The organism is Bacillus cereus group sp. BfR-BA-01360 (assembly GCF_022663595.1).
GTDB classification, from domain to species: domain Bacteria; phylum Bacillota; class Bacilli; order Bacillales; family Bacillaceae_G; genus Bacillus_A; species Bacillus_A cytotoxicus.
On sequence record NZ_JAKUFV010000014.1, the window covers coordinates 1 to 57,671 of the forward strand.

Below are 57,671 nucleotides of genomic sequence, written 5' to 3' on the forward strand. Positions count from 1 at the left end.
CAAAACTTGATAAAGTGGACCAAGCTACTCTCACTAAAAGAAGTTGGCCTATATTTAACTTATCAAATTTCAGATGAAATAGAAAGTGAAAATGTCACATTTTAGGTGACATTTTCATTGACAAGATCTTTTTTCAACAACGTGAAAAAGAACGTGATAATTATCACGTTCTTTTTACATCATCATTCATTCAATTTCCATCTTTTCTTTCAATTGCAGACCTGTAACAGACTCTAATACATCCATCGCTTCTCCAATGGTCATATCAAAAATAGCCTTGTCTTCCATGTACGGAAATTCTTTAAAACGCTTTTCCAACATCTTTACAATATCTGATGTAAATAACGAACTATCAATGCCAAACTCCGTTTCCAGAAGAACAATCCAATCTAAAACATGAAATCCTAGTCCGTTTATAAATGTAATCAGTTTCTCTTTAGGCTGTGAAGTTAAAAATACATAACGCTCCATTTCTCCAAATAGCTGTTCACCTAAAACGTCTGCGATTTCCTCATCGTGTTCATGACTCACAATTTCATCATACCCATAGTCATCAACAAGCTCTTCTATTTCCTCTCCATCTACACAAAGTAATTGACTGCGACTTGCGTCCTTTTTAAATGCACTTTTTTGTACAACTTCTAAAAAACTTGTGTTCCATCCCTCTTGTAGTTTCATCTTGGTAACTCCTTTATTTTTAAATATATATTTTGCTGAAACTTCTCTTTCGCTCTTTCGTTACAAACTCTCACCTGATCAGACAAAACAGAAGCATTACATATAGACTGATTCACATACACAGGTGGATCGATCAGACGAGCCTTTCCGCTCTTGTAACAAATATCATAGTCTTGTCTATTCTCTTCTAATAATATCCCTGGATGCAATTTATGTAACAAATTTATTATCTCATCATCTTGGCATCGTTTTAATTTTTCAAGTAACTGCTCATCCTCCAATAAAAAATCTTCTATATCAATTCGCTTTCTTTTTAATGCAATCTGTAATGCTTCCGTTAATAAATGGTAACTATACGAACCTAATGGATGTAAAAAGAAATCAATTGTTTCTTTATAATATGTTTCTGTAAACCACTCAGCAGCTTCTATAGACCGTAAACAAATTTGTTGGTCTCGAACAGTTAACTCCTTTAAAAAAGTAGAAACTTCCTGTTTTGAAATCATTCCATATGTATATAAATCGCGAAGCGTATAATCTATTCGATCTGCACATAAGGCCGGTAATGGCTGTTCTAATAGCTTCCATTGTTCCCAATTTTGCAGTACTTTAGAATCATATCCATACTTTTGTAAAATACGAGGTATCTCTGAATTTTCGATAACTGTTTCAAAAATAAGTTCATGATAGTCCTCATCTTTTTTATGTAACACTCGATCAACAACATGTGAAAAAGCCGTATGAGATACATCATGTAACAAAGCGGCAACCTGTTCAGCTTCACTTCCACCTAACATTTTCACAAGAAGCATAACACCGACAGAATGTTCAAAGCGGGTAACATTCCAATTTGGATTTACTAAAAAACTAGCCCCAGCTTGATGAACTTTTTTTAACCTTTGCATCGCTTTCGTTTCGATAAGTTCTTCTAATATACCCCCTATTTCAAAAGTGCCGTATACCGTATCATGAACTTGCATTATACCACATCCTTGCTTATATAAGAGACAAACGCCTCATTTCGCCTTGAAAAATATGAATCTCTGGTAGGTGATAAAAGGTAGCTTGAAGAGAATTATGTTTATGATACAGATAAATTTTTTCTCTAAGGCAATCGCCATCCCAATCTCAATATGACTCCCATATCCTCCATCTAACAAAAGTAGAAAAACATCAGCTTCTTGTATCGCTTGTTTTTCTGCTTGACCAATCTGTTGTAATTGTTCTTTATCCCGCTATGTTAGGGCAGTAAGACTCCCACCTCAAGATTCAGAAAGAAGCAAGAAAGATAGGTGAGAGTAGGGCTGCCCGTAACAGCCCGATTGGTGAGGGCTCATAATCAGTGGGGGATGAAGAACCCCCCACTGATTAAAGTTTTACTTTATGTACAACTCTTTCATATTGTGTCCAATCATATGTCTGTTTCCAATCTATTTCTTTTAACTTATTCGCTACAAGCCGAACGAGGTCTTTATTTTGAAAACTGGAAGCGATGTAAAACTTCATCCTAATCTCACTCCTTATTTACAAAAGATAAAAGGAAATTCTTTTTATCACCAAAGACTTCAATAAATTGAGCCTGATAAAAAAATCCCCATCTTTATAACTTATTTTACGTTTAAATGATGGGGCCTTTCATGGTCTTCTTTTATTTTCTGTTTTTTATGATTTTCATGCACTAACATATCTAGCTCAGCTGTTATTTCTGATTTCTCTAAATTTCTTTCTTGTGAAAATTTCCTCGAAATATACATAATAACGCTACCAACGTAAAGGACAAAACATATAATAAGAGCAGTATTTTCATAGAGACTCAGCTCCATCATAGTCACTCCTTATCCATTCTTATTTTCACGCTTAAAGAACTGGAATTTCCTTATTAAATATCTGTTATTGTAACATAAATACAGCAATTCTTCGAACCTTTCATTCTACTGAAAAAGACATGATTTTTTTAGAAATCATGCCCCTGTAATACAGTTTATAATGGTCTGTATTGCATCTTTTCACACTATAGTACACTAAAATATCTTGCTTCAGGATGAGAAAATACCATAGCTGTTACAGATGCCTCCGGCTCCATCATAAATCCTTCTGTTAATGAAATACCTATTTCCTCAGGATGAATGAGGCGAAATAACTTTTCCTGGTCAGCAAGTTCAGGACATGCAGGGTAACCAAAGGAAACTCGAATTCCTCTATATTTTGTACGGAACCGCTCTTCCATCGTCATCTCAGGAGCGTCGGGAATCCCCCAGCGATCTCGAATTAACATATGTGTTTTTTCAGCGAGCCCTTCGGCTAGTTCTAATGCTAACGATTGAATGGCATGACTGCGTAAATAATCTCCCTTTCTCTTCCATTCCTCCGCAACGTTGCGAACTCCTTCCCCGACTGTAACAGACAAGAAGGCAACATAATCCATCTCCTCACCAACAGGACGTAAATAATCTCCTAACGTACGGTACGGCGCTTTCATTTGCCGTGGGAATGAGAAACGCTCTAATACGCGTGTATGATCTTCTGGGTCATAGATGATAATCGTCTGTCCATCACTTTGAGCAGGGAAAAACTGATATATAGCTTTTGGACGTAACCAAGATTGTTCTTCCTGCAATAACTCATCAATTAAATCATTTAACTCATGTGCTCGTTTATCACCTTCTCTGAGCAGTTTTTTTACATTTCCTCTTAAGCCAAGGTGATGCCCAATTAACATTTGCCTATTTAAAAATGGAGAAAGATGTGAAACAGGAATATCACGAAGTACGACCCGTTTTGTTGAGTCTGGCACCATGACTTTTGCTTTCGACAACGGCTCAATCACTGCTGGGATTTCTACTTTCTTCTCTTCCTGTTTCACAACATGAAGATGACGTTCCTTTTTATTCTGCTTCATTTTTTCTCGCTCTTCTTCTTTTTGTAATCGATTCATAATATCAAGACCTGTCATTGCATCACTTGCATATAATACAAGACCATCATAAGAAGGAGAAATACGATTATCTGTAAATTTTCTTGTTAATGCCGCCCCCCCTACAACAATCGGAATATTAATATTTGCTGCTTTTAAATCTTCTGCAGTTTTAACCATTTGTTGCGCTGATTTTACTAACAGACCAGAAAGCCCAATGATGTCGGGTTTCTTTTCCTTTACTTCTTGAACGATACGATCAGAACGAACATTGATTCCTAAATTAATAATTTCATACCCATTATTTGATAAAATAATGTCAACAAGGTTTTTCCCAATGTCATGTACATCTCCTTTTACAGTCGCTAATAACACTTTCCCTTTTTTAGCGCTATCACTAGATTCCATATGTGGTTCTAAATAGGCAACTGCCGCTTTCATACTTTCAGCGCTTTGCAATACTTCAGCAACGATTAGCTCATTATTATTAAACAATCGACCTACTTCATCCATACCTGCCATAAGCGGACCATTAATAATATCAAGAGGTTTTCTTCCTTCTTTAAGTGCGCAGCTTATATCATCTTGTAACCCTTGCTTCGTCCCTTCTACAATGTAGTTTGCTAGTCGTTCATCGAGCGTTAATGTTTCTTGAACAAGCACATCTTTCTTCTTTGCACTTCTATAAAAGTTCGTAAATTCTTCTAATGTTTCTTTCGATGTTTCAAATAATAATGCATCCGCGAGCTTTTTCTCTTCCTCTGGAATCGAAGCATAGCGCTCTAATTTTTCTGTATTTACAATCGCATAATCTAATCCAGCTTTTGTCGCATGATACAAAAATACAGAGTTTAATACTTCACGCCCAGCTGGCGGTAATCCAAATGATATATTACTGACTCCTAAAATCGTTAAGCATTCTGGTAATGCTTCCTTAATAAGACGAATTCCTTCAATCGTTGCGGCTGCCGAGCCAATATATTCTTCATCACCAGTTCCAACTGGAAAAACAAGCGCATCGAAAATAATATCGGAAGGACGTATCCCATATTTCTTTGTTAATAATTCATAACTCCTTTTTGCAATTTCCAACTTTCTTTCTGCACGAACTGCCATTCCTTCTTCATCGATTGTTCCGACTACAATAGCTGCACCGTATTTTCGAATAAGCGGCGTAACCTGCTCAAATCGTTCTTCTCCATTTTCTAAGTTAATTGAATTAATAACACCTTTTCCTTGTATATATGTCAGAGCCTTCGCCATCACCTTTTCATCTGTAGAGTCAATCATAATGGGTACTTTTAAGACTTTCGTAACTTCCGCTAAGAAGTTTTCCATATCTTCGACTTCATCACGATCCGGATCTGCCATACAAATATCAATAATATGTGCATTTTTCTTCACTTGCGCTCGTGCGATTTCTGCTGCCTCTTCAAAATTCCCTTCCGCTACTAATCGTTTAAACTTTCTGGAGCCAATTACATTCGTTCTTTCCCCAACAAATAATGGTCTCATCGAATCATCATATTGCAATGCCTCTAATCCACTAATTCCATGTCCTGCTCGCTCATCGTACTGACGAGGCTTACAAGATGCTAGCGTCTCCTTTATTGCTCTTATATGTTCTGGTGTTGTGCCACAACAGCCTCCAATAATATTAATCCATCCTTCTTCAGCAAAACTTTTCACCTTCTCAGCAAGTGAAGAGGGCGACTCATGATAATGGCCATCTTCATCAGGAAGACCTGCATTGGGGTAACAAGAAATATAGCATTCTGACAACTCAGAAAGAGACCGAATATGTTCGCGCATAAATTCTGGTCCAGTTGCACAATTTAGGCCAACTGATAATGGATTCATATGTTCCACTGATAAATAAAACGCCTCAATTGTTTGTCCTGCTAAAGTTGTTCCCATCGGCTCAATGGTCCCAGAAATCATAAGAGGCACTGTTTGATGTAACTGTTCAAATGCGTTTTGAATTCCTAAATAGGCTGCTTTTACATTGCGCATATCTTGACTTGTCTCAATAAGCAATAGATCGACACCACCGCGTAGCAATCCCCTTGCTTGCCTTGTATAAGCTTCCATTAGCTCGTCAAACGTTACACCACCAGTGACACTAATCGCCTTTGTTGTTGGTCCCATTGCACCAGCTATATATACTTCTTTCTGACTTTCTTTCACAGCTTGCCTTGCTAAAAGTGCCGCTCTTTCGTTTAACTCTTCATCTAAATGAGACAATTTATAATCACTTAATACAATATTCGTCGCACCGAATGTATTGGTCTCAATGATATCCGCACCCGCATCAATATAAGCCTTATGGATATTCAAAATAAGATCTGGTCTTGTTTTTACTAAATATTCATTGCATCCTTCGTATTCTTCCCCACCGAAATCATCAGCTGTTAAATCGGCTTGTTGAATCATCGTTCCCATTGCACCATCTAATATTAAGATTTCTTGCTGCAATCTTTCTTCAATTCGTCTCATTTGTTACTTCCTCTCTCACTTCTTGTTTTTCCTTTATATATTTCACAAGATGTTCTGTAATCTCATATTTTAAAAATGGCGTAATAAGATAAATGCCATGAAAATATTTCAATGCTTCATCAATTAACTCCTGTGCAATACCGATCCCTTCTTCAATCGCATCCGCTTCTGTTTCATGTTCTCTCATTCTTTCTCGCACTTGATCTGGAAGCGTAATCCCCGGTACTTCAAAATGAAGAAAATCTGCATTCCGCTTGCTTACTAAAGGCATAATTCCAATAAAAATAGGTTGTTCTAAATGTTTCGTTTCTTTGTATACTTCATAAATCAACGCTTTATCATAAATAGGCTGCGTTAAGAAATATTCAGCACCCGCTGCAATTTTTCTTTCCATCCGCTTTACTGCGGCCTTTAAATGTCTTACATGCGGATTAAATGCCCCTCCGACAGAAAACCTTGTTGCCGGACCAATCGATTTCCCTAAAATAGATCGACCATTATTCATCTCCTGAATCATCTTAATAAGCTCAATAGACGATACATCATATACAGAAGTAGCCCCTGGAAAATCCCCAACCCGAGCTGGATCACCTGTTAAAGCGAGTACTTCTTCCATTCCTAGCACTGACAATCCAAGTAGATGCGATTGTAATCCAATTACATTGTGATCTCGGCACGTTAAATGAGTAAGTACTGGTATATCATGCTTCGTTAATAACGCTCCCATCGCCATATTTGAAATGCGCGGTGAAGCTAACGAATTATCAGCCAATGTAATCGCATCAGCACCTGCTCGCTTTAATGCTTTAGCTCCTTCAAAAAAACGCTGTGTATCCAATGTTTTTGGTGGATCTAGTTCAACGACAACTGTCGTTTGTTTTTTCGCTTTCTCTGCAAGAGTACTATGCGCTCTAAAGCGCTCCGAATGCGTATGAATGATTGGCGGCCTTGAAACAACCGTCTTTTCTATAACAGGTACTTGATTGGCAATTGCACGTTTCATTCTTTCAATATGTGCCGGTGTGGTACCACAACAACCTCCTAATAAACGAACCCCCTGTTCAATAAACTTCGGTGTCATCGTCTCGAAGTAAGCCGGACTTCCTTCGTATATATAGCGTCCTTCTATATAATTTGGAAGTCCAGCATTTGGATAAGCAGATAAATAACCGTCTTTCGGAATCGAAATCATTTTTAAAGCTTCCGTCATAGGAAGTGGGCCTAATTGACAATTTAAGCCGACCACATTTGCACCATTATGTATGAGTTGTGCTAATATCTCATTTACATCATTTCCATTTTGGGTCGTACCAGCCTCATGAAGTGCTAATTGTGCCACAATTGGAATATCTGTTTGTTTTCTTAGGACTTTGATAGCATGTATGAGCTCAAATTCATCATAAAATGTTTCAAGCAGTAGCCCATCTACCTCTTCTTCTATTAACGCTCCAGCCTGTTCAAGTAGCATAAATTCTCGCTCTATATTCGTTGTCGTAACGGCACCAATATGTTTCATTCCACCAATCGTTCCTAAAATCGCATTTTGCTCCTTCGCAGCTGCTTTCGCGAGTTTTACTGCTGCTCTATTAATTTGTACAACTTGATTTTCTAAGCCATATGTACGCAATTTCGCCTCATTTGCACCATATGTATTTGTTTGAATCACATCAGCTCCAGCAGCTACATATTGTTTATGAATCGATACAATTAAATCTGGATCTGATATATTTAACTCTTCAAAACTACTTTGTAGTCCATGTGAATGCAGTAATGTACCAATTGCTCCATCACCAATTACAATCCCTTTTGATAACAAATCTAGTAATTTCACTTATCTCCCTCTTTTCTATCAATATAAAAAGTCCCCCTCTTCACCTTAAAGAGGGGGACTTCATCGATCCACCTCTTATCACGCAAAACCAATTGTTTTGCAGGTATTAGCACCGTTTCAAACATATTGTTTGAAGGTTGCCGGGTTTCACAGGGCCTTTCCCTCCACCGCTCTTAATAAGAGTTTGTTCTTACTATTTATGTTATTAAAAGGAAATCTGTTCTCCTTTAACAAAATTTGCTGATTTTCTAATAAACTTAGCATGCAAAAAAAGGAAAGTCAACAAAAAATATAAAAAATAAAAAAATTTCAAAATAAAGTTGCAATTCTTTTATCTTTTGTTGTAAAGTTAAACACATAATAAAATTTCATACAAAGTATTCTTATCTAGAGAGGTAGAGGGACTGGCCCTATGACACCTCAGCAACCATTAACAAACTTGTTAATAAGGTGCTAATTCCAGCAAATTATCAAATAATTTGAGAGATAAGAAGAAGACTCTATTTGAATGAAAGCCTTCTTCTTTGAAGGCTTTTTTTATTTTTCTATTACCATATACTTAAATTTCCATCTCATAAAGGAGGAATGTTGCTATGTCAACAATCGAAACAACATTAGCTCAAATTGGAAACCGTAGTGAAACGGGTACAGGTACGGTAAATCCCCCTGTTTACTTTTCAACAGCCTATCGCCATGAAGGAATTGGAAAATCAACTGGATTTGATTATTCTCGAACTGGTAACCCTACACGCGGTCTTGTAGAACGCGCAATTGCTGATTTAGAAAAAGGTGATCAAGGCTATGCCTGTAGTTCTGGAATGGCGGCCGTTCTTCTTGTGCTTTCTCTATTTCGCTCCGATGATGAACTTATCGTATCTGAAGACTTATACGGAGGAACGTATCGTTTATTTTCTGAACATGAGAAAAAGTGGAATATTCGATGTAGATACATAGATACACAATCGATTGAGCAAATTGAACACGCAATTACTTCTAAGACAAAAGCAATTTTCATCGAAACACCTACCAATCCTTTAATGCAAGTAACTGATATTCAAGCTGTTGCAACCATTGCAAAGCGTCATGGTTTACTGCTTATTGTAGATAATACTTTCTATACACCGTATATACAGCAACCTTTAACTGATGGAGCTGATATCGTTCTACATAGCGCAACAAAATATTTAGGTGGACATAACGACGTATTAAGCGGGCTTGTTGTTGCAAAAGGAAGCGGGCTTTGTGCGGAGCTTGCCCATTACCATAACGCTTCTGGTGCTGTATTGAGTCCTTTCGATTCATGGTTATTAATACGAGGAATGAAAACTTTGGCACTTCGGATGAAGCAACATGAAGAAAATGCAAATAAAATTGTGACCTATTTAAAAGAAGAAGACGGTGTAACAGACGTATTTTATCCAGGTAGAGGGGGCATGATTTCCTTTCGTCTTCGCGATGAAAAATGGATAAATCCTTTCTTACAATCTTTATCTATTATTACATTTGCTGAAAGCTTAGGTGGCGTCGAAAGTCTAATGACATATCCAGCTACACAAACACATGCTGATATTCCAACAGATGTACGAATTGCACGAGGTGTATGCAATCGTCTACTTCGTTTTTCCGTTGGCATTGAACATAGCGATGACTTAATTCAGGACTTACAGCAAGCAATTCAATATGCAAAAGAAGGTGTAAAAATATGAATTACTCTTTAGACACACTGTTACTGCATAACAAGTATAAACATGATGCACAAACCGGTGCTGTTAACGTTCCAATTTACAATACATCAACTTTTCATCAGTTTGATGTAGATTCCTTTGGAAAATACGACTATAGTCGCTCAGGTAACCCTACACGTGAAGCGCTTGAAGATATAATTGCTCTTCTTGAAGGGGGAACAAAAGGATTTGCTTTTGCCTCTGGCATTGCAGCCATTTCTACTGCCTTTCTTCTTCTCTCACAAGGAGACCATGTTCTTATATCAGAAGACGTATACGGTGGCACTTACCGAATTGTAACAGACATTCTATCACGTTATGGGATATCCCATACATTTGTTGATATGACAAACATAGATGATGTAAAGCGAAATATAAAATCAAACACAAAAGTTTTTTATATTGAAACGCCATCTAATCCATTATTAAAAGTAACAGATATTCGCACTGTTTGTACATTAGCGAAATCTGTTGGAGCACTTACTTTCGTAGATAATACATTTTTAACACCATTATTTCAAAAACCGCTGGAGCTTGGAGCTGATGTTGTATTGCATAGCGCAACAAAATTTATCGCAGGGCATAGTGATGTAACAGCTGGATTAGCTATTGTAAAAAATAATAATCTCGCTCAAAAACTCAGCTTTTTACAAAATGCTTTTGGAGCTATATTAAGTCCTCAAGATTGCTCTCTTGTACTTCGTGGGCTGAAAACATTGCATGTACGTCTGGAACATTCAGCAATAAACGCAAGCAAAATCGCCCATTATTTCCAAAATCATAAAAAAATACAACATGTCTATTACCCAGGATTAGAATCTCACTCCGGTTATGAAATACAACGTTCACAAGCAAAATCTGGTGGAGCTGTTTTATCCTTTTCATTACAATCAGAAGATGCATTGCGCCAATTTTTATCTAACATAAAACTACCTGTACTTGCTGTAAGCTTAGGGGCTGTTGAATCCATCCTATCGTATCCTGCTAAAATGTCCCATGCAGCCTTATCGCAAGAAGCTCGCGATGAAAGAGGAATTTCTAATTCTTTACTTCGCTTATCGGTTGGACTAGAAAATGTAGACGATTTAATTACTGATTTTGAAAATGCCCTTTCCTATGTAGAAGAACCTGTAAATTTATAAAAGCTGTTTTTATCATCTTAACAAAAAACCCCACCTCAAACTCATGTAGAGATAGGTGGGGCTTTTAATATAATCCTTAAACTGGAATAAAACCATTCGATTGTCACTCTATTCAAGAAGCCTTATAAATGAGCTTTCTATATTCCACGCCTTCAAAATAATCTATTCAATCCAGCATTTAAATTTCGTTTTTTAAGACATATTTTCTGATTAACATAATAAACTTTCTATACAAAATTATAAAATCCTTTTTTCATATTATTTTAAAAATTCCGTATATCGATTTGAAAGAACAAAAAATTCATGATAAAATTATGTTATAAGTATATCTTTTCCAAATTTTAAAGAAAAAAACATCTGTTGGCAAAAACACACAAATTTATTTCATTTATTTACATCATAGTCTCGTTTCTTACAATTTCTTTACTTTAAAACATTTTTTCTGCAACAACTGTTTCCTTTTCTTTAGTTTTTTGGTATGAATATTATGATATAACAGCTTACACGGAGGTGGAAAAGAACATGTTAGAAACCTTTCAAAAAGAATTAGAACTTTATGAGAGTAATGCAGAATTATTGAAAGTGCTTGCTCATCCTGTTCGCTTATGTATTGTAAAGGGCTTAATTGAAAGAGGCCCAAGTAATGTTTCTACAATGTACACTGGCTTAAACATGCCACAATCCACAATTTCACAGCATTTAGCAAAGTTAAAAAGCGCTAAAATTGTCTCTAGTGAAAGAAAAGGATTGGAGATTTATTACAAAGTAGAGAATGAAGTCATCATTCAGCTCGTTCACGTATTATTAGGTTAGGGACTATTGGATCATTAAACAGAGAAAAAATGGCGTATTCTATATATTTTATCTCATATCTTTAATATAAATATATATCATGAGGGAAAATATATTAGGCTACATATGAAAAGTCGTATTAAAAAACAAGACGCAGAAAGTTTCTGCGTCTTGTTTTTTCTATACATATAAATAACGATTTACATCCAAAAACGGCAATCCTTTCTTCTGTATTAAAATATCAAAAGCATCGCCTATTCCTCCATCTAAAATCATGGAACGGATGGATCGATTTATTTTTTGATTTTCAGAAAAAGGGTTTCGATCTTGATGATTCATAAGCTGTTCAAGTATGCCTGCCGCTAATAAAAAGGTACTCTGTTTTGTATGCCATACTGTATACAGTCCTGTCGTTTCCCCAGCCTTCTTTATTTCATCCCAATGTACATGAGCTGTAATATCCATTTCACCAGGATAAGCAAGCGGGCTTCGAATCAATTGATGATGATAATACCCTCTTAAACTTCCTTCACGATGAGCTGGATGCATCCACTCTTCTTTTGTATAACCATAATCGACTGTAATCAGTAATCCTTCTTTTATCCATGCAGCAATCTCTTCTATATAGGATTCTGCTACAATTGGAACTTCAAATCGTTGTCCTTCTGAAAGTCTTATATGATGTCTTCTTAAATAATGAACTGTCTCATTTTCTATCGGCCTAAATACCTCTGTAAGTTTTCCTTCATTTGTATATGAAACTCGCACTTCATATAGCACTCCCTTGCGCTTCTCAATTACTTCAACAGGGAAAGCATCAAATAATTCATTCGAAAAAACAATTCCTGCAAAAGAGTCACCTAATTCTTGATAAGATTGGTGCTGAGAAATATTAGAAAATGAGTTCAGTTGCTGTTTTTGTAGCTTGCGATGAAAAGGGCTTAACTCAATAATAGAATAGTGTAAATCAGCGAAAGTTTCAGGAGATAGGCGCTGCCATTCTTGTAAAACATCATAAGCAAATCTCCCTGTTCCAGCCCCAATTTCACAAAGGTTAGGTTCGATTTCTCCCCCTTGAACAAGCCGGATAAAAAATCGAGCAAATGTCTTTGCAACTGCAGAAGAGACATTACTAGTCGTAAAGAAATCACCTTTTCTTCCGATTTTATTACGGCTGTTCATATAATATCCATGTTCTTGATTATATAATGCAACTTCCATATACGTGCGGTATGAAATCGAATAATCCTTTTCCTTTTCCATATATCCCCTTAAAATGAACTCTATCCCCATACTACACCTTATTGTAAAAATGGATTATTTTCTTTTTCAAACCCAATATTCGTTTCTGGACCATGCCCACACAATACAGTCGTATCATCTGGTAGCATAAATAATTTCTCTTCAATACTTCCCATTAACTCTGTAAGGCTTCCCCCTGGTAAATCTGTCCTACCGATGCTCATTTGGAATAATACATCTCCGGAAAATACAGCGTTCACTTCTTTACAATAGTAGGAAATACTACCCGGAGAATGCCCCGGTGTTTCAAACATTTCAAAGGTAAATGGACCAATTGTTAATGTTCCTTCTCCATCAATCCTATAATCCGCTGGTTTTGCTGTAATACTTCGATTCATCATAAAAATTTGTGAACCGTTAACAGCCGGATCACCAAGCCATTCTGCTTCTTCTTTATGTACATATACGGGAATACGAAAAGCCTCCCTTACCGCATCAACTGCACCGATATGATCAAAATGTGCATGTGTTAATAAAATCGCAAGGGGCTTTAACCCTTCTTGCTGTAAATATGTTACAAGCTTTTCCCCTTCGCTACCTGGATCAAAAATCACACATTCTTTTTGATCGTTACTTAAAATGTACGCATTTGTTTGTAAAGGCCCTAACGGCATTTGTATCCATTTCATCTTTTCCTCTCCTCCAGTTGTTGGACTTTCTTTTATGATACAACATTTCTTTCTCTGACGAAACGAAGCGCTACTATCTCGACAATCATTTCTAAAACATGTACAATAAAAAGAGTAAAAATTCTAAAAAATAAGAATGTGAGAGCAGAGGAGGATTATATATGGGTCTTGTTATCATTTTTGCACTAGTCACTCTGTTAGCTGTATTCGCCACCCTAAGAACATTACGTGAAAAAAACTTACTAGCAGGCGGCTTCTCCATTGCAACCGTACTCGTTTTTGGATGGTTTACAGTTATGACCGTTCTAAATAATGGGTATCCACCAGCATCATAATTCATTGTTATATTCTTATTCAACATGATTTTGCATATAAAAAACGAAAGGGGCAGCCCTTTCGTTTTTTATTCTTCACAAATTATATCATCTTCACTTCGTATTGCTGCTTTTTTACAAGCCAAGCTCCTCCAATTACACCCGCATCATTACCAAGCGTTGCAATTGCTAGCTTTGTGCTCTTTCTAGCACGTGAGAATGCGTATTGTTCAAAATAGCGTTGCGTTGGTTCTAATAGCGCATCACCTGCTTTAGAGACGCCGCCACCAATTACAATTTTTTCAGGGTTTAATGTACTTGCAAGGTTTGCTACAGCTAATCCTAAATAAGAAGCGATTTTTTCTACTACTTCAGCTGCTAATTCATCACCTTGTCCTAATGCTTCAAATACATCTTTTGATGTAATACGGCCTTCTTCAGCCAACATCGAACGCAGTATACTTTCCTTCTCTGTTTCTTGCATTTTTTGCATAGCAACACGAACAATCCCTGTTGCGGATGCCACTGTCTCTAAGCAACCAGATTTCCCGCAATTACAAGGAAATGCATTTTCTGTAACGACTGTAATATGGCCAATTTCACCAGCTGCACCGCTTGCACCATGAACGATTTCACCATTGGTAATAACACCGCCACCAACACCAGTTCCAAGCGTCATACAAACAAGATCTTTCGCACCTTCTCCAGCACCCTTCCACATTTCCCCAAATGCTGCTAAGTTGGCATCGTTATCAATAACAACAGGTAAACCTGTTTCAACTTCTAATAAATCTTTTAATGGATAGTTTTTCCACCCTAAGTTAACCGCTTCATAAATCATGCCTGTAGCTACATGGACAGGACCCGGAGCACCCATACCAATACCAATTAATTTACTCTTTAATTCGCCTAATTCTTCTAATTTTTTATCGATTGCTTTGGCTACATCTAGTGTAATATGTTTTCCTTGTTCACTAGTATCTGTTGGGATTTCCCACTTGTGTAAAATTTCACCGTACACATTAATAAATGCTAATTTAATTGTCGTCCCACCCAGGTCAACACCAACTAACCATTTCTCTTCCATTTTTGCTAACCTACCTTTTTCTATTTCTTGCTCATCTCTTTTTGAATTTCTTGCTTTATTAAAAATAAAGCTGTTTGATAATCGTTTCGTTCAATCAGCTGTGATTGATTCAATTCATGTAGCTCTTCCTGCATTAATTGTAAATCAGCCACCCGATCACCTGTATAAATAACCGTTCCAAATTTTTTTAGTAATTGCTGAATATCATAAATGGATCTCATGTTATCACCCTCTATGTCTACTTATTATACAAATATAATAAGAAAACGTTCACATATTTCATTATAATCAACGAGAAAAAGCCTCGTCAATTCTTATTCATCTCTATCAGAGTATTTTACACAATTGTTTCTTTTTCTGTAATAATTTTTTCGACATTCTGATCAAATGGTTCTATCGGAATATCATCTACAATTTGAAAGTCAAAAGCTAAAGACACTCTTGCCCCTTCATATGTAGCAAGGTAACGATCATAATAGCCGCCACCATATCCAATACGTTCTCCTCGTCTCGTATAAGCAATTCCAGGGACAAAGAGAAGATCTATCTCATTCACCTTTACTTCTTTCGTTACAGTAGGAATAGGCTCTCGCAAATTCATATATACCGTTTCTAATTGATCCCAGTTCATGATTTCACGAAAAGTCATTGTTCTTGTCTTTCGATTACATTTTGGTACAACTACTTTTTTTCCTTCTTGCCATGCTTTTTCTATAATAACATATGTATTCACTTCATGGTCCATAGAAAGAGTAATACCAATTGTTTCTGCCTCTTTCCACTCTCTTTGTTCATATAAAGAATCTGCAATTTGTTCTGATAAAGCCTTACGCTGCTCTTGTGTCATCGAATACATGTGTTTTAACATTCGTTTACGTAGCTGTATCTTCTCCTCATTCATGACTATTTCCCCCTTGCAGTAGCATCTAATCTTAAACCATGCATTACATCCCTATGGGATAGTTTATCATTTTAAATACACACTGCACAGCGAAATAGTGGCACAAAATAAAAAGAAACAGTAGGAAATATTCCTACTGCTTACTTTGTTTCACGGTGTAACGTAGACTTCTTGTCACGCTTGCAATACTTTTTAAGCTCAAGGCGCTCCGCGTTGTTACGTTTATTTTTCTTTGAGATATAGTTACGATCTCCGCATTCTGTACATGCTAGAGTAATATTCACACGCATTCTTATTTCCCTCCAGTCACTAATAACTTAAATCAGACTATACCATAATACCACTTTTAAAACAAAAATTCTACACCTTTTGATATTGTCTAATCTTTTCTATAAGATTTTTCATATTTTCTCTTGCTACTAGTGGGTTTTTCGCATGTGAGTATACAAGAAATTTCGGTTGTTTCACATCAGAAACAATGTACGACCATTCTTTCTCTGCATATTTAAACTGAACTCCTTCTAATATTTCTATTTCCCTTTCTCCCATATCTTGCAGTAACATCCCCATTATTTTCCCTTTTTCATTCCACGAACAAACAACCTCATCACATAACAAATAAAGCGGTGCTGTCTGTTCTACCATCATGGATAATGTACTCCCTTGTTTTGCAATTAACTCGAGTAACTTCCCAATCCGATATAACATATCCCTTTGCCACACTTGTCGCAATTCTTTTTCCATGTGCATATAAAAGAGAAGATAACAATTTCCTAGCTTTAACGATATTGGATACATATCCTCGACTGTTTTCAATAATAAGTCTGACACATCGATTTCGCTAACATTCTCACTCTGATACACCCTACCATGCCCATCATATAATTCGAATACATTTCCTTCTTCACCGCATATAAAGGCCATATTAGAATGACTGGATTTCATTAAAGATTTCACATGTTCTTTCCGCTCCTGCGCATACACCCATGTAATAGAACAACCAAGCCTTTGAAAAAAAGAAAGAAGTAACGGTTGTAACAAACAATCCATTTTATTAATAAGAAGGTGGAACTGTTGCGCCTGTATGTTCTCAACATCTATATATTCTAAAACAGCCGTTACATAATCCTCTAAACAAATTTGTATTATTTGATTTTCTCCTATCTCTTTTTCAGATACATAGCGAAAGTTTTCAGCCATATATAAATTTTCTATTTCCTTCTGCTGCTTATAAGTTAACTGCCTTCCTTCTTTCCCATAGAAACGTATCCTTATATCTTGATCTTTCGTAAAACAAATGAACGCACCACCTATGCATTCTAATTTCCGAATCGTATATTGAAATGGGGATTCATTCATTTCTTGACATTCCACCGTATTCATTCCTACACTGTGAAGCGCATGCAGAAATAAATTTTTAAAAACTTGTACTTCTGCATTCTTATAGCTTCCTATTAATATAGTCTCACCCTTCCGAAACAACGAACCGTAAGCCATTGCTATTTTCACAATGATTTGCGGTGTTATTTCGATATTTCCTCTACCTACAATTTGACTTCTTTGCAACCACCTTGATGCATGTTCTTCTTTTGTAACACCACCAGATGCAATAATAGAATGATGATCAATTATTTTATGAGGCCATAACTTCCCACCTTGCTTAATTACAGTGCTTTTCCCGATTTGACAACAATCCGCTACAACACTTTTCTGATATAGCGTGACATCGTCTTCGAGTCTCGTTTTTTCACCAACTGTCGTCTCTAATAATTCACAATGTTTCCCAATATACGTATTGGCGAAAATAATACTTTTTTGAAGACGTGTGTAGCTTGATACAGTACTATGTTTCCCAATAATAGAATACGGTTCAACGATCGCTCCCGCTCCGATTGTTACTCCGTCACCGATGAAAGATGGCCCGTGAATCTTTGTACCTTTTTCAATCGTTACTGCTTCTCCCATCCAAACCATCGGTAATACTTCTGTATAAGGAATCGTTACATTCACTTTTTTCGTCAATAAATCAAATTGAGCTTGCCGATACTGCTCAAATGTTCCAATATCCATCCAGTATCCTTCTGCTTTGTATCCAAATAACGCATTTGTATTCTCCAATAACGGAAAGATATGGCGACTAAAATCAGCATATGTTTTGGGAGGTATATAAGAAAAAATACTAGGATCCATAATATAAATCCCTGTGTTTACAACGTTTGAAATGACTTCATTCCAACTCGGTTTCTCCATATAACGTATAATTTCTTGTTCTTTATTCATCACCACTAACCCAAAAGACAGTGGATTTTCTACTTCTTTTACAAACATCGTTAGCATTCTCTTCTTCTGTTGGTGAAATACAATCCCTTCTGTTAATGGAAAATCTGTTAATGCATCACCGCTAATTACTACAAACGGTTCATCTAAAAATGCTTCAGCCTGTTTAATACTTCCTGCTGTACCAAGGGGGGGTGAATCCTCAAAGTAATGTAATTTGACGCCCCATTTACTCCCATCCCCAAAGTACTCTCTAATCGTATTGCTCAAATATTGAACAGTAATTGCGATTTCCCGAATACCATGTCGCCGTAACAATTCAATGTTATATTCTAAAACCGGTTTCTCTAGTAATGGTAACATCGGTTTTGGAACATTACATGTTAACGGTCTTAGGCGCCTTCCTTTTCCACCAGCTAAAATAACCCCCTTCATGCACATTCATCCTCCACTTTTGTAATATGAAATCATCTTTATTTACCATATGTATGTGACTTCTATGTCCGTTAATCTTTCCAATGTCTAAACCACCTTAGAAAGCGCTTACTTTTGTTATACAATCGCTATTTTCTTTATTTTTCCATATTTATTACGATACATCTTATCATCATAATTTGAACGAGGCAACGAGCTTTTTTTGTCATGTTTTGACTAAAAAAGCAGATGATTCTTATCATCTGCCCTCATTGATTTCTAGTCATTTAATAAATAATGTTTGCCTTTCACCAAATAGAAAACATTTTCTGCGATATTTGTAATATGATCTGCTATACGCTCAATATATCTAGCAATAAAAGATAATTGTGTAATTTGTGTGATAGCTTCTGGTTGCTCTGGAATTGTAGATATAAATTCACGAATTGCTTTTCCGTATATTTCATCAACGGAATCGTCCATTTCAGCAATTTGTTTCGCGTACGTTAAATTTTCCTTTTGGTAGGCCTCCAAAGAAAGACGTAACATCTCATGAGCAATTGAAAACATTTCTTCTATATGATGTAACTGAACAGATACCTCTTTTTCCCCCAGACGAATTGTTGCTTTCGCAATATTTACCGCATGATCTGCTATACGCTCTAAGTCTGTTGCCGTTTTAATTGAAATAAAAACTTTTCGCAAATCACTTGCTACAGGCTGTTGCTTTGTAATTAACATAAGCGCAAAATCGTTAATTTCCTCTTCTAAATAATCCATTCGGTAATCACTATCAATCACTTCTAACGCCTTTTCTACGTCTCTCTTTTGAAGACTTTCCATAGAAAGTAAAAGGGCACCTCCTGCTAGTTCTCCTAATTTCATTACTTTTTGCTGCAATGTTTTTAAATCATAATGAAATTGCTCGCGTACCATCATTCTTCCCCCTCTATTTATTTCACTATTTGCAAATAGTAAGACTCTCCCCTCAAAATTTGATGAAAGCAAAAAATTAGGCAAGAGGGGAGCTGTCTACGAAAGCTCTCTACTTACTAACATTTCACTTTACATAAGCCAAATCTTTCCTCTTACAGATTAACTTGACACAACAAATGCCCCAACGTAAGAGGGGCATTTTACTCTTATTATCCAAAGCGTCCTGTAATATAGTCTTCTGTTCGTTTATCTGAAGGTGTTGTAAATAATTGATTCGTATCCGTATACTCTACGACTTCTCCACTTAAGAAAAATGCCGTTTTATCCGAGATACGTGCTGCTTGTTGCATATTATGTGTCACAATTACAATACTAAAATTTTTCTTTAACTCTTGTATTAACTCTTCTACTTTCAATGTAGAAATTGGATCTAGAGCAGATGTTGGTTCATCCATTAAAATAACATCCGGCTCAATCGCTAAACAGCGGGCAATACATAAACGCTGTTGTTGGCCGCCAGATAAGCCATATGCATTGTCATGTAATCGATCTTTTAATTCATCCCAAATTGCTGCACCACGTAAACTTTTTTCTACAATAGCATCAAGCGTCTTTTTATCGTGAATACCATGAATTTTCGGACCGTATGCTACATTTTCATAGATGGATTTCGGAAATGGATTTGGCTTTTGGAACACCATTCCAACATGTGTACGTAACTCTTCGACAGGATATGATTTATCAAAAATATTACGCTCTCGATATTCAATCACGCCTGTTGTTCGAACGATTGGGACTAGCTCAACCATACGGTTCAATGTTTTTAAGTACGTGGATTTCCCACAACCACTAGGCCCAATAATTGCAGTTACTTCATTCTCATGAATGCTTAAATTCACATCTTTTAAAGCATGATCCTCTCCATACCATAGATTTAAATTTTTCGTATCGAACACAACTTTTTTTGGGACTGTTTCCACTTTTTCCTCTTTTTTCACCTGTACATTTACTACTGTTGCTACCATTTTGAATTCCCCTTTCATCCATTTCCTACTTTATTTACGATTTCGCAGCCATAAAACAACCATATTCATAATTAGCAACAATCCTAGTAAAACGATCATCCCCGCTGCTGCTACATGTTGAAACTCTTCTTGTGGCCTACTCATCCAATTAAAAATTTGAATTGGTAAAACTGTAAATCTATCAAATATTCCAAGTGGAATATAATTTGCAAAAGCAAGAGCTCCAATTACTAATAATGGCGCTGCTTCTCCAATTGCCCTAGACAAAGCTAAAATACATCCAGTTAAAATTCCTGGGAGAGCAGTTGGTAATACAACTTGATACATCGTTTGCCATTTCGTTGCTCCTACTCCATACGAAGCTTCCAATAAACCATCCGGTACCATACGAATTGCTTCTTGACTGGACACAACAACTGTCGGCAATGAAAGAAGACTCATTGTAAGCGCAGCAGCTACTATGCTTTCTCCCAGTTGAAAAGCATAAACAAAAATTGTTAAACCTAACAATCCAAATACAACAGATGGAACACCCGCTAATGTTTGAATATTTAATGCTATCATTCTTGTAAAAATAGATTGTTTGGCATAATGCTCTAAATATAGTGCTGTACCGACTCCTAAAATAAATGAGACTGGTACAACAATACTCATAAACAATATTGTTCCTGATAATGCGGCAGCAATCCCCGTTTGATTTGGATGGCGCGAAGCAAAATGTATCAAAAAATCGATTGAAAGATAGCCGATACCTTTTTCAAAAATTTGATATAGCAATACAATCAGAATCAGAATAGAAAACAGCATTGCAATAGAAAAAATCCATTTATATACCCGATCTTTCCAAAAGCGAAACGACATGTTTTCTTTTATCCGCTTATGATTTAACATCCGCATTTTATATCGCCTCTTTAAATCGACGCATAATTTGCTGTGAAATGATATTCATCATAAACGTAAATACAAGGAGCGTAGCCCCTACAGCATACATACTGTAGTAAGTAATCGTACCATGCGGTGCATCTCCTAAACTCACTTGAACAATATATGCTGTTAATGTTTGAATCGAATGTGTTGGATCCAAAGATAAATTTGGCGTTGAACCGCCCGCAATGACAACAATCATCGTTTCACCGATCGCACGAGAAGCTGCCAATAAAACCGCAGCTATAATTCCGCTAAACGCGGCAGGTAAGATGACTTGCTTGACTGTTTCAAATCGAGTTGCTCCAAGCGCCAACGAGGCTTCCTTGGCTCCCTTTGCTACAGCCCCCATTGCATCCTCAGCAAGAGAAGCAACCGTCGGAATCATCATAAAACCAATTACAATTCCTGGACTAATCGCATTGAAAAATTGTAAATTTGGAATCATTTTTTGTAAAAGTGGTGTAACAATCGTTAATGCAAAAAAGCCGTATACAATTGTCGGGATACCTGCCAATAGTTCTAACAACGGCTTTAATAACTTTCTAGCAGCCTTTGGAGCATACTCACTTAAGAAAATGGCACACCCTAATCCAACTGGAATCGCCACAACCATAGCAATGATTGTAACAAGAAATGTTCCACATATAAGCGGAAGTATTCCAAACTTCGGTTCTTCAAAAAAAGGTAACCACTCTTTATCAAGAAAAAAATCATGCAATGATACTTTTCGAAAAAACATCATCGTTTCATTTGCAAGCGTCATCACGATTCCTACTGTCGTTATAATAGAAACACTAGCAATTGCCTTTAGAAATACTGGAACCATTCGATTGATTCGCTGCGTTTTCTTTCTTTTAAGCCGATTCCTTTCAATCAAATGCTGCACAGAAAATGTAATTTGACTTTTGTTATGATGAGCCAAAGATGAAAACCCCTTTCCACCCTGACATTATCTCTCTATTTCTGTTAACATTCGCAGCTGATCATTATATTTTTCTTCTGGTAACCTTACATATCCGACTTCCTCGGCTAACTCTCCTACATGCTTCATCATGAATGCAACATAATCTGCTACACTCTCTTTATTGTGGAGAGACGCATGATTTACATATGCGAACAGAGGTCTTGATAACGGCTTATACATTCCAAATTGAATGGTTTCTTTTGTCGGAAATACACCGTTTACTTTAATGGCCTTTACCTTATCACGATTTGCCATGTAGTAGGCATACCCTACAAATGCAATCGCATTTCTATCATTCATAACACCTTGCATAATAACTTGATCATCTTCTGACAATGAAACTGTTTTTACAAGGCGATTCTTTTGTAAGACTACATTTTGAAAATAATCATACGTACCAGAATCCACGCCTGGTGCATAAAATTGAACTTTTTCCTTCGGCCATTCTGGATGGATATGCGACCACCGTTTTATACTTCCATCTTCACTCCATAATCTCCGTAATTCTTCTACTGTCATATTATCCACCCACTTATTTTGACGATTTACAATCATAGTCAAACCGTCATAAGCAATTTCAAGTGGTGTAAATTGGATGGAGTTCTCTCTCATCATTTTCTCTTCTACTCGTTTCATGGAACGTGAAGCGTTATTCATATCCACTTCTCCTGCTCCAAAACGTTGGAATCCTCCTCCTGTCCCAGAAATACTAATAGAAACTTTCACATGCGGTTCTTTCTTTGTATATTCTTCTGCTACTGCTTCCATAATAGGAAAAACCGTTGAGGATCCATCAACTCTCACTTCTCCTATTTTATTTGCAGCAAATGCAGGAGACATGTACAAAAATATAGAACATATCGATACGATGAAAACCTTGCTCAATCTGTGTATCCCCTTCACACGTGTTCCTCCTAGAAGTAACCTACATAACAGGATTACAGGTATAAGAATAATGCCAAACTATTAATGAGGTTTTAATTGTTTGTAAAAATTTTGTAAAGTTCAACTTTTTGAATGATCATGAAAGCCCCTCCCCTTTTCTGTCCATTCTCTACAATTGACTTCAAACTTTCATATAGATAATTGCATTTTCTGGACTTGTCCATCATTACTAAAATATATGTATCACTTACAAAAAAAGCACACTATCTTTTGAGATAGTGTGCCAAACTGATATCAATTTATTCATCATCTTGTTTCTTTGATTTTTCCCCTTTTTCATCTTGCGGCTCTTCACCTGTTAATGCTTGCTTTTTCAAATCAAAGTAAGCATCCAGAATTTCACGACCAATGTATCCGTTAATTCCACTTTTATCACTATATACCCACGGAACAACAACAGAAAAAGCAACTTCTGGATTCTCAAGCGGTGCGTATCCTACCAGCGTTAAATTATAAATTTGTACACGCTCACCGTTTGCTTTTTTCCCAATCTCTTTGTCGCCACCATATACCGTTTGAGCAGTTCCTGTTTTTCCGGCAGCTTGATACTTTGCAGTTGCAAAGTATTTTTTCCCAGTACCACCCGCATCATTAAACACTTGTCTAAACCCTTCTTGAATTCGTTTAATCTGACTCTCAGGCATATCAATACGGTTCAATACTTTCGGTTCCATTGATTGAATGACTTTTCCAACTTCATCAGGTTTCGCTGCTGGTTGACGAATTTCTTTTACAATTTGCGGTTGCATACGATAGCCACCATTTGCAATTGTAGATACATATTGTGCAAGCTGAAGTGGTGTATAGTTATCATACTGGCCAATCGCTAAGTCTAACAAGAAACCAGGTGTATACTGCGAACCTTGAAGTCCAGCTGATTCATTCGGTAAGTCGATACCTGTTTTCACTCCTAGACCAAACTGACTAAAGTAATAACGCATATCATCAAACGCTTGTTTTTTAATATCTAATGTACCTCCACGAATGTAAGGTACTTTTGCAATATTCATCGCTGTTTTAAACATATATACGTTAGAAGACATCTTTAAAGCAGTTAAATCATTAATATAACCCATCGTTTTCCAAGAAGATTTCGTCGGTGTCCCTTTTAATTTGATCGGTTCATCCAATAAAGTTGTTCCAGGTGTAATGGCACCTGTTTGATATCCAGTTAACAAAGTTGCACCTTTGACAGTCGACCCCATTGGATAAGAACTTGTCATTGTACCTAAAGCAAAGTCCTTCACTTCTGTTTTCCCATCTTCATTGACAAGCTGTTTCCCAGCCATTGACAGAATTTCACCGTTTTTCGGATTCATCATTACAACAAACGCTCGATCAAGCAGAGGCTCTGAACCTTTAAATTTCATTAAATATTTTCCAATAATTTCTTCGACACGTTTTTGCAGTTCCATGTCAATTGTTAAATTTAGATCATTTCCTCGTTGCCCTTTCAAGACATTTACTGTTTCTAAAATATTACCATTTTTATCTGTAATATTCTTCACTTCTGCCTTTGAACCGTGAAGTGCATCTTCATATTGTTGTTCAATATAACTTTTTCCAACTCGATCATTACGGTTATAATCCCGAACAAGGAAATAATCTAAGCGTTCTTTTGGTAACCCTTCATCCGAGCTTGTTACACCACCAAGTACACTGCGGAACATATCATCATACGTATATTTACGATCCCAATCCACATTTGTATCGACACCTGGTAATAACGCTAAACGCTCGCTGACTACAGCGTATTCTTTCGGGGTTACTTGCTTTTTAATAATTTGCGGCGTCATAGCATATCCGCCGTCCATCTTACTCTTAATCGCCAGCACTTCTAAATCTTTTTCTGTTAATTGATTTAATTCTTCTTCCGTCACACGATTTCGTTGACGCTCTGCGACTTCTTTATCATCAATTTTTTTTTCTTTTAATTCTTCGCGATCTTTTTTTGTAATTTTTGCTTTCGCTTCTTCTTTATGAAGGAACAGCCAATAATCTTTTTTATCACGTTCTGTTAATTTATCCGGTGATACTTCAATTAAATCTGCAAGCTTTTTCGCTGTTTCTAAACGTTCCTCTGAAGTCGACCCTTTCATTCGCGTAAATGTAATGGTTCGAACTGGATCATTATCTACAACGGAACGGCCATATCGGTCAAATATTTTTCCACGTGGAACCGGATTACTAATTGTTGAGTTTTCTTTTTTCTCAACTTCGTTTTTGTACTCCTCCCCATGAACAATTTGTACATAACCAAGCCTTACAATAACCGCAGAGAACATTAAAAATACACAAAGAAATAACACGTTCAGCCGAAACGGAACGTGGGTCTTTTTCTTTTTTTTCTTACTCATACGAACCCCCTCTACCACCTTTAGCTATATAATATGAAAGGGACACCTGTTACAGGTGCCCTTACAGCTATTTTACGTGTCTTTTTATTCTAGCATAAAACAAAGAAGAAGTTAACCTTCTGGTTCTGTGCGATTTGGTATCGTTTCTGTAGCTATTATGCTTGTTCTATTCATATTCTTCTCACTGTATTTGACATTTCGCACAGCAAAATAAACAAGGAAATGTCCAGCTCCAAGGATGCCTAATAAAACAGGTAAGCTTTTTTCTGGTTGAAAAAACGATACAGCGCATAAAAAACTAATAATAGAGCAAATTCTTCCACCATTTAACCATAATTCTCGCACAACAATATACTCCACTCGCCATTCTTTTGCATTTTTCGCTCTTCCAATTACATCATAAGTCATTGAGCCATAAGGAACGAGTAAGATTGGATAAGCAATTGCAATAGAAGCTGCATAGATAAGTAATTTCGCATATGTAACATGAAAAATAACTAAAAATACCACAGCATATAAAATAATTCCACCAAGCAAAATGGCTTTTTTTCTCCATTCTTTTTTTAACATGCGAGTAACTAAGTAATAAGCTACAAACGAAACAGCCGAATTTACTAAACTATACTTCCCTAACGCAAATTCACTCCCTGTTGCCAAATAGATGTACACAGAAATAACAAAGACAAAAATCCCTTCTCGTAGCCCTTGAAAAAAATGAGCACGTGTGATTCTTCCCCAGTTTTTATCTATCTTTCGTTCCTGTAGAACTTGTACAACTTCATAACGGCCTTCACACTCTCTTTTCGATAAAAAAAAGCTCATAACAACAGCGATTGCAAACAAAGTTAATGAAAGAAAAAAAATCACTGTATAGCCGCTCCACTTTTCCATACGAGAAATGGTATATCCAGCTGTTATTGGCCCAATCATGCCAGCAAACGAAGTTAAAAGACCAAGAAAACCATTGAAAAAATCACGCGTTTCTGGCTCTGTAATTTCAAACGTTAACAAGTTAAAGGCCAACCAATAAAACCCATACCCAATACCAAGGAGCCCACCTATTAATATAATATATTGGGAAGCATGCGTTCCTGTAAGTAAAACTACAATAAAAAAAGTCGCTAATGTTCCGACTCCGATCCGCAATAAAATGGCGCGATCGATTCTTTTCGCTAATTTTCCTGCGAATAAAAAAGTCAGCGGTTGTAACAAAACACTTGCTAAATTATATAGCCCTATGTTTACATAATTTTGCGTTTGCTTCCATAAATAAATGTTAACAAATGTATTGGATAATGAAATAGCGAGTGTATACAATCCGCCCATACTAAGTAATAATATTAAATCCCGATTCACCTCAACATCACCAATTACATGTTTCCACTTCATATATAACTCTCCTTTACTTCATGTTCTAGTCTTCCAAAGACTAGGCACAATTATGTAAAAGAAAGCATACAAAAAAGCTAGCGGCATATGCCCCTAGCTCTTTTCATATTCCCTTGTATAAAATGAAACAAGTACTATTATTTAGCTTCTTGGTAACGTTTTTCAGCTGCATTCCAGTCTACAACATTCCAGAACGCACTGATGTAATCAGGACGGCGGTTTTGGTAATGTAAGTAGTAAGCATGCTCCCAAACATCTAAACCGATGATTGGTGTTTTCCCTTCTGTTAAAGGTGAATCTTGGTTTGGAGTACTTGTTACTTCTAGTTCACCGTTGTTTACTACTAACCAAGCCCAACCAGAACCGAATCGAGATGCACCAGCTTTTGCAAATTCTGCTTTGAATGCATCAAAGCTACCGAATTTTGCTTCAATTGCAGTAGCAAGTTCACCTACTGGTTGTCCACCGCCATTTGGAGATAAGATTGTCCAGAAGAAGCTATGGTTTGCATGTCCACCACCATTGTTACGTACTGCAGTACGAATTTCTTCTGGTACTTCGTTTAAGTTTGCAACTAATTCTTCAACACTTTTGTCAGCTAATTCTGCGTGACCTTCTAATGCAGCATTTAAGTTTGTTACGTACGTATTGTGGTGTTTCGTATGATGGATGTTCATTGTTTCTTTGTCAAAATGAGGCTCTAATGCATCATACGCATAAGGTAAATTTGGTAATTCATGTTTTGCCATTGTTATATTCCTCCCATTTTATGTATTGCCAAAACAGTTTGGCATACAACTTCATTTTACCCTAATTGCCATAGGGTGAAAACAAATTAAATCACATTGTCTTGCTATCATTAAAGTAGCAAAATCCCCATTTCTTTTCAAACAAAATGCTCACTTATTTCGTAAAAAAAGCCTCCTTCTACAAGGAAGCTTCTTGCCTGCATTTATAAGTATGTAACATGGGTATGGACCCTGTAGGACTCGAACCTACGACCGGACGGTTATGAGCCGTCTGCTCTAACCAACTGAGCTAAGGGTCCAAGATTATATAAATGATTATAGGAAAAACGACTATATCATTCTTTATGCTTCTTCCATGAAACTTCTATAAAAACGAGCTTCCTACAAAATAGAAGATGCAAGAAATGTAAGATAAATTTACCATATAAAAAAGAAAAGTGTCAATTATATTTTTCTTTTCATGCATTGTGTTTTCAAAAAACTTATATAATAAACTCGCTACGCATGACATGAGAGCGCGATATTGCTTGTGATTCTCTAGATACGTACGTTACAATGTTTATATATGTCTACTTAATATAAAAAGGAAGTGAATCTATGTCTATCTTTACACAAATTGGAAAGAGCCTATACTCACCGAAAGACATGGCGCTTTTTCGGTTTCAAAAAATCGGAAAAACGATTCTTTATATCTTATTACTCTGTTTCCTTACAACCATCCCGAGAACTTTATTGTATGGCAGCGTTATTCAAGATAGCGTTGGAATCATAAAGCAAGCGCTTGAACAAGACATTCCAGACTTTAAAATAGAAAATGGGGAACTAAAGGCAGATATTAATCAACCCATTGAAAAAGAGGAGGGAAACTCTATCTTTGTATTCGATCCAAATGCTACTGATACAGGAAAGTATACGAACAAAACAGGGTTGTTTGTTCTAAAAGACAAAGTTATTTCTGTTGCAAATGGAATAACACGAACATATTCTTACAATGATTTATTAGGTGCTTCTCTTGAGAAAAAAGACTTGCAAGACTTTCTTTCTTTTTTCAATAGTATGTATCCTATTTTAATGCTTGTTATCGGGTTCTTTACTTATTTATTCCAATTATTTATTACTTTTTTAGGTGTTACACTACTAGCATTTATCGGATCTGCTATGAGCGGTCAGCGCAAATTATCTTATAAACAAGTTTGGACGTTAACTGCTTATAGTTATACAATCCCAACTGTTTTCTTTATGATTATGGACTTACTAAAGATTACAGTTCCCGGATCATTCCCTCTTTACATTGCAGTTATTTTAATCGTCTTATACTTAGCAATAAAAGAAATTCCAACACCAAAAGAAAAATAATGATTACAAAAGAGGCGATCCAAAACGCATACGTTTTGGATCGCCTTTATTTGATATAAACTTTTGCTCACTTAGACTTAGTTCATGTCAATTGATAAATTGTTATCCGTTTCCTTTACATAGGCGTAATGTTGCTTGAAGTGATACGTTCTATCCTTTCCATTTGAGATTTCAACTGTATACACCCCATTTAGAACGTCTTTGAAATACATTTTTCTCAACGTCCTCTTTTCTCCAGAATGAAACAACCAATTTGATTTGCTTTCTTACCATACATTCTATATCGCTATTTAGGCATTTTTTTTTAGGACAAGCATATATTCCTAACAAAGGAGTGAGGAATATGAAGAGACTTGGCGTATTTTTATTTGTGCTTGTTCTCGGTTATATATTTTATTACGATATAAAAATTGGTACTTTGCCAATGTTAAGCTCATACAAAAAAACAATTGCTGCTCAAACTGTTAAAAAAGAAGATATAAAGAAAGAGACAAAAAAGAAGACGGATACATCTTATAAAAAAATCGAGGTAAAAACAGGAGATACTGTTCTCTCTATTACAGAAGCTATTAATAAGAAAAAAGTTCCATCCATCGAAAAAGTAATCAACGATTTTAAACGATTAAATAAAGAGAGAACGTCTACAAAAATTCAAATTGGAAAATCGTATAAATTCCCATTATATCAATGAACCGTTACATTATCCTTGTCAATTCTATAAAGGCGCTGATACAATAGTAAAAGTGAAACCAAGCATAGTGGTTTCGATTTCCTTATACTTCATATACTATGTGTGGTATAAGAGACAAAATAAGAAACTTCTTTTATAAGGAGAGCGATCTATTCGTGAATGAAATAACTCATCGTACAAAAACACGTCCGGTTAAAGTCGGTAATTTAACAATTGGTGGTAATAATGAATTAATTATACAAAGTATGACTACAACAAAAACGCATGATGTGGAAGCAACTGTTGCTGAAATTAAGCGTTTAGAAGAAGCAGGCTGTCAAATTGTCCGCGTAGCTGTTCCAGACGAACGAGCTGCAAATGCCATTGCTGATATTAAAAAGCAAATTAATATTCCGCTTGTTGCTGATATTCATTTTGACTATCGTCTTGCTTTAAAGGCAATCGAAGGTGGCATTGATAAAGTGCGTATTAACCCGGGTAATATCGGGCGCCGCCACAAAGTAGAAGCTGTTGTAAATGCTGCCAAAGAGCGCGGTATTCCAATTCGAATTGGTGTAAATGCCGGTTCATTAGAGCGTCATATTCTAGAAAAGTATGGCTACCCTACTGCTGATGGTATGGTCGAGAGCGCATTGCATCATATTAAAATTTTAGAGGACTTAGACTTTCATGATATTATCGTATCGATGAAAGCATCCGATGTAAATTTAGCTATTGAAGCTTATGAGAAAGCAGCTCGTGCTTTCGATTATCCATTGCATTTAGGCATTACAGAGTCTGGTACTCTATTTGCCGGAACAGTTAAAAGTGCCGCTGGTCTTGGAGCTATTTTAAGCAAAGGTATCGGAAATACACTTCGCATCTCGCTAAGTGCTGATCCAGTTGAAGAAGTAAAAGTGGCTCGTGAATTGTTAAAGTCATTTGGTCTTGCTTCAAATGCCGCAACACTTATTTCTTGTCCAACTTGCGGACGTATTGAAATCGACCTAATCAGTATTGCAAATGAAGTGGAAGAGTATATCTCTACATTAAAAGTACCGATTAAAGTAGCTGTGCTTGGCTGTGCAGTAAATGGCCCAGGCGAAGCTCGTGAAGCTGATATCGGGATTGCTGGAGCACGTGGTGAAGGCTTATTATTCCGCAAAGGAAAAGTTGTTCGAAAAGTTCCAGAAGAAACAATGGTAGAAGAACTCAAAAAAGAAATTGATGTCATCGCTGCTGAAATGGCTGAAAACCAAGAAAAAGAAAAAGAAAAACAAGAACAATAATAATACAGGCCTGCTTACACTATGATGTAAACAGGCCTTTCTGTATCATATGAGAAAAGCCCATCAACCTTTCAGCTGATGAGCTCTTACTTTGCACATTTCGGACAACGTCCATATATTTCAAATTTATGACCTGTGACCTCATATCCTTTAAAATCTTTATTCATAAAATCCATTGGACAAGAAGTAATTTCTTTTGTACCACCACAATCTAAACAAATGAAATGATGATGATGTTCCATAATAGAACATGTAAAGCGAAAATGTTTTTCCCCATTTAATTCTGTCTGCTCTAAAATACCGATTTCAGCAAATACGGTTAAATTACGATAAATTGTATCAAAACTCAATCCCGGATAATTATCCTTCATGTGTTCTAACACGTCTTTTGCTGTTAAGTACCGATTATGTTTCGCAAATAAACGTAACATTTCCTCTCGTTTTCCAGTATGTTTATATCCTTTTTCCTTCATTAAGCGTAAAGCTTCTGTTAAGTTCATAACTATCCCTACTTTATGCCGTTTTTTTCTTCTTCCATAAGATTGCACCAATTAAAATGAGAACCGCTAACATAACAATTGTACCACCTGGAGCTAAATCGAGTTGATAAGAAACTAACATTCCACCAATTACAGCAATTTCTCCAAATAAAACGGAGAAGAAAATCGTTTGCTTAAATCCTTTAGCAATTCGAATACTTGCTGCTACCGGTAAAGTCATTAAAGACGATACAAGAAGAACCCCAACAATTCGCATGGATACAGCAATAACAAGAGCAACTAAAATAATAAAAATAAAGTGGAGCCACTTTGCACGAAGTCCTGTTGACACAGCATATTCTTCATCAAATGATAATAAAAATAGCTCTTTATATAATAAAATAATCGTTGCTACAACCGCGATTGCTACAATGCCAATAATCATTAAATCTGCGCTTGTTACAGCACTTACACTACCAAATAAATAACTAAATAAATCTGTATTAAACCCATTAGCAAGCGAGATGAAAATAACCCCCATCCCCATCCCAGCTGACAGAATAATCGGGATTGCTAACTCTTGATAATGTTTATATACAGAGCGTAATTTTTCAATAAGCAATGCTCCGCCCATTGAAAAAAGCATCCCCATATATAATGGATTTAAAAATCCACCAGTAAATATCGTTTTTTCAAGCAACAAACTTGCAGCGATCCCCGACAATGTCACGTGACTTAATGCATCTGCAATAAGGGACAAACGGCGGATTACAACAAATACTCCTATAAGAGGCGCTATCAATCCTATTAAAATACCAGCGTATAATGAATTTCGTAAAAAATCATATTGTAAAAAATCCTGTATCATTGTACCCTCCCGTGATGCTCATGATCATGTTCTAATCGATGAACATGATACCCATATAAAATGGACATGTCTGCATCCTCTAACTCTCGGAATTTCTCTACCTTCCCATGAAAATGTAAACGCTGATTTAAACATGCAACGTGCGTCACTTTTTCTGTTACAGCTCCTATATCGTGTGTAACAAGAATAAGTGTAATACCTAACCTTTTATTTAAATCTTCTAATATTTCATAGAAACTTTCTACACTCTTTATGTCAACTCCCACAGTAGGCTCATCCAAAATGAGTAATTCTGGACTGCTTACAAGTGCACGAGCGATAAACACACGTTGCTGTTGACCTCCAGAAAGTTCTCCAATGTTACGATTTTGAAACTCACTCATTCCTACATCTGCAATTGCTTTTGCTACCTTTTCTTTATCCTCTTTCGTCAAAAAGCGGAATAAGCCTTTTTTCGACACAAGCCCCATAGAAACCACTTCAAACACAGTTGCTGGAAACCCAGAGTTAAAGCTGTTAGCCTTTTGTGAAACATAACCGATTTGATTCCATGCTTTAAATTTTCTACTATCAATGCCAAATAATCGAATATTTCCTTTCTTTAGCTTCAAAACACCTAATATACACTTTAACAACGTTGATTTACCAGATCCATTCGGTCCAACCAAACCTAAAAAAGCTCCCTTAGGAACTTGCAAATGAATGTCTTCTATCACATTTCGATCTTCATAGCGAAATGTCAAACCTTCTATTTCTAATATATTTTCCATATCATCTCACCTATTTTAATTCAGAATGATTCCGATTTATTTCTATTTGAATTATAGTACAGCTGATTATAGTTGTAAACCAATCTGCCTAAAATATATGATTTACTTTAGACAACCTTATTATTATAACAAAAAAACAGAGAATTTCTCTCTGCTTTTTGAACATACTTTTTTTAATGGATAGCTGATTTAAACTTACCACCATTTGTCTCTTGTGTACTCATAATTGTAACAAAGGCGTTTTCATCAATTTCATGAACAATTGATTTTAATTTTGTTACTTCAAGACGTGTCACAACGGCGTAAATCACTTCTTTTTCTTTATCGGTATAACCACCCTTAGCTATAAGCTTAGTTGTCCCGCGACCAAGACGGTGTAATATCGCATTTGATACTTCTTCATATTGATCAGAAACAATTAACACAGCCTTTGTTTCATCCAATCCTTGAATAACAGTATCAATTGTTTTGAAAGCAATATAGTAGGTCATAACAGAATACATTGCCTGCTCTACACCAAATACAAAGGCTGCCCAAGCAAAAATGAATAAGTTCACAAACATAACAAATTCCCCAACCGAGAATGGTAATTTTTTTGTTAATAAGATTCCCATAATTTCAGTTCCATCTAATGATCCACCATGACGAATAACGAGTCCTACACCAAGACCTAATATAAGGCCACCAAACACAGTTGCTAAAATAGGTTCTGTCGTAAATGGTTTGATAGTATGTAGTGTTGTTTCAATAAATGCTAACGCGACAATCGCAAAAGTTGAAGATAGCATAAATGTCTTTCCAATTTGCTTATAACCGGAGTACATAAATGGTATATTGAGGATAACAACTAAAGTAGAAAAACTTAGCCACCAAATGTTAGGGGTAAGGTAATCTAGTATGAGGGAAACACCAATAATTCCACCATCAATAATTTTATTTGGGATTAAAAATAGTTCAATTGCTACTGCTGCACACGCTGCTCCAAAGACAATCATAATTAAACGATACAAGAGATGGATAACACTTTCTTTTCGATGTTGTTTCTTTTCCATAAGCCCTCCTTATAATCTTTTTCTGGCGTTTCGTTCTTTTATTATAACATATTCTTCTTTTTCTAATAGAAAAAAAGAAGTGTCATACGAATATATACAGGCACTATACACATATATTTCGATAAACGAACACCTGAAGGAGGACTATCTCGTGAACCTCATCAAACAAATTGTGAACAAAAAAATAAATAACATGACACCAAAAGAATTATTGAAATATAGTAAAGAATATGAAATTCCTATTACAACTGAACAAGCAGATCAAATTGTTTTATTGATGAAAGGAAAAAATATTAATATTTATAATACAGATGAAAGGCTCGAACTCTTAAAAAAAATTGCGAAAGTAACCTCTCCTTCTACCGCCCAGCAAGTGAATACACTCTTTCAGAAATTATTAAAATAAGGAGGGGACCCCCCTCCTTATTGTCCTTTAATCTTCTCAAGAAGCCCTTCATCAAATGTTCCGTTCTTTAACATTTCAATTTCAAATTTGTATGGTGGCTTTTTATCTTTCTTCTCTTCCCCTACATATGGCGTTTCAAGAATCTTTGGTATGTGCTCTAACTGCGGATGATGAACGATATCATGTAAAGCTTTATAACCAATATGACCAAAACCAATATTTTCATGACGGTCTTTTGCAGCTCCGCGAACATTTTTACTGTCATTAACGTGTAAAACTTGCAAGCGATCAATTCCAACAATTTTATCAAACTCATTTAAAACGCCATCAAAATCATTGGCAATATCATAACCTGCATCATGTGTATGACACGTATCAAAACATACAGATAGCTTTTCATTATATGTTACACCATCAATAATTCTCGCAATTTCCTCAAAGCTACGTCCGCATTCTGTACCTTTTCCAGCCATTGTTTCTAATGCAATATTTACTGTTTGTTCTGGCGTTAATACTTCATTCAAACCTTTTATAATTTGTGCAATCCCTGCATCTGCACCCGCCCCAACATGAGCTCCAGGATGCAGAACAATTTGTTTTGCTACTCCAAGCGCTTCTGTTCTTTCAATTTCCATGCGCAAGAAATCCACACCTAATTGGAATGTTTCAGGCTTTGTTGTATTTCCAATATTAATAATATATGGTGCATGGACAATAATTTCTTTAATTCCATGTTCTTCCATATGTTTACGACCAGCTTCTATATTTAATTCTTCAATCGGCTTTCTTCTCGTATTTTGCGGTGCACCTGTGTAAATCATAAATGTCGTAGCACCATATGAAACTGCCTCTTCACTTGCAGCTAATAGCATTTTTTTCCCACTCATTGAAACATGAGATCCAATCTTCAACATATTATCACCTCTTCAATATACAATAGCTATAATAATAGCATAATTTGTAGAAATATGTAGCGAATTGCTTACTCAAAAAAATTCTTTGCACATCCGACAATAAAAAAGATAAGGTTTCCCTTATCTTTTTTTACGACTATATTTTTTCTTTACCTTTTCACGTTCAGCTGCTAATTTTTTCTTATATCCAGGCTTTACTTTTTTCGGTTTTTTCACAACTTTCGTTGCCATAATATCCAACTCATTATTTGGTTTTTTACGGCTTTGACGTCGGTTGCGCTCCCCTAAATCTATCCATTCACCATTTCGCAATTCTACATGTTTAAACGTAATATTACGTTGTTTTTCCAAACTATCTATCGCTTCTTCATCACGCGCATCATATATCGTTACAGCAATACCAGAATACCCAGCGCGTGCTGTACGACCAACACGGTGAACAAAGAAGTCTAAGTCAGACGGAATTTCATAGTTAATAACATGACTAATTCCTTCTATATCAATACCACGTGCCGCTAAGTCTGTCGCAACAATGTATTGAAATTCCAAATCACGAATTTGTTTCATCATTTTTTTGCGGTCACGAGGTGATAGGTCACCATGAATACGTCCTACTTTTAATCCTCGCTCTGTTAATCCATTCGCAACTTCTTCTGCCATTTTTTTCGTATTTGTAAAAACAATTGCTAAGTACGGCTGAAATTGAAGCAACATATTCTTGACTATTTCAATTTTATTACGATGTCTCGATGGAACTAAATAATGTTCAATGTTTCCCGCAGCAACTTGCTTCGGATTAATATGAATATGCTCTGGATTCTCCATATATTTTTTCAGAAATGGTTTCAATTTTTGCGGAATCGTCGCAGAAAAAACGAGCATTTGCAAATTTTTCGGCATGCGCGCTGCAACTTTATCTACATCTTGAATAAATCCCATATCAAGCATTAAATCTGCTTCATCGACAATAATCGTTTCTGCTGTATGAACAAATAAAGCTTGCTCTTCTATTAAATCTTTAATACGACCTGGCGTTCCAACAACGATATGTGGCTGCTTTTTCAATTTTTCAATCGATCGCTGTTTATCTGTTCCCCCAATTAAGCAACGCGCTGTAATCATTTGTTCTTCCGTACAAAACTTCGTTAATTTAATAATTTCTTGATAAATTTGTTGTGCTAACTCACGCGTTGGCGCCGTAATCACAAGCTGCACTTCTTCACGTTTTGGATCAATTTGATTGATTGTCGGTAGTAAGTATGCATGTGTTTTTCCTGATCCTGTTTGGGATTGTCCAATTATACTTACTCCTTTTTTTACAACAGGGAATATTTTCTTTTGAATTTCTGTCGGCTCCGTAAAACGTAATTCACGAACTGCATCTATTAAAAACGGTTGAAAATTATACTGTGTAAATGTTTGTATTGTCACAGATTACACCTTCTTTCTCAAATTTCTACTGCGCGCACAAATCAGTCAAGTCTACATTATAACGAAATCTAATCGTAAAATCCATCTTTAGTTTTTGTTTCCAACTTAAAAACTAACCTTCTTACTTTCGATTGCATACTGTATGTGTATATACCTAATTGAAGAAAGGAGGATTTCTTTTATGTATCCGAAATCCCCTATACAACAAATGCATACAGGGCAACACCCCTATACACCATATCCAATCCCACATTTACCACAAATGATGCAAAAAAAGAAAGGACTGCTCTCTAAACTTTTTAAAAAACATGATCCGACTGAACCTTTTATGCAAATGATTCCTCCCTACCGGCAAATGGAAGGACAGCCAATGATGTACCAGCAATATCCACAAACGATGCAGCCACATTATAATCAGCCTTATATACATCAACCGTTAATCGCGCCACCCATGTATGACCAAAACGACATGCGCGGTGGTGAATCATTTGTTGCAACAAATACCAGTGGTGGAATTGGAAATTTCTTTTCTAATCTAATTTCTAATCCAACTAATATGTTAAATAACATTGAAAAAGTTGCTCAAGTCGCCCAATCTGTCGGGCCAGTTGTAGAGCAATACGGACCCATCGTTCGCAGTATACCGAGTATTGTGAAAATCCTTACTTCAGGGAAAGAGGACAGCGAGAATTCAAAAGAAGAAGTGAAAAAAAATAACGTACCTAAGACACCTTTAAAAAAGAAAAAAAGCAACGAAGTTACTCCAAAATCTACCAACGCTAAAGAATCACAAAAGGCAACCGCTTCTCCTTTACCAGCAAAACCAAAATTATATGTGTAACAATACTTTGTTTTCTGTCCACTCCTCCTTTATAATGAAAAGGACTATGTACAAAAGGATTCCTTGTTTAGAAGGAGAGGATTACTCACATGAAAATTATTAAAATTTCCCCTCGTGGTTATTGTTATGGCGTTGTAGATGCAATGGTTATTGCACGCAACGCTGCACTAGATAAATCATTACCAAGGCCTATCTATATTCTAGGCATGATTGTTCATAATAAGCATGTAACAGATGCATTTGAAGAAGATGGAATTATTACTTTAGATGGCCCAAGTCGCTTAGAAATTTTGGATCAAATCGATTCTGGTACGGTTATTTTCACTGCACATGGTGTTTCCCCAGAAGTAAAACAACGTGCCAAAGAAAAAGGATTAACAACAATTGATGCGACATGCCCAGATGTGACAAAAACACACGACTTAATTGAAGCAAAAAAATCAGAAGGTTACCATGTAATTTATATCGGAAAAAAAGGGCATCCAGAACCAGAAGGAGCAGTTGGCATTGCACCTGATATTGTTCATCTCATTGAAAAAGCAGATGATTTAAAAACATTAGAGATTCCCACAGATAAAATTTTAGTTACAAATCAAACGACAATGAGTCAATGGGATGTTCAGCATCTAATGGAAGATATCAAAAAAAAATTCCCAACAGCTGAATTCCATAAAGAAATTTGCTTAGCAACACAAGTTCGTCAAGAAGCCGTTGCAAAACAAGCTGATGTTGCCGATTTAACAATTGTTGTTGGCGATCCGAAAAGCAATAACTCCAATCGTCTCGCTCAAGTATCGCAAGAAATTGCCGGCACAAAAGCATATCGCGTCGCTGATGTAAGTGAAATTCAACTAGAATGGCTTCAAGGAGTAGAAGCTGTAGCAGTAACTGCTGGTGCTTCTACTCCAACTCCAATTACAAAAGAAGTCATTGCCTTTTTAGAACAATACGATCCAACAAATCCTGCTACGTGGGAAAGAAAACGAAACGTACCGCTTCAAAAAATTTTGCCGCGTGTAAAGGTAAAAAAACAATAAATAAAAAAATCCGTTGCTCACTACTCGCAACGGATTTTTTATCCTTTTAGCTAAAAAGACTCTCGCTTTATTATATAAAGATAAGCGCTAATTTATCCCGCTATTTTAAGGCAGCCCGATTGGTGAGGGCTCATAATCAGTGGGGGATGAAGAAAATCCCCACTGATTAAAGTTTCACTTTATACAAATGTAAATGGATCTGTATGTAGCTGAGATGCATGAATTTGTACAGCGAATTGTTTCGCCTCTACTTTTTGCTGTAGTTGTTTTTGAACACCTTGTTTCATTACCTTCTCTACATTATGTCCTGGGTCAACAACATTTAGCCCTAACATCATAGCATCGTGAGCAACATGATAATACAGATCACCAGTAACATAAACATCTGCGCCTTTAAATTTTGCCTGATTGATAAATTTATTCCCGTCACCACCAAGAACAGCTACTTTACGCACTTTATCATCAAGCCTTCCGACAACTCGTGCCCCTTGTATATCTAACGAACGCTTTACATGCTCAGCAAACTCCCCGAGGGTCATTTCTTTTTGTAAATATCCAATTTTACCAAGCCCTAGCGCTTCTCCTTTGTTATCTAGCGGATATATATCATAAGCAACTTCTTCATACGGATGTGCTGTTAACATCGCTTTAACAACCTTTCGTTCTAACGAAGCCGGGATAATCGTTTCAACTCTTATCTCTTCAACACGCTCTAACTGCCCAGTTTCGCCAATGTAAGGGTTTGTTCCCTCTTGAGGGATAAATGTACCTATACCTTGGCTACCAAACGTACAATGGCTGTAGTTACCGATATAACCCGCACCTGCGTCTCCTAATGCTTTTCGAATAGCATCTACATGTGTTACAGGAACAAATACAACTACTTTTTTCATTTCTTCTGTATATGTTGGAACGAGCACTTCAGTGTTTTGTAGTTCAAGCGCCTCAGCAAGTAAATCATTTACTCCACCTTTTGCAACATCAACATTTGTATGTGCTGCATACACAGCGATATCATGTTTGATACATTTTTCAATAATTTTCCCATACACTTTATCCGTATGAATTGCTTTTAAAGGATGAAAAATAAGAGGATGGTGTGTAATAATGATATTTGCTCCAATTTGAATCGCTTCTTCTACAACCTCTTCTGTCACATCTAGTGCAATTAAGACATGCTCCACTGGTTTATTAAGAGCTCCAATTTGCAGACCAATCTTATCCCCTTCCATCGCTAGATGCTTCGGATACATGCTTTCAAATAAAGAAATTACTTCATGCCCATTCGGAATTTTGCTCATGATAATACATCTCCTACCATTTTCATTTTCTCCATTACTTCATTTCGTTTCGCTTTTGTATCTTCCGATTCTGTCGCACGTTCTAATTGCTTTAAGATATTTTGAAAATTTTTCAATTCACATTCCCATTTTTCAATGAAAACATCACTTTTTTCTTTCATTAAAAATGGTCCGATCAATAATTCAGCTTGCTTACGGTCTGAGTAAGGCGCTAACGGATTTCCTCTTTCACCCACTAAAATTTCATAAATCTTACCATCTTCTTTTACAATCTTTTCACGAATCAGTTCCCAATCATTTTCAATAAACCATTCACGAATATGATGTGCTGCAATATTCGGTTGTAATATGAGACGCGTTACCCCATTTAATTTTTCTTTTCCGCTTTCTAAAATATCACGAATTAACGCTCCACCCATACCAGCAATTGTAATGACATCCACTTCTCCTGGTGAAATAACAGCTAATCCATTTCCTTTGCGAACATCAATCTTTCCCTGCAAGCCATTCTCAGCTACCGTTGCCTGCGCAGAACGAAACGGTCCATCTACTACTTCCCCTGCCACTGCTTTTGTCGCAATATGATTTACAATTGCATAGCACGGTAAATAAGCATGATCTGATCCGATATCCGCTACCGTAGACCCTGCTGGAATCTCTCGCACTACCTCTTCTAATCTTTTTGAAAGTTTGACTTCATTCATGTATTTCCATTGCTCCTTCTCTTGTCAATCTGTTTCTATGATAATGAATGAACAAGTATTATTGCAAGTAAGCAACAATCATTCAATCCCTTTATCTTTCTTTAATCGTATTTTAGAAAGAAAAGAAAAACAAGCCCCTTACTTTAAAAGTAAGGGGCTTGTTTTTCTTTATTTTTTCTTCGATAACCAATCTGCTACTTTGGAAGCTTGATCTGCTGGAATTAAATTAGGCGGCATATTTCCTTTTCCTTTTACAATCACTTCTTTAATTTCATCTTTAGAAAGTTTCCCGCCAATTTTTTGTAGTTCAGGTCCTACTGCACCTTGTAACTGATCCCCATGGCAGCTCGTACAGTTTTGTTTTACAATGTCTTCAGGCTTTGATGCTGTTTGGGTTTGCTTTCCTCCATTTTTAGCATCCGCTAGCTCTTTAGACTTATGTAACCCTTGAAATGAAAATACGAACATCACGATAATACCTAGTGCTGCAATAAGAGCGAATGGAATCAACGGATTACGTTTCATCTATTTTCTCCCCCCTCTATACCCCCTAATAATTAGATGATTCAGTTATTTCTATTGTACTTGAAAACACTCTATCAGAAAAGGCGAAATTATCAGTTGTTGAAAATATTCCATAAATTCAGTTTATTAACCATCTTATTTCTATCCTATATTTTTTTGATAAATATCTATGTTTCTCATCATATTTTTTGTTTTTCTACATATATTTTTGTATAAAATACACAAAATTAATCGAAAAATCGAAAAATGAGCATTTGCAAATCAAAAGACAATTCTGTAAAATATATTACAAGTATTGTAATCGGTACTTACAGCTAAATTTTAACAAAACTTAACAAAATAAAAAAGTTTACTTCACAAAGGTGAAGTAAACTTATATAAGAACTACTCTAAGAAATCTTTTAACCGTTTGCTACGGCTTGGATGTCTTAATTTACGAAGTGCTTTTGCTTCAATTTGACGAATACGCTCTCTTGTTACGCCGAATACTTTTCCGACTTCTTCAAGCGTACGAGTTCGTCCATCATCCAAACCAAAACGAAGACGAAGAACGTTTTCTTCACGATCTGTTAGCGTATCTAACACATCTTCTAATTGTTCTTTCAGCAATTCATATGCTGCATGGTCCGCAGGTGATGTTGCTTCTTGGTCTTCGATAAAATCGCCTAAGTGTGAGTCATCCTCTTCACCAATCGGTGTTTCAAGAGAAACTGGCTCCTGAGCAATCTTTAAGATTTCGCGTACTTTTTCTGGAGCAAGATCCATTTCTTCACCAATCTCTTCCGGAGTTGGTTCACGACCTAAATCTTGTAATAATTGACGTTGTACACGAATTAATTTATTGATTGTTTCAACCATATGAACCGGAATACGAATGGTTCTTGCTTGGTCTGCAATCGCACGTGTAATCGCTTGACGAATCCACCATGTTGCATACGTACTAAATTTAAATCCTTTACGGTAGTCGAACTTTTCAACCGCTTTAATTAGACCCATATTCCCTTCTTGAATAAGGTCTAAGAAAAGCATACCGCGGCCAACGTATCTTTTTGCAATACTTACAACAAGACGTAAGTTTGCTTCTGCAAGACGGCGTTTTGCTTCTTCATCGCCTTCTTCAATACGAGTCGCCAATTGAATTTCTTCTTCAGCAGATAATAAATCAACACGACCAATTTCTTTTAAATACATGCGAACAGGGTCATTGATTTTCACACCTGGTGGTACACTTAAATCGTTTAGATCGAATTCTTCTTCCGTTTTTGTGATTTGATGATTATTTGGGCCTTCATCATTATCACCAACTAAATCAATCCCTTGTTCACCTAAATATTCATAATATTCATCCATTTGTTCGGATTCAATTTCAAATCCGTTCATGCGTTCTGCAATCTCTTCGTATGTAAGAACGCCACGTTTTTTTCCGAGCTCAGTGAGTTGTTCTTTCACTTGCTCAAGGGTCATTTCAGTTTCAATTTGTTTAGAACGAGCTGGTTTATCAGCCATTTGTTCCCCTCCTTACGCGAGATACAAACATTCATTATACTAAAATTTTATGCAAAAAGCTATCTTCTTGCTTTTTGATTTTGCAAATACGCTGCGTAAAATTTAGCAGCTTCTAGCGGATCAGCTTTTTCCATTTGCTTTACTGTAAAGATGGTTTCCATCTTTTTCAACTTTTCCTTATGGCGCTTTAACGCTTCCAAGTGTCCTTCCAGTATTTCATCTGTATATTCTGGATTGATAAACTCATCTGTCGAAATATTGGTAACGATATTTTTCAACTTTTCATCAGATAGCCAGTTTAAAAAATTTCCGACTGAAGGTTCATTTCCCTTTTCATAATATGCATATAGTTCATATAAAATCCCTTTATGTTCTTCCGTATGAAAATCTTCTATATGAGGCTCTATACGCACTGCTACTTCGGCACTTTGCAACATATGGTAAATCAGTTCCCTCTCTGCCCTTTCGAAGCCGGATCGTTTCGGCTTCGTTTGAACAATTTGAGATGGCTTCGAAATTTGCTTCGCTTGTTTTTGCTGTATCTTTTGTTCTTTGCGATATTGGTGCAATTGACTTAAAAGTGTTTCCATGGAATATGCAAATTCTTGTGATAACGATTTTAAATAGGACTCTGCCTGCATCGCATCTTGCAATAATGATAATTCTTTTAAAACACTTTTCACATATTCTTCTTTACCAGACTCATCTTGCAAATTTTTTCCTAAACGCAAATAATTTATTTTAAATCCAACAAAACTTATACTTGATTTAACGAGATTTTCAAAAGCCTTTGTTCCATATTGTTGCACATATTCATCAGGATCTAATTTCTCTGGCAATACAGTAACTTTAACTTGACAACCAACTTGAGTTAAGAGTTGCCCCGCTTTCATTGTCGCTTCTTGTCCAGCCTTATCACCATCATAGCAAAGAACAACAGTTTCAACATTACGTCGCAGAAGTTTCGCCTGTTCTTCCGTTAAAGCTGTTCCCATTGTTGCAACAGCTTCTTCAACCCCGCTTTTTACAGCAGCTAGAACATCAGCATAACCTTCAAAAAGGACGACCTGCCCACGCTTTCTAATAAACGGCCTTGCCTGATGGAAATTGTACAGCAACTTGCTCTTATGAAAGATAGGTGTTTCTGGGCTATTTAAATATTTAGGAGTATCATCCCCAAGCGCCCTTCCACTAAATGCTGCCACTTTTCCTTGTAGTGTATGAATCGGAAACATTACTCTACCACGGAATCGGTCGTAATGACTACCATCCTTTTCACTTCTTACAAGGAGGCCCGCTTGCTCCATGGTCATTAGCGAAAAACCTCTTTTTTGTAATATTTTCGCCGCTGCATCCCAATCCGGTGATGCATAACCAATTTCAAACTTCTCAATCATTTCCTTCGTAATACCACGATTTAATAAATAAGAAAGAGCTTCATTCCCCTCTTCTGTATTTACCAACAAATGATGATAATACTTTTTTAAGAGTTCGTGAGCCTGTAACATAATGACATTGTCATCAGATATATTGTCTTGCTGTTCTTTTCCTGATGTATAATCTGCGACTGCTATACGATTTCTTTCTCCAAGTTTCTGTACAGCTTCTGTGAAAGAAAGGCCTTCCATCTTCATGAGAAAGGAAAAAACATTTCCACCTTCCCCACATCCAAAGCAATGGAAAATTTGCTTATCTGATGAAACAGAAAAGGAGGGAGAATTCTCACCATGAAATGGACAAAGTCCAAAATAATTACGCCCTTGCTTTCTTAGCTGAACATACTCACCAATTACTTCTACAATATCAGATGATGTCCGAATCTGTTCAACAACTTCTTCGGGAATTCTGTTCCCCATAACTCCATCTCCGTGTCGTATTTTGTATTCGATACAAATTAAAGGATTCCTTTATAATTCGACAATATTTTTTCTAAACTTGTTAAAAAAGACTGTCGATCCTGCTTTGAAAATGACTTTGGCCCCTTTGTATAGGTCCCTTGTCTGCGTAATTTAGCAGACACATATCTACTATATAAAATTGTATCCATTTGCTCATCTGTCACAAATTTCCCTCGCGGAGATAAGACATATACTCCTTTTTTCACAAGAAGACCAGCAAGTCCCATATCTTGTGTGATCACGAGATCTGTAGCTTTCGCATGCTTATAAATATAAAAATCAACTTCATCTTGCTCAGAATCTACATAGATCCAATTTCCTTGCTGTTTTCTTGAACGATGGGCATAGGATGCGACAAACAAAATTTCGACATGAAATTTCGTTCCGATTTGTACAATTTCATCCTTTACGGGACATGCATCTGCATCAACTAGAATCTTACTGATGTTTTGCATATTTCTGTATTCTACATCCCTTCAGTGAATCCTTCTACAAAGTACGTTTTCTTGTTTAGATTTTTGTCGATTTTACGTAAATGTACATCTTTTTTTCGTAAATCCTATCCCTAGTTTATTCTGAAAAATTAAAGTCTAAACGTAAAATATAGGTTTTTTATCACAATTTTTTATTATAATATATTTCTTTCTACTTCGCTACATATCCTCTGAAATTTCTCTAACCATTACATTTCTATAAATATTTCGCTCTGAATCAAATTGGTCTTTGAGCTAAAAAAACACATTCACCTTTGGTAAATGTGCTAAAACATTCTTTGGTTTTGCACCGCATTCACAATAATATTTGCCGTTTCTTCAATCGCTTTGTTAGACACATCAATCACTTGACAATTTATTTTATTGATCACTTTCTCAAAATGGTCAATTTCTTCTTTAATACGATTAATATTCGCATATGTTGCTCCATCACTTAGTCCTAGTGATTTCAGGCGCTCTTTCCGAATATGATTTAATTTTTCTGGATTAATTTTCAAACCAAAGCACTTTTCCTTTGGAACTTGATACAATTCTTCAGGCGGGTCAACCTCAGGAACAAGTGGTACGTTCGCAACCTTTAATCGCTTATTATGAGCTAAATATTGTGAAAGTGGAGTCTTTGATGTACGAGAAACACCAATTAAAACAATATCAGCTTTCAAAATACCACGCGCATCTCGCCCATCATCATATTTAACCGCAAACTCAATTGCTTCAATCTTTTTAAAATATTCTTCATCCAGTTTTCTAACAATCCCTGGCTCATATCTTGGCACTTGCCTTGTAATTTCTGCAATTTGGTCAATAAGAGGCCCGATAATATCATATGCTTCTACGCCTTCTTTTGCCGCTTCTGTTAACAAATATTGACGCATATCAGGCTTCACGAGTGTAAAACAAATCAGCGCTCGATTACTCTTTGCGATTGATATCACTTCTTTTAATGTTCCTGTATCTTCTACATACGGTACACGTCTAATATCAGGAGCGAAAGGAAATTGCCCCATTGCCGCTCGAACAACTAAATCAGCAGTCTCTCCGACTGAGTCAGATACGACATATACGATTTTATTATCCATTACATTACCTCACTTTAAACAAATTACACTTATTCATTATTTACTAAATTCACAAACGCACGCGTAATATTCGTTTTTGTAATTCGTCCAACAACTTCTAATCCTTGCTTTGTTTCTTTTACAACGGGTATAGCATCAATCTGTCTTTCTATTAATTCCATTGCAACATCATATAAAGAATCCTCTTTATGACACATCGCAATGTTCGGCATCCTTGTCATAATAATATTAACCGGAAGGGAAGTTAAATCCTGCTTTCCTAAACTTGCTCGCAATAAATCCTTACGGGAAACGACGCCAACTAAAAGCGTAGTTTGATCCACGACAAACAAAGTACCAACGTCCTCTAGAAACATTGTACAAATTGCATCGTATACGGAAACATTTTTATCAATGACAACCGGTCTAGATTGATAATCTTGTACTTTAATTTTTTTAACAGCTTCTGATAATAACTGACCACCAGTTTTTCCTGTATAAAAATAACCGACACGCGGACGCGCTTCTAAATAACCCGCCATCGTTAAAATTGCCAAATCTGGTCTTAACGTTGCGCGCGTTAAATTTAACTGTGCAGCGATGGACTCTCCTGTAATAGGACCGTGATCTTTTACAATCTGAATGATATGTTCTTGCCGTTTATTCAGTTCTATGATAATCACCACCTTTAATACAAAACAAAAAAGTTATACTATCTCTTAAATATTATATACTAAATATGCTATTTGAAAAAGAAAGTATGTAAAAAGGACCTTCATATGGTCCTCATTATATTTGAAATTTATCAAGTTGTTCAAGAAAACGTCTTGATTTCAAATATATGCCACAATATTCATCATAATATGTATTCAATACGGTACGAATTTGTCGCTTCGTTTCATCTTTTACTGATACATTACCAAGCCGACCTAAGTCAAAGTGATAAAAGAGACGTAATAACTTATGAACCGCCTCACCAACTGGAATGCGATACGGATCTTGTTCTGCGTGACGAAAGCACAGAAAACCGCCTTCTCTTACAGAGAAGGCGACAAAGTCTGTTTCTTGGTGACAAATCGCACATGTATCAAAGTATGGATGCATCCCTAATACCGGAAGCATTTTCGTTTGATAAATAAGAGATAATACTTCAGAATCAACACCATCACACATATAGTGAAGTGTCTGATATAACATTTCAAATAAATACGGATTGTTCTTTTTATCTTCCGTGGCTTTATCTGTCAATTCCACGATAAACGATGCATAAGCAGTTAAAAAAATATCTTCTCGAATTTCTTTCATCGATGAAATCATTTCACCTTGTTGCAAAGTTCCGAGACCAGATCCCATTTGAATTAGGAAATGACCATGCGTCATGAGTTGCGAAATAGATGCTAACCTACTTTTTGGTTTTTTCGCTCCTCTTGCCATTACACTTATTTTTCCAAATTCACGAGAAAATATAGTAACAATCTTGTTCGTTTCTCCGTAATCTGTTGTTCGGATAACAATGCCCTCAACTTTTTGAAACATGTTCGTCACCATCCAAGGATTGAACAAAACGGGTCAAGAAATTGGAGAATCTAGATGTGCTAGCTCCTCTTCATGTTGATCCATCTCATCATTTAGATCTTTTTCCATTTCTTTTAAAAGTAAGTACGTTTCAATACTTCCTGTTTTGGAGAAAACCTTCCAGGTAAAATCCAGCATAAGAATCCACCTTTCTAAGTAAGCATAGCATGTAAACCAATTTCTTTTGTTGTTATTAAAATGACCCATTTTGTCCATTTTCATGTGAGAAAAAATTTTCCTAATTTCTATTAATATTCATCTTCACGGAAACCTAAATCACGAAGTTGGGACATTTTATTACGCCAATCTTTTTGTACTTTTACCCATACTTCTAAAAACACTTTAGAACCAAGAAGGGCTTCAATATCAAAACGAGCTCGCTTCCCAATTTCTTTCAACATTTTTCCTTGCTTTCCAATAATAATTCCTTTTTGAGAAGGACGTTCCACGATGATTGTTGCATTTACATAAACCGCTCCACCTTCACGCTTTTGAATCGCATCAATCGCAACTGCTACTGAATGAGGTACTTCCTCACGTGTTAAATGAAGCACTTTCTCACGGATTAATTCAGCAATAATAAATCGTTCCGGATGATCTGTTACTTGATTTTCTGGATAGTACTGTGGCCCTTCTGGTAAGTATTTTTTAATCGCCCCAATTAACGCTTCCACATTATTACCTTCCAAAGCAGAAATCGGCACAATTTCTGCAAACTCGTACAAGTTACGATATTGATCAATCAATTCTAATAATTTTTCTGGATGAACTTGATCGATTTTATTAATTACTAAAAATACTGGTTGCCTCGTTTCCTTCAATTTTTCAATAATGTATTCTTCACCACGACCAAAGCCTTCCGCCGCATTGACCATAAAGAGTACAATATCAACTTCTTTCAATGTCGTTTGCGCCATTTTCACCATAAAATCGCCTAATTTATGTTTTGGCTTATGTATTCCAGGCGTATCGATAAAAATCACTTGCGCATCATTTTCTGTATATACACCTTGTACTTTATTACGAGTTGTTTGTGGCTTATCACTCATAATAGCAATTTTTTGACCGATAATTCGATTTAAAAATGTAGATTTTCCAACATTTGGTCTCCCTATAATAGAGACAAAACCTGACTTATAACCTTTGTTATTCATGTAAATCCTCCGCTAAAAATGCTACTGGCAACAACTTTCTAACTGTCGTCTTCCCGGTGTCACCATGTAAATTTGATAAATATATTTTATGTTCTGTTTACATAATTCTATCATAACTTGACGGCACACTCCACAAAGAGGTACGAAACGTTTCCTATCCACTACAACGACTATAGCTAAAAGCGCCGTATCTCCACACTTTACATTCCGCGTAATAACATAACTACAGGATGCATTTTCCCATCACATCTATGGTATACTTTTTCCACCCTTATCTGTAACGCTATCCCTACTTGGACTTTGAATAGGATCCATATTCCTTATCCCTTTTATGGCCACCTGAATAAATCATCAACTGATGAAAAACTCAATACCACTCAAGTACAAGAAAATCTTTGGAATGCAACTATACCACATAAGGTAAAAAGATAATAGCACCAATTATGACCGCTATAATAGTAAATAATAAAACGGCACCAGCTGCAACATCTTTTGCAATTTTTGCAAGGGGTTTAAAATCCTCTGTTACTAAATCAACCGTTTTTTCAATCGCTGTATTTACCATCTCCAAACTCATTACAGCCCCTATTACAACAAGTAATATGAGCCATTCTACTCTTGTTACATGGAAATAAAGGCCGCAGCATATAACAATAACTGCGGCCAAACAATGAATTTTCATATTTCGTTCATGACGAAGACAAAAACATATACCAGCTATAGCATACGTAAAACTCTTTATAAGTTTTCCTTTTTTCATCTTCTTAATCCAAATGCCCCTAAAATTTCTTTTTGCTTTCCAAACATCTCTTTTTCATCTTCTTCAGTCATATGATCATAACCAAGCAAGTGTAAAAATCCATGTAACGCTAAAAATCCTAATTCACGGTCAAAAGAATGGCCATATTCTTCAGCCTGTTCTTTTGTTCTCGGAATAGAAATAATAAGATCTCCTAGCATACGAGGCATATCAGCACCTATGATTTCGACCTCACCCTCTCCCATATCTTCAAGAGCAAAAGAAATCACGTCCGTAGGCTGATCTTTTCCGCGATAATCACGATTTATTTCTCGAATCCGTTCATTATCGACGAAAGTAACAGACAGTTCCGTCCCATCTTCCACTCCTTCCATTTGTGCAGCCTTTTCTAACAGCTCACGAATCATATTCACATATTCTTCTTTCACTTCTTCTGTTTCATCAAAAAAATCAATTACTAAACTCATTCTTTCACCTTTTCTTCCAGTGGTTCCGGATATTTAATACGAGAATGGAAAATCCCATTCAATGTTTCACATAAAGTTTTTCCTACTATCTGTAGTTCTTTAAAAGTAAGTTCACAGTCGCTAAATTGTCCATCTTGTAGGCGATCTTTAATAATATTTTTCACTAAATTATTAATCTGCTCCGGCGTTGGATGGTTCATGGAACGCACCGCCGCCTCTACACTATCTGCAATTCCAACAATCGCAGATTCTTTCGATGTCGCCTTTGAACCCGGATAACGGAACATATCTTCTGTATATTTATCTTTATCTTCTTTAATAGCCTTATAATAAAAATACTTTAATAGCGTAGTCCCATGGTGCTGCGCTGCAATATCAATAATTTCTTGCGGAATACGATGTTCTTCTAACATCTTTACCCCATCGGTAACATGGGCAATAATAATATCCCTGCTCGTTTCTGGATCTAATTTATCGTGCGGATTCTCAATCCCCATTTGATTCTCAATAAAGAAATGAGGCTGTACTGTTTTTCCAATATCATGATAATATGCGCCAACACGTGCTAACACACCATTCGCTCCTATGGCCTCACATGCCGCTTCTGAAAGGTTCGCAACCATCACACTATGATGATATGTTCCTGGTGCTTCTAACAAAATTTTGCGAAGAAGCGGATGATTAGGGCTTGAAAGTTCTACAAGCTTCATACTTGATACAATTCCAAGACCGCTTTCTAAATATGGTAAAATCCCCATAGCTAAAATGGAGGAAATAATCCCGGAAGCTGCTGCCATCAATAATTGTGAGCCAATTTCAAACGATGAGAAATTCCCATTCCGCAATAGCAATAAAGCCGCTAACACAATAACATTTAAAATAGACACAAGAATACCTGCTTGCAAAATCATAGAACGACGATTTTTCTCTCTCAAAAAGACACTTACAGATAACGAGCTTAATAAGAAATAAACCCCAACATTATAATTTAAAGTGCTCGTTACACCTTCATTAAATAAAATACTTCCACATATAGAGAAAATCATACTCGTTAGAAAGACAAAGCGATCGCCAATCATCAATTTTACTAATATTGATCCCATCGCAACCGGAACAACAAAGGCAATCCCGGCATACTCCAACTTTTGGAACAAACTAATTACTTTCATCAACACAACTGTAATTGCGATGATTGTTGTATATGCCAACATATATGGTTTTTCTTCTCTTTTCAACTTTAAAAACACTTCAAATTGCTTATGCATAAAGAATAAGAGTACACCGATCACAATTGCTAATCCTACAAATGGCTGAAAGGTATTACTTTGTTCGAGAAGCCCAACTAATTTTAGTTGTTCATATATATCTCTAGTAATTGTGTCACCCTCTTTTACAAGCACTTGACCTTGTAATATGTAGACAGGTGCGACCTCATCTTCCGCCTTTTTTTTACGCTCTTTTGTAGCATTCGAATCATAAAAGTAATTCGCTTCTATTGCATACTTTCCAAGCGCATTTAAAGCTTCTTTTAAATCGCTATTAACATTAATATTTTTGATTTCTTCCACAAAGCGATTTCTCGCTGCATCTTCTTCATTCATTTTAATATGTGAACTCATTATATTATTAACAGCTGTTATAACCGGATATTTCGCTGCTTCTAATTGGTCTGGATCAGCATTAATAAATTGTAACAACACTGCATCAGATAAACTTTTCGTTAAATCTATAGGTAACTTCTTCTTCAGTTTCTCCAGCCTGTCTGCGGGCGTAACCTTTTTTTGTTCATCAGGGCCTACCGCTTTTGTTTCCGCATCTACTTCTTTAATTGCATCAAACACCGAGTTCACAATATCAATTTTATTTTGCTTGTACTCACTTTTATACGTATATTGATCATCGACTTTTTGAGCGGCCTCTCTTTTCTTCTTATCTGTTGTTATCTTATCTTCGATGTTGATAGGAGAATGGATTGTTTGATTAGAAATAGAGAGCATTTTAACATCTAGTTGTTCTGGTTTCACATTGTTGATTAGTGCAAAAAACAACACGGCTCCTAATAAAATATAAGAAACCCAGCTTAGCTTTTTCGAATGTTGTATATTTCGAAACCACTTAGAAATTTCTCGAGACTTTGACATGATTTCAATACCTTCTCCTCTCCAGACATACAGTAAAACGAATTTCAGTGGAGCGTTCCTTCTTTCAGCTAAAAGTTAACTCACATAAATAAACTACACACTTTAAGGTGTTCCTCCTTGAATTTCACTACGCACCTATCCTGTATTTATATTTACTACCCTTCCATGATATTAAAAAATACGCAATTCGCCAACCTTTCCATTCCCCATTCATTATTAAGTCATATTCATTTGGTCTTTACAAGCAGCTCTTACAATGAATAAAAAGAAATGATCCCGGCCAATAGGATCATTCCATTTTATCATACGCCTCAATAATTCGTTGTACAAGTGGATGTCTTACAACATCTGTTTGTTCTAGTCTAACAAAGGAAAGTCCCGATACATTAGATAATACTTTTTCTGCAATAGAAAGTCCTGACTTAACCCCTTTTGGTAAGTCAATTTGAGTAGGATCACCTGTAACAACCATTTTCGAACTGAAGCCTAGGCGAGTTAAAAACATTTTGATTTGAGCACCAGTTGTATTTTGTGCCTCATCTAAAATAACAAAGGAATCATCGAGCGTTCTTCCTCTCATATATGCAAGAGGTGCAATCTCAATTGTACCTCTTTCCATCATACGCTGCGTATATTCTTGTCCAAGAATATCATGGAGCGCATCATATAAAGGACGTAAATAAGGGTCTACTTTTTCTTTTAAGTCCCCTGGTAAAAACCCTAAACTTTCTCCAGCTTCTACTGCTGGTCTTGTTAAAATAATCTTTTTCACATAACCGTGTTTTAACGCTCGCACGGCCATTACCACAGCCAAATACGTTTTCCCTGTACCAGCTGGTCCGATTCCAAAAACGATATCATTCTTTTTCATCGCATGAATATACTGCCTTTGCCCCATCGTTTTTACACGTATAGACTTACCTTTTGCTGTTTTAAAAATTTCCTCTTCATATAACTCTTCAAAATGAGCAATTTTTCCTTGGCGACCAAGTTGAATTGCATATAGAACATCCCGTTCAGTAATTGATACACCTTTACGAATAACAGTTAGTAATTGCTGTAAAATATTTTCAACAAGCGCCACTGCTTCATCTGTTCCAGATACACGAACAGATTCTCCTCTAGTTACAATCGATACAGAAAGCTCTTGTTCAATTACTTTCAAATTCGCATCATTCACTCCAAACAGAGCGATTGCTTCATTGTGATTTTCTACTTGTTGATTCATCTCTACTAATTGTTCTGTCATACTCAGTCTCCTTGAATATCGGATTCAGATATAGGTTGTGGCTCTGCGATATTTTCAATCACTGTATAATGTAATGCTACTTTTAGTTGTTCGCCTTCAACCTTTTTATGCAAAATCTTATCACTTACAATCATAGCATGTTCATCCAATTTTTTCTTTAATTCTTTTTCTGCCATTTCTTTCGCAACTTTAAGCGCTTCCCTTTCCGTATATTCACGGTTAGCCTCTTCCTCTTCGCGCACAATTTCTTTTTCATAAGAAATCGGTAATGTAAAACCGAGTAATTTCACATCATGTTTTATATTTTCATTTTGGGACTTTCTATACTTATCATGCTGAAATCCCCATATTTTTATTTTAGCACTTCCTAATCGAAGAAAATGCTCATTATATGAATTTCCTGTATATACTTGAAAAGTGGTTTTCAACGGAACTGTTACATTAGATTCATACCATGTTTCTCCATAAACAATCCCTTTTGCGGAAACAATTGTGGGATTTTCTTCATTCCCAAATATGCCCGAAACAAGCAACTGTCCTTTTTTTACATAATCATTTTTCATTACAACTGGCTTCCCCACCTCTACAAAGGTTCTCGTAATAATCGCTCCCTTTTTCGCTACCAAGTTTTGCGGTTGTCGCTCCTTCTCCTTTTTCGGCTCATTTTTTTCAACTATTTTAAAATGATATGTTGTTCCTTGCACATCAAGACCAGCCCATGTAATCGCATTAATTTTATCCGTCAAGTGCCGCTGAATTTCTTCCACACTTGGCATTTGGAATTGCAATCTTCCTTTCTTGATACCCATTTTGTCCAATTCTTTCATAAGTATATATTCTGTTTCTGGTTTAGCTCCCGTAACTTCAATTTTCCATACCATATTTGATAAGGCGATCATACCGAAAAAAAAGACAAGAAATCCAATTAAAAACCCACTATTTTTAATCAGTCGCTTATTCCAAAACGGAGCGCCATAGCGCCCTATAAAATATAGTTTGCATTCATGTTTACGATAAATTTCCCTTATTTTTTTTATATCTCGCAACAGCATACAAAAGACTAATGTTTCATCAGCAATTTTCTTTACATCCCAAACAACTAAATTCCTGCGTACACACTCATTAACAAACCGCTCAACTCCTCTTCCTTCAATGCGTACTTTGACATACCCAAGCCATTTCGTAAACCATTGATTTTTCATTGTCTGCCCCCCACTATCTTTCTCAAAAGCAGAGCTTCTCTCTACTTTTTATGGCTCGTACAACATACAGTGAAATATGAATCAGTGAGCGTATCTAATCTCACTGATTACAAATTCCCCCTCTGTTTTACTTCTCTAAAACGTTACATAAAGAAGAGAACTTTCATGATAGGACTTTCTCTTTATTTTTCTTTCTTTTCATTTTCTAAAAATGTTACTTGTTCAATTACACCTTCAAGTAGAAGTTCTTCTGGGAGGATTGTTTTGATGACAAACGACTGTCCTTTAATTAATAATTGACCGTTTTTTAATAACAGCCTTACTTCTTTATCAGAAAAAACTAATAATCCTCGGTGATTTTCTATATAAATATGCACTTGCCCAACAAGAGTAATACGAGGCAGATCCATTAGTACATCCACTGGTAGGTCTATTTGCTTTGTGAGCCAATTTTTCATTTGTTCCAGCTTCTTCATCTCCAAGACCCCCCTCTCATCCCATATGTATGAAAAAAGGGCTTGTAATATCACGTCCAAACAAAAAAAAGCATAAAAAAACGTCTCATTTCTCATGAGACGTTTTTTTATGCTAATAGCTGTGCAACCAGCTTATTCACTTGCGATCCGTCTGCTTTCCCTTTTACTTTTGGCATAACAGCACTCATCACTTTACCCATATCCGCTTTCGATGTTGCACCAACTTCTGAGATAACTTGCTTAATTACATCAGCTAGTTCTTCTTCTGTTAGCTGTTTCGGCAAATATGTGCTTAAAATCTGAATTTCACTTTGCAGTTTATCAACAAGGTCATCTCGACCTGCTTTTTTAAATTCAAGGAGGGAGTCCTTACGCTGTTTTACTTCACGAGTTAAAACTGTTAATTCCTCTTCTTCAGTAAGAGTCTGTTGCAGCTTAATACCTTCATTTTGCAAAGCAGCCTTAACCATACGAATGACGGTTAATTGTTCTTTTTGTTTATTCTTCATCGCTTGTTTCATATCACCGTTTAAACGATCGAGAAGACTCATAACTTACACCCTCTCTTAGAATTTACGCTTTCTTGCCGCTTCAGATTTCTTCTTACGTTTTACACTTGGTTTTTCATAAAACTCGCGTTTTCTTGCTTCAGCAAGTGTACCAGTTTTAGAAACCGATCTTTTAAAACGGCGAAGTGCATCCTCCAAAGACTCGTTTTTACGAACGATTGTTTTTGACATTATCTTTCCCTCCCTCCGAAACATCACACTTACATACTAACTTCAGCATGCAAAAAGAAACACTTCTTCAGCATGTCTTTTACGATTATAATACATTTTGTCACTTTAGGTCAACTATTTAGCGGAATAAAAGAAAAGCAGATCATTTTTTGACCAAAAACTCCATTCAGTCGTTTCTTATTTTCCAATCACTTGATCCCAGCGCACCTTAAAGTAACGAAAACAAAATTATGAACTTTTGTATGTTATTCTCATACATTCCATTATGTTTTCAGTCCTTATCATAGCAAGTTTGAAAACATAACCATAAAAAAAAGCATGCAAACCTTTTTGTTTGCATGCTTTTTCATTATGCGCTTGCAGATTCTTTTTTCATATCATCTTCGAGAACGCGAACAAATTGCCCTTCATTATATGGATAACCAGCTTTTGTAATTTTCACTTTTACTAGTTTCCCAATTAATTCTTCTGACCCTTCAAATACAACCTTTAAGTAATTATCTGTATATCCTACATATAACCCTTCACGGTCACCTTCTTTGAATGGTTCTTCCGGAATAATTTCCAGAACTTCTCCTTCAAACTGAGAAGCATATTCTTTCGCTAATTGATTTGATAATTCAATTAAACGATGAACACGCTCATTTTTCACTTCTTCAGGAATTTGATCTTCCATGCGTGCCGCAGGTGTTCCAGTACGCTTAGAATATGGGAAAACGTGCAGTTCAGAGAAACGGTTTTCTTTAATAAAGTTATATGTTTCCATGAACTCTTCTTCTGTTTCACCCGGGAAACCAACGATTACATCCGATGTAATCGCAAGGCCTGGCAACGCCTCTTTTAAGCGATTTAAACGCTCTTGGAAAAATTCCATTGTATATTTACGACGCATACGTTTTAATACAGTGTTAGAGCCAGATTGAAGTGGAATGTGTAAATGGCGTACAACTACTTTAGATTTATCTAATACTTCAATAACCTCATCAGAAATTTGACTCGCTTCAATAGAAGAAATACGAAGACGCTTCAATCCCTTTACCTCTGCTTCCATGTCACGAAGTAATCCTGCTAAGTTATAGTCTTTCATGTCTTCACCGTATCCACCTGTATGAATACCAGTTAGAACAATTTCTTTATATCCTGCATCCACTAATTGTTGCGCTTGCTTAATGACTTCTTTTCCATCACGAGAACGCATTAAACCGCGTGCCCAAGGAATAATACAGAACGTACAAAAGTTATTGCAACCTTCCTGGATTTTTAAAGATGCGCGTGTACGATCAGTAAAGTATGGTACATCCAATTCTTCATATACACGTGTTTTCATAATGTTACGTACAGCATTAATTGGTTGCCGCTCTTGACGATACTGTTCAATATAATCTAGCATTTTTTCGCGATCTTGAGTACCAACAACGATATCTACACCTGGGATTGCCATAATTTCTGCAGGAGAAGTTTGTGCATAACAACCCGTTACACAAATAACAGCATCCGGATTATGTCTTACTGCAC

Annotated in this window: 57 protein-coding genes, 1 tRNA gene, 2 pseudogenes and 2 riboswitches (1 of these 62 running past the window's edge); of the genes and pseudogenes, 10 read left to right on the forward strand and 50 right to left on the reverse strand. The window is 36.2% G+C overall.

The genetic code is table 11. The features are described from left to right. Positions 1 to 186 precede the first annotated feature (186 nt). The 7 genes and pseudogenes from MR056_RS13635 to MR056_RS13665 all read right to left on the reverse strand — a co-directional run bounded on the left by MR056_RS13635 (position 187) and on the right by MR056_RS13665 (position 7,919). Positions 187 to 678 carry a hypothetical protein gene (locus MR056_RS13635; RefSeq protein ID WP_012095438.1) on the reverse strand — a complete coding sequence of 164 codons (492 nt, stop codon included), beginning with the start codon at positions 676 to 678 and terminating at the stop codon, positions 187 to 189. Continuing rightward, on the reverse strand, positions 675 to 1,658 hold the full coding sequence (locus MR056_RS13640) for an HD domain-containing protein (RefSeq protein ID WP_048723888.1): 984 nt from the start codon (positions 1,656 to 1,658) through the stop codon (positions 675 to 677). Before MR056_RS13640 ends, MR056_RS13635 begins: the two co-directional genes overlap by 4 nt. Positions 1,659 to 1,674: 16 nt before the next feature. After that, positions 1,675 to 1,910: pseudogene (locus MR056_RS13645) on the reverse strand (group-specific protein); the annotation flags it as partial. A gap of 136 nt (positions 1,911 to 2,046) precedes the next feature. Further along, on the reverse strand, positions 2,047 to 2,184 hold the full coding sequence (locus tag MR056_RS13650) for a hypothetical protein (protein ID WP_012095442.1): 138 nt from the start codon (positions 2,182 to 2,184) through the stop codon (positions 2,047 to 2,049). Between the two features lie 101 nt (positions 2,185 to 2,285). Beyond that, positions 2,286 to 2,504: a DUF3966 domain-containing protein gene (locus MR056_RS13655; RefSeq protein WP_012095444.1), complete on the reverse strand. Its 219-nt coding sequence runs from the start codon at positions 2,502 to 2,504 to the stop codon at positions 2,286 to 2,288. A gap of 185 nt (positions 2,505 to 2,689) precedes the next feature. After that, complete coding sequence (gene metH, locus MR056_RS13660) at positions 2,690 to 6,088, reverse strand: methionine synthase (protein ID WP_048723885.1); 3,399 nt, start codon at positions 6,086 to 6,088, stop codon at positions 2,690 to 2,692. After that, on the reverse strand, positions 6,075 to 7,919 hold the full coding sequence (locus tag MR056_RS13665) for a bifunctional homocysteine S-methyltransferase/methylenetetrahydrofolate reductase (protein WP_048723883.1): 1,845 nt from the start codon (positions 7,917 to 7,919) through the stop codon (positions 6,075 to 6,077). Before MR056_RS13665 ends, metH begins: the two co-directional genes overlap by 14 nt. Positions 7,920 to 7,991: 72 nt before the next feature. Then, positions 7,992 to 8,102, reverse strand: a riboswitch (SAM riboswitch). Between the two features lie 197 nt (positions 8,103 to 8,299). Then, positions 8,300 to 8,412: riboswitch (SAM riboswitch) on the forward strand. A gap of 100 nt (positions 8,413 to 8,512) precedes the next feature. On the opposite strand from MR056_RS13665, the gene MR056_RS13670 reads away from it, so the two are divergent. From MR056_RS13670 to MR056_RS13680, 3 genes are all read left to right on the forward strand, one after another. Further along, positions 8,513 to 9,625, forward strand: coding sequence for a methionine biosynthesis PLP-dependent protein (locus tag MR056_RS13670; protein WP_048723881.1), 1,113 nt, complete (start codon positions 8,513 to 8,515; stop codon positions 9,623 to 9,625). Continuing rightward, positions 9,622 to 10,785: a cystathionine beta-lyase gene (gene metC, locus MR056_RS13675; protein WP_048723879.1), complete on the forward strand. Its 1,164-nt coding sequence runs from the start codon at positions 9,622 to 9,624 to the stop codon at positions 10,783 to 10,785. Before MR056_RS13670 ends, metC begins: the two co-directional genes overlap by 4 nt. Before the next feature lie 522 nt (positions 10,786 to 11,307). Next, positions 11,308 to 11,598: an ArsR/SmtB family transcription factor gene (locus tag MR056_RS13680; RefSeq protein WP_012095451.1), complete on the forward strand. Its 291-nt coding sequence runs from the start codon at positions 11,308 to 11,310 to the stop codon at positions 11,596 to 11,598. Between the two features lie 159 nt (positions 11,599 to 11,757). On the opposite strand, the gene MR056_RS13685 is transcribed toward MR056_RS13680, so the two are convergent. Both MR056_RS13685 and MR056_RS13690 read right to left on the reverse strand, forming a co-directional pair. Beyond that, positions 11,758 to 12,870: a class I SAM-dependent methyltransferase gene (locus tag MR056_RS13685; protein WP_012095452.1), complete on the reverse strand. Its 1,113-nt coding sequence runs from the start codon at positions 12,868 to 12,870 to the stop codon at positions 11,758 to 11,760. An 8-nt stretch (positions 12,871 to 12,878) separates the two neighbouring features. Then, on the reverse strand, positions 12,879 to 13,508 hold the full coding sequence (locus MR056_RS13690; protein ID WP_012095453.1) for an MBL fold metallo-hydrolase: 630 nt from the start codon (positions 13,506 to 13,508) through the stop codon (positions 12,879 to 12,881). A gap of 161 nt (positions 13,509 to 13,669) precedes the next feature. On the opposite strand from MR056_RS13690, the gene MR056_RS13695 reads away from it, so the two are divergent. Continuing rightward, on the forward strand, positions 13,670 to 13,843 hold the full coding sequence (locus MR056_RS13695; protein WP_012095454.1) for a DUF2759 domain-containing protein: 174 nt from the start codon (positions 13,670 to 13,672) through the stop codon (positions 13,841 to 13,843). 82 nt (positions 13,844 to 13,925) lie between these two features. On the opposite strand, the gene glcK is transcribed toward MR056_RS13695, so the two are convergent. The 14 genes from glcK to MR056_RS13765 all read right to left on the reverse strand — a co-directional run bounded on the left by glcK (position 13,926) and on the right by MR056_RS13765 (position 28,092). Next, positions 13,926 to 14,909: a glucokinase gene (gene glcK / locus MR056_RS13700; protein ID WP_012095455.1), complete on the reverse strand. Its 984-nt coding sequence runs from the start codon at positions 14,907 to 14,909 to the stop codon at positions 13,926 to 13,928. 20 nt (positions 14,910 to 14,929) lie between these two features. Continuing rightward, entirely contained in the window at positions 14,930 to 15,130 is a 201-nt protein-coding gene (locus MR056_RS13705) for a YqgQ family protein (protein WP_012095456.1), read from the reverse strand. A gap of 116 nt (positions 15,131 to 15,246) precedes the next feature. Beyond that, positions 15,247 to 15,810 carry a 5-formyltetrahydrofolate cyclo-ligase gene (locus tag MR056_RS13710; RefSeq protein ID WP_012095457.1) on the reverse strand — a complete coding sequence of 188 codons (564 nt, stop codon included), beginning with the start codon at positions 15,808 to 15,810 and terminating at the stop codon, positions 15,247 to 15,249. A 140-nt stretch (positions 15,811 to 15,950) separates the two neighbouring features. Next, positions 15,951 to 16,100 (reverse strand): 50S ribosomal protein L33, encoded by a 150-nt coding sequence (rpmG, locus tag MR056_RS13715; RefSeq protein ID WP_012095458.1) that lies wholly within the window; start codon positions 16,098 to 16,100, stop codon positions 15,951 to 15,953. A gap of 70 nt (positions 16,101 to 16,170) precedes the next feature. Next, positions 16,171 to 18,522, reverse strand: coding sequence for a sugar phosphate nucleotidyltransferase (locus MR056_RS13720; protein ID WP_048723876.1), 2,352 nt, complete (start codon positions 18,520 to 18,522; stop codon positions 16,171 to 16,173). 258 nt (positions 18,523 to 18,780) lie between these two features. After that, the gene (gene phoU / locus MR056_RS13725; RefSeq protein ID WP_041810025.1) at positions 18,781 to 19,437 is read right to left on the reverse strand and encodes a phosphate signaling complex protein PhoU; all 657 of its coding nucleotides are present in this window, start codon (positions 19,435 to 19,437) and stop codon (positions 18,781 to 18,783) included. 209 nt (positions 19,438 to 19,646) lie between these two features. Continuing rightward, positions 19,647 to 20,462 (reverse strand): phosphate ABC transporter ATP-binding protein, encoded by an 816-nt coding sequence (pstB, locus tag MR056_RS13730; protein WP_012095461.1) that lies wholly within the window; start codon positions 20,460 to 20,462, stop codon positions 19,647 to 19,649. Positions 20,463 to 20,492: 30 nt separating this feature from the next. Next, on the reverse strand, positions 20,493 to 21,359 hold the full coding sequence (gene pstA / locus MR056_RS13735) for a phosphate ABC transporter permease PstA (protein ID WP_012095462.1): 867 nt from the start codon (positions 21,357 to 21,359) through the stop codon (positions 20,493 to 20,495). 1 nt (position 21,360) lies between these two features. Then, entirely contained in the window at positions 21,361 to 22,311 is a 951-nt protein-coding gene (pstC, locus tag MR056_RS13740) for a phosphate ABC transporter permease subunit PstC (protein ID WP_012095463.1), read from the reverse strand. Positions 22,312 to 22,338: 27 nt separating this feature from the next. Beyond that, positions 22,339 to 23,247, reverse strand: coding sequence for a PstS family phosphate ABC transporter substrate-binding protein (locus MR056_RS13745; RefSeq protein WP_087099231.1), 909 nt, complete (start codon positions 23,245 to 23,247; stop codon positions 22,339 to 22,341). A 290-nt stretch (positions 23,248 to 23,537) separates the two neighbouring features. Then, the gene (locus MR056_RS13750; RefSeq protein WP_048723874.1) at positions 23,538 to 25,655 is read right to left on the reverse strand and encodes a peptidoglycan D,D-transpeptidase FtsI family protein; all 2,118 of its coding nucleotides are present in this window, start codon (positions 25,653 to 25,655) and stop codon (positions 23,538 to 23,540) included. A gap of 111 nt (positions 25,656 to 25,766) precedes the next feature. Next, a complete protein-coding gene (locus tag MR056_RS13755) occupies positions 25,767 to 27,044 on the reverse strand; it encodes an MFS transporter (protein ID WP_048723873.1) in 1,278 nt (425 codons plus the stop codon). 137 nt (positions 27,045 to 27,181) lie between these two features. Next, positions 27,182 to 27,793 carry a superoxide dismutase [Mn] gene (gene sodA / locus MR056_RS13760; protein ID WP_012095467.1) on the reverse strand — a complete coding sequence of 204 codons (612 nt, stop codon included), beginning with the start codon at positions 27,791 to 27,793 and terminating at the stop codon, positions 27,182 to 27,184. A 225-nt stretch (positions 27,794 to 28,018) separates the two neighbouring features. Beyond that, positions 28,019 to 28,092: transfer RNA gene (locus MR056_RS13765), tRNA-Ile, on the reverse strand. 298 nt (positions 28,093 to 28,390) lie between these two features. Here MR056_RS13765 and MR056_RS13770 point away from each other — a divergent pair. From MR056_RS13770 to ispG, 3 genes are all read left to right on the forward strand, one after another. After that, positions 28,391 to 29,149, forward strand: coding sequence for a DUF1189 domain-containing protein (locus MR056_RS13770; RefSeq protein WP_012095468.1), 759 nt, complete (start codon positions 28,391 to 28,393; stop codon positions 29,147 to 29,149). A 343-nt stretch (positions 29,150 to 29,492) separates the two neighbouring features. Next, positions 29,493 to 29,840, forward strand: a complete 348-nt coding sequence (locus MR056_RS13775; protein WP_012095469.1) for a hypothetical protein — start codon at positions 29,493 to 29,495, stop codon at positions 29,838 to 29,840. A gap of 98 nt (positions 29,841 to 29,938) precedes the next feature. Beyond that, a complete protein-coding gene (ispG, locus tag MR056_RS13780; RefSeq protein ID WP_176371953.1) occupies positions 29,939 to 31,108 on the forward strand; it encodes a flavodoxin-dependent (E)-4-hydroxy-3-methylbut-2-enyl-diphosphate synthase in 1,170 nt (389 codons plus the stop codon). An 86-nt stretch (positions 31,109 to 31,194) separates the two neighbouring features. On the opposite strand, the gene MR056_RS13785 is transcribed toward ispG, so the two are convergent. The 4 genes from MR056_RS13785 to MR056_RS13800 all read right to left on the reverse strand — a co-directional run bounded on the left by MR056_RS13785 (position 31,195) and on the right by MR056_RS13800 (position 34,277). Continuing rightward, positions 31,195 to 31,608, reverse strand: a complete 414-nt coding sequence (locus MR056_RS13785; RefSeq protein WP_012095471.1) for a Fur family transcriptional regulator — start codon at positions 31,606 to 31,608, stop codon at positions 31,195 to 31,197. A 13-nt stretch (positions 31,609 to 31,621) separates the two neighbouring features. After that, positions 31,622 to 32,455: a metal ABC transporter permease gene (locus tag MR056_RS13790; protein ID WP_012095472.1), complete on the reverse strand. Its 834-nt coding sequence runs from the start codon at positions 32,453 to 32,455 to the stop codon at positions 31,622 to 31,624. After that, on the reverse strand, positions 32,452 to 33,225 hold the full coding sequence (locus MR056_RS13795; protein ID WP_012095473.1) for a metal ABC transporter ATP-binding protein: 774 nt from the start codon (positions 33,223 to 33,225) through the stop codon (positions 32,452 to 32,454). Before MR056_RS13795 ends, MR056_RS13790 begins: the two co-directional genes overlap by 4 nt. A 173-nt stretch (positions 33,226 to 33,398) precedes the next feature. Next, a complete protein-coding gene (locus MR056_RS13800; protein WP_012095474.1) occupies positions 33,399 to 34,277 on the reverse strand; it encodes a YitT family protein in 879 nt (292 codons plus the stop codon). Between the two features lie 151 nt (positions 34,278 to 34,428). On the opposite strand from MR056_RS13800, the gene MR056_RS13805 reads away from it, so the two are divergent. After that, positions 34,429 to 34,683: a DUF2624 domain-containing protein gene (locus tag MR056_RS13805; protein WP_041810026.1), complete on the forward strand. Its 255-nt coding sequence runs from the start codon at positions 34,429 to 34,431 to the stop codon at positions 34,681 to 34,683. 17 nt (positions 34,684 to 34,700) lie between these two features. Here the strand turns inward: MR056_RS13805 and MR056_RS13810 are convergent, their stop codons facing one another. Then, entirely contained in the window at positions 34,701 to 35,597 is an 897-nt protein-coding gene (locus tag MR056_RS13810) for a deoxyribonuclease IV (protein ID WP_012095476.1), read from the reverse strand. A gap of 120 nt (positions 35,598 to 35,717) precedes the next feature. Further along, positions 35,718 to 37,028: a DEAD/DEAH box helicase gene (locus tag MR056_RS13815; RefSeq protein ID WP_012095477.1), complete on the reverse strand. Its 1,311-nt coding sequence runs from the start codon at positions 37,026 to 37,028 to the stop codon at positions 35,718 to 35,720. 181 nt (positions 37,029 to 37,209) lie between these two features. On the opposite strand from MR056_RS13815, the gene vrrA reads away from it, so the two are divergent. Next, entirely contained in the window at positions 37,210 to 37,869 is a 660-nt protein-coding gene (vrrA, locus tag MR056_RS13820) for a VrrA/YqfQ family protein (protein WP_048723869.1), read from the forward strand. An 89-nt stretch (positions 37,870 to 37,958) separates the two neighbouring features. Beyond that, the gene (locus MR056_RS13825; RefSeq protein ID WP_012095479.1) at positions 37,959 to 38,906 is read left to right on the forward strand and encodes a 4-hydroxy-3-methylbut-2-enyl diphosphate reductase; all 948 of its coding nucleotides are present in this window, start codon (positions 37,959 to 37,961) and stop codon (positions 38,904 to 38,906) included. 179 nt (positions 38,907 to 39,085) lie between these two features. Here MR056_RS13825 and MR056_RS13830 read toward each other — a convergent pair whose 3' ends face one another. The 21 genes and pseudogenes from MR056_RS13830 to mtaB all read right to left on the reverse strand — a co-directional run. Next, positions 39,086 to 40,207, reverse strand: coding sequence for a Nif3-like dinuclear metal center hexameric protein (locus MR056_RS13830; RefSeq protein WP_048723867.1), 1,122 nt, complete (start codon positions 40,205 to 40,207; stop codon positions 39,086 to 39,088). Further along, positions 40,204 to 40,911, reverse strand: a complete 708-nt coding sequence (locus tag MR056_RS13835) for a tRNA (adenine(22)-N(1))-methyltransferase (protein ID WP_012095481.1) — start codon at positions 40,909 to 40,911, stop codon at positions 40,204 to 40,206. The genes MR056_RS13830 and MR056_RS13835 overlap by 4 nt, the downstream gene beginning before the upstream one ends. Before the next feature lie 168 nt (positions 40,912 to 41,079). After that, positions 41,080 to 41,436 carry a cytochrome c550 gene (gene cccA / locus MR056_RS13840; protein WP_012095482.1) on the reverse strand — a complete coding sequence of 119 codons (357 nt, stop codon included), beginning with the start codon at positions 41,434 to 41,436 and terminating at the stop codon, positions 41,080 to 41,082. 384 nt (positions 41,437 to 41,820) lie between these two features. Further along, positions 41,821 to 42,942: an RNA polymerase sigma factor RpoD gene (gene rpoD, locus MR056_RS13845; protein WP_012095483.1), complete on the reverse strand. Its 1,122-nt coding sequence runs from the start codon at positions 42,940 to 42,942 to the stop codon at positions 41,821 to 41,823. A 59-nt stretch (positions 42,943 to 43,001) separates the two neighbouring features. Then, positions 43,002 to 44,798 carry a DNA primase gene (gene dnaG / locus MR056_RS13850; RefSeq protein ID WP_048723866.1) on the reverse strand — a complete coding sequence of 599 codons (1,797 nt, stop codon included), beginning with the start codon at positions 44,796 to 44,798 and terminating at the stop codon, positions 43,002 to 43,004. A 38-nt stretch (positions 44,799 to 44,836) separates the two neighbouring features. Next, positions 44,837 to 45,295, reverse strand: a complete 459-nt coding sequence (locus MR056_RS13855; protein WP_012095485.1) for a YaiI/YqxD family protein — start codon at positions 45,293 to 45,295, stop codon at positions 44,837 to 44,839. A 305-nt stretch (positions 45,296 to 45,600) separates the two neighbouring features. After that, positions 45,601 to 46,413: a pyruvate, water dikinase regulatory protein gene (locus MR056_RS13860; RefSeq protein WP_048723865.1), complete on the reverse strand. Its 813-nt coding sequence runs from the start codon at positions 46,411 to 46,413 to the stop codon at positions 45,601 to 45,603. Between the two features lie 29 nt (positions 46,414 to 46,442). Then, positions 46,443 to 47,075, reverse strand: a complete 633-nt coding sequence (locus MR056_RS13865; protein WP_087095438.1) for a transcriptional regulator CcpN — start codon at positions 47,073 to 47,075, stop codon at positions 46,443 to 46,445. Positions 47,076 to 47,181: 106 nt separating this feature from the next. Continuing rightward, a complete protein-coding gene (gene recO / locus MR056_RS13870) occupies positions 47,182 to 47,928 on the reverse strand; it encodes a DNA repair protein RecO (RefSeq protein ID WP_048723863.1) in 747 nt (248 codons plus the stop codon). Positions 47,929 to 47,961: 33 nt separating this feature from the next. Beyond that, positions 47,962 to 48,105: a YqzL family protein gene (locus MR056_RS13875; protein WP_012095489.1), complete on the reverse strand. Its 144-nt coding sequence runs from the start codon at positions 48,103 to 48,105 to the stop codon at positions 47,962 to 47,964. 110 nt (positions 48,106 to 48,215) lie between these two features. Further along, the gene (gene era, locus MR056_RS13880; protein WP_012095490.1) at positions 48,216 to 49,121 is read right to left on the reverse strand and encodes a GTPase Era; all 906 of its coding nucleotides are present in this window, start codon (positions 49,119 to 49,121) and stop codon (positions 48,216 to 48,218) included. After that, a pseudogene (locus tag MR056_RS22700) lies at positions 49,114 to 49,298 on the reverse strand (cytidine/deoxycytidylate deaminase family protein); the annotation flags it as partial. The pseudogene MR056_RS22700 and the gene era, both read right to left, overlap by 8 nt. Positions 49,299 to 49,527: 229 nt before the next feature. Continuing rightward, the gene (locus MR056_RS13890) at positions 49,528 to 49,881 is read right to left on the reverse strand and encodes a diacylglycerol kinase family protein (RefSeq protein ID WP_012095491.1); all 354 of its coding nucleotides are present in this window, start codon (positions 49,879 to 49,881) and stop codon (positions 49,528 to 49,530) included. After that, a complete protein-coding gene (ybeY, locus tag MR056_RS13895) occupies positions 49,878 to 50,348 on the reverse strand; it encodes an rRNA maturation RNase YbeY (protein ID WP_012095492.1) in 471 nt (156 codons plus the stop codon). The genes MR056_RS13890 and ybeY overlap by 4 nt, the downstream gene beginning before the upstream one ends. After that, the gene (locus MR056_RS13900; RefSeq protein ID WP_012095493.1) at positions 50,345 to 52,489 is read right to left on the reverse strand and encodes an HD family phosphohydrolase; all 2,145 of its coding nucleotides are present in this window, start codon (positions 52,487 to 52,489) and stop codon (positions 50,345 to 50,347) included. Before MR056_RS13900 ends, ybeY begins: the two co-directional genes overlap by 4 nt. A 289-nt stretch (positions 52,490 to 52,778) precedes the next feature. Continuing rightward, entirely contained in the window at positions 52,779 to 53,738 is a 960-nt protein-coding gene (locus MR056_RS13905; protein ID WP_012095494.1) for a PhoH family protein, read from the reverse strand. Positions 53,739 to 53,740: 2 nt separating this feature from the next. Then, the gene (gene yqfD / locus MR056_RS13910; RefSeq protein WP_012095495.1) at positions 53,741 to 54,940 is read right to left on the reverse strand and encodes a sporulation protein YqfD; all 1,200 of its coding nucleotides are present in this window, start codon (positions 54,938 to 54,940) and stop codon (positions 53,741 to 53,743) included. A gap of 182 nt (positions 54,941 to 55,122) precedes the next feature. Then, positions 55,123 to 55,416 (reverse strand): sporulation protein YqfC, encoded by a 294-nt coding sequence (gene yqfC / locus MR056_RS13915; RefSeq protein ID WP_012095496.1) that lies wholly within the window; start codon positions 55,414 to 55,416, stop codon positions 55,123 to 55,125. Between the two features lie 107 nt (positions 55,417 to 55,523). Then, on the reverse strand, positions 55,524 to 55,967 hold the full coding sequence (locus MR056_RS13920; RefSeq protein WP_012095497.1) for a GatB/YqeY domain-containing protein: 444 nt from the start codon (positions 55,965 to 55,967) through the stop codon (positions 55,524 to 55,526). A 15-nt stretch (positions 55,968 to 55,982) separates the two neighbouring features. Beyond that, a complete protein-coding gene (gene rpsU, locus MR056_RS13925; protein ID WP_012095498.1) occupies positions 55,983 to 56,156 on the reverse strand; it encodes a 30S ribosomal protein S21 in 174 nt (57 codons plus the stop codon). 349 nt (positions 56,157 to 56,505) lie between these two features. Continuing rightward, positions 56,506 to 57,671, reverse strand: the 3' portion of a protein-coding gene (mtaB, locus tag MR056_RS13930) for a tRNA (N(6)-L-threonylcarbamoyladenosine(37)-C(2))-methylthiotransferase MtaB (RefSeq protein ID WP_012095499.1). It continues 187 nt past the right edge of the window; only the last 1,166 of its 1,353 coding nucleotides appear in the window; its start codon lies beyond the right edge, outside the window; it ends in the stop codon at positions 56,506 to 56,508.

Excerpts from the sequence above, each read along its gene's own strand:
- MR056_RS13635 (WP_012095438.1), bottom strand. The coding sequence starts at position 678 with ATGAAACTACAAGAGGGATGGAACACAAGTTTTTTAGAAGTTGTACAA.
- MR056_RS13640 (WP_048723888.1), bottom strand. The coding sequence starts at position 1,658 with ATGCAAGTTCATGATACGGTATACGGCACTTTTGAAATAGGGGGTATA.
- MR056_RS13650 (WP_012095442.1), bottom strand. The coding sequence starts at position 2,184 with ATGAAGTTTTACATCGCTTCCAGTTTTCAAAATAAAGACCTCGTTCGG.
- MR056_RS13655 (WP_012095444.1), bottom strand. The coding sequence starts at position 2,504 with ATGATGGAGCTGAGTCTCTATGAAAATACTGCTCTTATTATATGTTTT.
- metH (WP_048723885.1), bottom strand. The coding sequence starts at position 6,088 with ATGAGACGAATTGAAGAAAGATTGCAGCAAGAAATCTTAATATTAGAT.
- MR056_RS13670 (WP_048723881.1), top strand. The coding sequence starts at position 8,513 with ATGTCAACAATCGAAACAACATTAGCTCAAATTGGAAACCGTAGTGAA.
- metC (WP_048723879.1), top strand. The coding sequence starts at position 9,622 with ATGAATTACTCTTTAGACACACTGTTACTGCATAACAAGTATAAACAT.
- MR056_RS13680 (WP_012095451.1), top strand. The coding sequence starts at position 11,308 with ATGTTAGAAACCTTTCAAAAAGAATTAGAACTTTATGAGAGTAATGCA.
- MR056_RS13685 (WP_012095452.1), bottom strand. The coding sequence starts at position 12,870 with ATGGGGATAGAGTTCATTTTAAGGGGATATATGGAAAAGGAAAAGGAT.
- MR056_RS13690 (WP_012095453.1), bottom strand. The coding sequence starts at position 13,508 with ATGAAATGGATACAAATGCCGTTAGGGCCTTTACAAACAAATGCGTAC.
- MR056_RS13695 (WP_012095454.1), top strand. The coding sequence starts at position 13,670 with ATGGGTCTTGTTATCATTTTTGCACTAGTCACTCTGTTAGCTGTATTC.
- glcK (WP_012095455.1), bottom strand. The coding sequence starts at position 14,909 with ATGGAAGAGAAATGGTTAGTTGGTGTTGACCTGGGTGGGACGACAATT.
- MR056_RS13705 (WP_012095456.1), bottom strand. The coding sequence starts at position 15,130 with ATGAGATCCATTTATGATATTCAGCAATTACTAAAAAAATTTGGAACG.
- MR056_RS13710 (WP_012095457.1), bottom strand. The coding sequence starts at position 15,810 with ATGAATGAGGAGAAGATACAGCTACGTAAACGAATGTTAAAACACATG.
- rpmG (WP_012095458.1), bottom strand. The coding sequence starts at position 16,100 with ATGCGTGTGAATATTACTCTAGCATGTACAGAATGCGGAGATCGTAAC.
- MR056_RS13720 (WP_048723876.1), bottom strand. The coding sequence starts at position 18,522 with ATGAAGGGGGTTATTTTAGCTGGTGGAAAAGGAAGGCGCCTAAGACCG.
- phoU (WP_041810025.1), bottom strand. The coding sequence starts at position 19,437 with ATGGTACGCGAGCAATTTCATTATGATTTAAAAACATTGCAGCAAAAA.
- pstB (WP_012095461.1), bottom strand. The coding sequence starts at position 20,462 with ATGGTAGCAACAGTAGTAAATGTACAGGTGAAAAAAGAGGAAAAAGTG.
- pstA (WP_012095462.1), bottom strand. The coding sequence starts at position 21,359 with ATGCGGATGTTAAATCATAAGCGGATAAAAGAAAACATGTCGTTTCGC.
- MR056_RS13750 (WP_048723874.1), bottom strand. The coding sequence starts at position 25,655 with ATGAGTAAGAAAAAAAAGAAAAAGACCCACGTTCCGTTTCGGCTGAAC.
- MR056_RS13755 (WP_048723873.1), bottom strand. The coding sequence starts at position 27,044 with ATGAAGTGGAAACATGTAATTGGTGATGTTGAGGTGAATCGGGATTTA.
- sodA (WP_012095467.1), bottom strand. The coding sequence starts at position 27,793 with ATGGCAAAACATGAATTACCAAATTTACCTTATGCGTATGATGCATTA.
- MR056_RS13770 (WP_012095468.1), top strand. The coding sequence starts at position 28,391 with ATGTCTATCTTTACACAAATTGGAAAGAGCCTATACTCACCGAAAGAC.
- MR056_RS13775 (WP_012095469.1), top strand. The coding sequence starts at position 29,493 with ATGAAGAGACTTGGCGTATTTTTATTTGTGCTTGTTCTCGGTTATATA.
- ispG (WP_176371953.1), top strand. The coding sequence starts at position 29,939 with ATGTGTGGTATAAGAGACAAAATAAGAAACTTCTTTTATAAGGAGAGC.
- MR056_RS13785 (WP_012095471.1), bottom strand. The coding sequence starts at position 31,608 with ATGAACTTAACAGAAGCTTTACGCTTAATGAAGGAAAAAGGATATAAA.
- MR056_RS13790 (WP_012095472.1), bottom strand. The coding sequence starts at position 32,455 with ATGATACAGGATTTTTTACAATATGATTTTTTACGAAATTCATTATAC.
- MR056_RS13795 (WP_012095473.1), bottom strand. The coding sequence starts at position 33,225 with ATGGAAAATATATTAGAAATAGAAGGTTTGACATTTCGCTATGAAGAT.
- MR056_RS13800 (WP_012095474.1), bottom strand. The coding sequence starts at position 34,277 with ATGGAAAAGAAACAACATCGAAAAGAAAGTGTTATCCATCTCTTGTAT.
- MR056_RS13810 (WP_012095476.1), bottom strand. The coding sequence starts at position 35,597 with ATGTTGAAGATTGGATCTCATGTTTCAATGAGTGGGAAAAAAATGCTA.
- vrrA (WP_048723869.1), top strand. The coding sequence starts at position 37,210 with ATGTATCCGAAATCCCCTATACAACAAATGCATACAGGGCAACACCCC.
- MR056_RS13825 (WP_012095479.1), top strand. The coding sequence starts at position 37,959 with ATGAAAATTATTAAAATTTCCCCTCGTGGTTATTGTTATGGCGTTGTA.
- MR056_RS13830 (WP_048723867.1), bottom strand. The coding sequence starts at position 40,207 with ATGAGCAAAATTCCGAATGGGCATGAAGTAATTTCTTTATTTGAAAGC.
- MR056_RS13835 (WP_012095481.1), bottom strand. The coding sequence starts at position 40,911 with ATGAATGAAGTCAAACTTTCAAAAAGATTAGAAGAGGTAGTGCGAGAG.
- cccA (WP_012095482.1), bottom strand. The coding sequence starts at position 41,436 with ATGAAACGTAATCCGTTGATTCCATTCGCTCTTATTGCAGCACTAGGT.
- rpoD (WP_012095483.1), bottom strand. The coding sequence starts at position 42,942 with ATGGCTGATAAACCAGCTCGTTCTAAACAAATTGAAACTGAAATGACC.
- dnaG (WP_048723866.1), bottom strand. The coding sequence starts at position 44,798 with ATGGGGAACAGAATTCCCGAAGAAGTTGTTGAACAGATTCGGACATCA.
- MR056_RS13855 (WP_012095485.1), bottom strand. The coding sequence starts at position 45,295 with ATGCAAAACATCAGTAAGATTCTAGTTGATGCAGATGCATGTCCCGTA.
- MR056_RS13860 (WP_048723865.1), bottom strand. The coding sequence starts at position 46,413 with ATGGATAATAAAATCGTATATGTCGTATCTGACTCAGTCGGAGAGACT.
- recO (WP_048723863.1), bottom strand. The coding sequence starts at position 47,928 with ATGTTTCAAAAAGTTGAGGGCATTGTTATCCGAACAACAGATTACGGA.
- MR056_RS13875 (WP_012095489.1), bottom strand. The coding sequence starts at position 48,105 with ATGCTGGATTTTACCTGGAAGGTTTTCTCCAAAACAGGAAGTATTGAA.
- era (WP_012095490.1), bottom strand. The coding sequence starts at position 49,121 with ATGAATAACAAAGGTTATAAGTCAGGTTTTGTCTCTATTATAGGGAGA.
- MR056_RS13890 (WP_012095491.1), bottom strand. The coding sequence starts at position 49,881 with ATGAAAAAAGGAAAACTTATAAAGAGTTTTACGTATGCTATAGCTGGT.
- ybeY (WP_012095492.1), bottom strand. The coding sequence starts at position 50,348 with ATGAGTTTAGTAATTGATTTTTTTGATGAAACAGAAGAAGTGAAAGAA.
- MR056_RS13900 (WP_012095493.1), bottom strand. The coding sequence starts at position 52,489 with ATGTCAAAGTCTCGAGAAATTTCTAAGTGGTTTCGAAATATACAACAT.
- MR056_RS13905 (WP_012095494.1), bottom strand. The coding sequence starts at position 53,738 with ATGACAGAACAATTAGTAGAGATGAATCAACAAGTAGAAAATCACAAT.
- yqfD (WP_012095495.1), bottom strand. The coding sequence starts at position 54,940 with ATGAAAAATCAATGGTTTACGAAATGGCTTGGGTATGTCAAAGTACGC.
- yqfC (WP_012095496.1), bottom strand. The coding sequence starts at position 55,416 with ATGAAGAAGCTGGAACAAATGAAAAATTGGCTCACAAAGCAAATAGAC.
- MR056_RS13920 (WP_012095497.1), bottom strand. The coding sequence starts at position 55,967 with ATGAGTCTTCTCGATCGTTTAAACGGTGATATGAAACAAGCGATGAAG.
- rpsU (WP_012095498.1), bottom strand. The coding sequence starts at position 56,156 with ATGTCAAAAACAATCGTTCGTAAAAACGAGTCTTTGGAGGATGCACTT.